The sequence below is a fragment of the Saccharopolyspora antibiotica genome (assembly GCF_047200635.1).
Lineage (GTDB): Bacteria > Actinomycetota > Actinomycetes > Mycobacteriales > Pseudonocardiaceae > Saccharopolyspora_C.
The window spans coordinates 56,219-113,889 of sequence record NZ_JBJZOI010000016.1; the positions used below are offsets into that span (position 1 = coordinate 56,219).

Here is a 57,671-nt window from a genome sequence, read left to right on the forward strand (position 1 = left end):
GATGGCGGGCAATCACACCCTCGGCCTGTTCGACCCGATCGCGGGCCGGGTGCGCCGGTTCGCGGGCACCACGGTGGAGGGCCTGCGCGACGGGGACGCCGCCGAGGCGTTCTTCGCCCAGCCCTCCGGGCTCGCGGACGGCGGGGACCGGTTGTGGCTGGCCGACTCCGAGACCTCCGCGTTGCGCTGGGTCGAACCGGACGGCGACGGCTTCGCGGTGCGCACCGCGGTCGGGGCCGGGCTGTTCGACTTCGGTCACGCCGACGGCCCCGCCGAGCGGGCCCTGCTCCAGCACCCGCTCGGCGTGGCGGTGCTGCCGGACGGCTCGATCGCCGTCTGCGACACCTACAACGGTGCCCTCCGGCGCTACGACCCGGCCTCGAACGAGGTCGGCACGCTCGCCTCGCACCTCGCGGAGCCCTCCGGGGCCGCGGTGGTCGACGGTGAGCTCGTCGTGGTCTCCTCCGCCGCGCACCGGCTGGAGCGGCCGGTGCCGCCCGGAGTCTCCGCGAAGCTCGTCGCGGGCGGGCCCCAGCAGGTCGCTCGCCCGGACACCGAGATCGGCCCGGGCGAGCTGGAGCTGGCGGTGGTGTTCACCCCGCCCCCCGGCAGCAAGCTCGACGACCGCTACGGCCCGTCCACCCGGCTGGAGGTCACCGCCTCCCCGCCGGAACTGCTCGCCGGGGGCGCGGGCAGCGGCACCGAGCTGACCAGGCGGCTGGTGCTCGCCGAGGGGATCGAGCACGGCGTGCTGCACGTCGTGGCCCAGGCCGCGGCCTGCACCGACGACCCCGCCGAGGAGCACCCCACCTGCCACCTGACCAGGCAGGACTGGGGAGTTCCGGTGCGGATCTCGGCGGGCGGGGCGCACCGGCTCCCCCTGGTGCTGGGCGGGATGGACGCCGGAGCGTGAGGCGCCCCCTGCACCGTCAGCGGGTTGAGGCGGCCGCGTAAACTCTTCGGGTGACCGATGCCAAGCTTGAGATCCAGATGCTGCATGACCGGGTCATGGTGCGGGTCTCCGCGGAATCAGGGGAGCGCCGCAGCAGCGGCGGCATCGTGATTCCGGCGACCGCCCAGGTGGCCAAGCGGCTGCTCTGGGGCGAGGTGTTCGGAGTGGGCAGCCACGTGCGGGCCGTCAAGGTCGGCGACCAGGTGCTGTTCAACCCCGAGGAGCAGTTCGAGGTCGAGGTGCAGGGCCAGCCGTACCTGGTGATGCGGGAACGGGACCTGCACGCCGTGGCCAGCGAGCAGATCGAGCAGGGCACCGGGCTCTACCTGTGATCCACTGATCCACCCGAGGCGTGGTCGGCCCCGTGCCGGTCCGCTGCCGGGATCCGGCGCTCCCGTTCTGGGCACCACGGCCTTGACGAGCCGCCCCGGCGCTTGTTCGCTGATGTACCCACCGCACGACCAGACCGATGAAGGGGAAGCGGTGCCGGAAAACTACGACGCCCCGGCCGAGGGCGATCCGAACCGGACGGGCGCGAGACCCGCTTCGGACCGTTCCGCGGCGGCCCCGGAGTCCGACGCCGAACGGACCGTGCAGATCTCCGCGGAGCAGTTCGCCGCGGGCGACCCGGCTGCCGGAGCAGGGCGGTCCGGCTCGGACGGCGCTGCCCCCGGGCGGGCTGACGAGGAGCAGCCGGAGCGCGCGACCCGGCCGATGGCGCGGCAGGCACCCGACGCCGACGGGACCCAGCGCCTCTCGGCGGACGCCGACGACTCCGACCCGGAGCGCACCCAGACCATCCCGAAGTTCCCCGCCGAGGAGCCCACCTCGGCCTACGCTTCGGCCACGGACTTCTTCGGCACCCCCGGTTTTCCCAGCGCCGACACCACCCGGAACCCGGCGCCGGACTCGTCCCCGACCACGCAGGCCGTGGCCGGCTCGTTCGCGCAGACCCCGCCGGAGCCGACGCGGCCCGAGGCCGACGCGGAGCGCACCCAGAACATCCCCAAGGTCCCCGCGGAGCCCTCGCCGTTCGCGGAGGGCTTCGCGGGCGGCATCGGCGGCGGCTTCGCCGAGGACCAGCCGGATCAGGCCGATCCCGCGCAGCGGCGGCGCGGCCTGATCCGCGGCGGCATCATCGCCGGGATCGCGGCGGGCGTGCTGGGCCTGCTGTACGTGGGCGACCTGCTGTTCAGCAGCGGGACCGTCCCGCGCGGCACCACCGTGGCCGACGTGCAGATCGGCGGTCTCACCGAGGCCGCCGCGCAGAGCAAGCTGCGCGAGGAGCTCGGCCCGAACCTGCAGCAGCCCGTGCAGCTCAAGGCGGGCGACTCGACCGCGACGATCTCCCCGGAGCAGTCCGGCCTCACGATGGACTGGGCCGCCACCATCGAGCAGGCGGGCTCCCAGCCGCTGAACCCGTTCACCCGGATCGCCTCGCTGTTCGCCAATCGCGAGATCTACCCGGTCAGCCACGGCGACCAGGAGCAGGTCACGGCCGCGGTGGAGCAGGTCAAGCCGCGGCTGGAGCGCGCGGCCGCCGAGGGCACCATCGTCTTCGAGGGTGCCCGCCCGGTCGCGGTGGAGCCGGTCACCGGCCGCTCCGTGGACACCGCCCTGGCCGCCGATCAGGTCATGGCGGACTGGGCGAAGGGCGGCCCGGTGAACGTCCCGTTCACCGAGCAGGCCGTGACCACGACCTCCGACGGCGTGCAGGCGGCGCTGCGGAACGTGGCCCAGCCCGCGGTGTCCTCGCCGGTCACGATCAAGGGCGAGGGCCACGACGCCGCGCTGGCGCCGGAGACCATCGCCGCCGCGCTGCGCTTCGAACCGGACGGCAAGGGCGGGCTGAAGTCGCACCTGGACCTGCCGACCGTGATCGGCGGGGTGGAGCCGCAGCTCCTCGACACCATGAAGCCCGCCAAGGACGCCGAGGTCGTCTTCGAGGGCGGCAGGCCCGTGGTGCGCCCCTCGCTGGACGGCCGGGGGGTGAACTGGGAGAAGAGCTTCGAGAACCTCACCGACGTGGTCAAGAAGGAGCAGGACCGCGTGGTGCCCGCGATCTACGAGCAGCAGCCCCCGGCGTTCAACACCGACCAGGCCAACGGGCTGGGCATCAAGGAGGTCATCTCCGAGTTCCAGACCGGCGGCTTCGAAACCGCCTCCGGCGTGAACATCCGGCGGACCGCGGAGCAGGTCAACGGCGCGGTCGTGAAGCCGGGCGAGACCTTCAGCCTGAACGGCCACACCGGCCCGCGCGGAACGGCGCAGGGCTACGTGGAGTCCGGGATCATCGAGGACGGCCGCCCCGGGAAGGCGGTCGGCGGCGGCATCTCGCAGTTCGCCACCACGCTCTACAACGCCTCGTACTTCGCCGGGGTGAAGGACGTGGAGCACAAGGAGCACAGCTACTACATCAGCCGCTACCCGGAGGGCCGCGAGGCCACGGTCTTCCAGAACCCCGACGGCAGCAGCGTGATCGACGTGAAGTTCAAGAACACGCTGGCCAGCGGCATCATGATCACGACCGAGTGGACGCCGAGCTCCATCACGGTCCGGTTCTGGGGCACCAAGCAGTACGACGTGAGCTCCAAGACCGGTGAGCGGACGGACCCGACGCAGCCGCACGAGAAGGTCGTCCCGCCGGACGAGCCGTGCAGCCCGAGCAAGGGCAAGGGCGGGTTCACCGTGACGAACACCCGCACCCTGCGGGACGTCAACACCGGCAAGGTGACCAGGGAATCCCCGTCGAAGACGGTCTACAACCCGCAGCCGATCATCCACTGCGGCGCCCCACCGCCGGCTCCGCGCTGATCCGAGCGGAACGAGGCCCCCTCCCGGGTTCGGGAGGGGGCCTCGTCGCTTCGGTGGGGCGCGCCCGCGAGGGCGCCCGGATCAGAACACCGACTCGTCCAGCTCCATGATGGAGTTGTCCGCGGCCTCGACGACCTTCCGGCGGGAGCCCAGCTCCGGCAGCACGTTCTTCGCGAAGAACCGGGCCACCGCGACCTTGCCCTGATAGAAGGGCTGGTCCTTGGCCGAGGCTCCCGCGTCCAGCGCCGCCAGCGCGAGCTCGGCCTGGCGCAGCAGCAGCCAGCCGATGAGCAGGTCGCCCATGCTCATCAGCACGGTGACGGCGTGCTGGCCGACCTTGTAGATGTCGTTCACGTCCTCCTGCGCGGAGGTCAGGAAGCCGAACACCGCGGCGAGGGTGCCCTGCGCGTCGTCCAGCGCCTGCGCGACCAGCGCCCGCTCCTCCTTGAGCCGGTCGTCCGCGCCCTCGGCCTCCAGCGACTTCTGCACCTCGGTGGCGAGGTGGCCCAGCGCGGCGCCGTTGTTGCGGACGATCTTGCGGAAGAAGAAGTCCTGCGCCTGGATCGCCGTGGTGCCCTCGTACAGGCTGTCGATCTTGGCGTCCCGGATGTACTGCTCGATCGGGTAGTCCTGCAGGTAGCCGGAGCCGCCGAGGGTCTGCAACGACAGCGCCAGGTTCTCGTACGCCCGCTCCGAGCCCACGCCCTTCACGATCGGCAGCAGCAGGTCGTTGACCTGCTCGGCCAGCGTCACGTCCTCGCCGGTGGCCCGGCCCTGGGTGATCTGGTCCTGGTAGGTCGCGGTGTAGAGGTACACCGCGCGCAGTCCCTCCGCGTACGACTTCTGCAGCATCAGGATGCGGCGCACGTCCGGGTGGTTCGTGATCGTGACGCGCGGGGCGGTCTTGTCGGCGGCCCTGGTGAGGTCGGCGCCCTGCATCCGCTCCTTCGCGTACTCCAGCGCGTTGAGGTAGCCGGTGGACAGCGTCGCGATGGCCTTGGTGCCGACCATCATCCGCGCGTACTCGATGACCTGGAACATCTGCGCGATGCCGTCGTGCACCTCACCGAGCAGCCAGCCCTGCGCCGGGACGCCGTGCTGACCGAAGGTCAGCTCGCAGGTGGCGGAGGCGTTCAGGCCCATCTTGTGCTCGACGTTGGTCACGAAGGCGCCGTTGCGCTCGCCCGGCTCGCCGGTCTCGCCGTCGAAGTGGAACTTCGGCACCAGGAACAGGCTGAGGCCCTTGGTCCCCGGACGGCTCTGCACGCCGTCGCCCTCGGGGCGGGCCAGCACCAGGTGCATGATGTTCTCGGTCATGTCCTGGTCGGCGGAGGTGATGAACCGCTTCACGCCGTCGAGGTGCCAGCTCCCGTCGGCCTGCCGGACCGCCTTGGTGCGGCCGGAACCGACGTCGGAGCCCGCGTCCGGCTCGGTCAGGACCATCGTGGCGCCCCAGCCGCGCTCGATCATCAGCTCGGCCCAGGCGCGCTGCTCCTCGGTGCCGTTCTTGTGCACGATCCCGGCGAACTGCGGGCCCGCCATGTACATGTAGACCGCCGGGTTGGCGCCGAGGATCAGCTCGGAGGTCGCCCACTGCACGGTCGGGGGGATGCCGTAGCCGCCGATGTCCTCGGACAGGCCCAGCCGCCACCACTCGCCGTCCTGGATCTGCTGGTAGGACTTCTTGAACGACTCCGGCAGCGTGACCGAGTGGGTCTTCGGGTCGAACTTCGCCGGGGTGCGGTCGCCGTCCGCGAACGACTCGGCGAGCGGTCCGGTGGCGAGCGCGTTCAGCTCGCTGAGCACACCGCGCACGGTGTCCTCGTCGGCCTGCTCGAACGCCCCGGTGCCGAGCCGGTCCTGCACCTTGAACAGCTCGAACAGGTTGAATTCGAGGTCGCGGACGTTGCTCTTGTAGTGGCCCATTTCGCAGGCTCCCTCTCCGCACTGATGATCCGAGCCGGCCCCGCTCTCCGGACATGGCCTTACTCGTCGGTAACCCAAGGGTATTACTTGGCGGTAACTTCTGTCGAGCGGGTGCGGTCGGCAGCACCCGGAAAGCCGTGTGACATGCGTCGAACCGCTCCACCGACCTGCCCAGAACGGTGTTGCGCAACCGGGCCGGTCTCACACGTTCGCGTGGAGCCGCGGAGCCCGACCTGCCCGGCTCGGGGCCTCGGCATCCAATGGGAGGCGCCCACGCCCCGGGTGCCCCGCACGGCCCGCGCCCGGCGAGCTCGACTGCGGAGGTCGGCATGGATCGAAGGAAAGCCCACTACGGCGCGGCGGTGGCCGCGCTCGCCGTCGCACTGCTGGCGGGGTGCTCCGGCGGAGAACCCCAGGGCCAGGGCGGCCAGGAGGGCGAAGTGCCCCCGGCACCGCCCGCCCAGCAGCAGGAACCCGCCCCGGCGCAGCCGCCAGGACCCGACCCGGCCGCCGCGAAGGCGGCGTTGCAGCAGCAGCTCGACCAGGCGATGCAGCAGCAGCCGATCACGTTCCAGCCGGACAGCCCGGAGCTCACCGAGCAGGGGAGGCAGACCGCGATGAAGGCGGCCGAGCTGGCGAAGCAGGCACCGCAGGAGCTCAACTTCACCGTCACCGGCTACGTCGCCGACACCGGCAACCCGTCCCCCGAGGACCAGCAGCTCTCGCAGCAGCGGGCGCAGGCGGTGGCCGACGCGTTCACCCAGGCCGGGGTGCCCGTGGAGCGCGTGCAGGTCGTCGGCCAGGGGCCGGCGCAGGGCGGCTCCGAGTCCGACCGGCAGGTGACGGTCAGCGTCCAGTAGCGCGAGTCCCGGCGGGAGGGAGCCCGCGGTTCCCTCCCGCTTCGCGCGTCGGCGGTCAGGCGGGGCGGACCACGATCTCCGTGAGGTGCGCGTCGGGGGAGGCCCGGACCGCCGAGCAGACCGGCCCGGCGACGGACTCGGGCCGCAGGTAGCGCTCGGGCTGGAAGTCGCCGCCCTCGGCCGCGCGCACCTCGCGCTGCATGTCGGTGTTCGCGCGGCCCGGGAACACCGAGGTCACCCGCACGCCGTGCGCGGCCTCCTCGGCGCGCAGCACGTCGGCGAAGGCGCGCAGCGCGAACTTGCTCGCCGCGTAGGAGCCCCAGTTCGGCTTGGCCGCCATCCCGGCCCCGGAGTTGATCAGCACCACGTGCCCGGAGCTGCGGCGCAGCGCCGGCAGCAGCAACCGGGTCAGCTCGGTGACCGCGAACAGGTTCAGCTCGAAGGTGCGTCGCCAGGAGTCCACCGAGACGTCCGCGACGGCACCGAGCTCGACCAGGCCCGCGCTGTGCACCAGCACGTCCAGCCGCTCCACGGTGGCGGCCGCCGCCGCGACGGCGTCCTGGTCGGTCAGCTCCACCGGCCACGGCCGGGCCCCGTCGATCTCCGCCGCCAGTTCGTCGAGCGCCGTCCCGTCCCGGCCGCCGAGCAGCACGTCGTGGGTCTCGGACAGGGATCGGGAGACGGCGGCCCCGATGCCGCGGGAAGCACCCGTGACCAGGGCGATCGGACGTTCAGACATGGTCTGGACCGTATCCGTCGCACGCCCGCGCACGACGCGGCGGTCGGCTCGCCGGAGGGGGCGCCCTCGCTGCTGAGGCCGGCCGGCGGGAAGCGGGACCGGGGCGGTCCTGATCAACGGGTGCCGCGAGCGGCCCGGGCGGCGGGGGCCTCCCGGGCCGGGAGGCCCCCGCGCTCCTCGCCCGCCCGCTCACCGGGAGCGGGCGCGATCGCTCACCGCCTGCCGATCTCGCCGCCGTCGGCGCGCCACACGACTGCCACCGACGGCCGGGGCTGCGAGGTGCCGCCGTCGGGCCAGTGCGAGGTGGGGCGCTGGGCGTCCTCGGCGTCCTCACCGGGGTGCTGGACGTTCACCGTGACCAGATCGTCGAGCACGACGGGACCGCAGGTCTCGGCGCCGACCGGCACGGTGAGGAACTGCTTGACCTGGCCGCGCTCGGGCCCGTCCACCGGCACCGCGAACAGGCCGTCGTTGGAGCCGAGCGCGTTGCCGTCCGTGGTGATCCAGAGGTTCCCGAACCGGTCGAACGTGACGTTGTCCGGGCACGAGATCGGGCTGACCCGGGACTTGTCGAAACCGCCGAAGTAGGTGCCCGGGTCCTCCGGGTCGCCGCAGACCAGCAGCAGGTTCCAGCGGAACGCGGTGCCGGTGGTGTCGTCGTCGACCTCGAGGACGTGCCCGTGCTTGTTGCCGACCCTCGGGTTGGCCTCGTCGACGGGCGCGTTGCCCGCGGAGCCCCGGTTGGAGTTGTTCGTCAGCGCGCAGTAGACGCGGCCGTTGACCGGGTTCGGCTCGATGTCCTCCGGCCGGTCCATCTTGGTGGCGCCCAGCGCGTCGGCGGCGAGCCGGGTGAAGACGTAGACCTCCTCGGCGGTGAAGCCGGGCACGAAGGACTCGGTGCCGCTGGCCAGCTTCAGCCACTCCCCGGTGCCGTCGAAGCGCTCGTCGGCGGGCAGCTCCCCGGTGCCGTCGATCTCCTCGGGAGGGCTGTTGCCCCGGAACCTCGCGACGTACAGCGTCCCGTCGTCGAGCAGCGCCGAGTTGTGCCGCCGGGCGTGCGCGCTGCGGCCGGGCTTGACGCGGCCGTTCGAGACGTACTTGTAGATGTAGTCGAAACGCTCGTCATCGCCGGAGTAGGCGACCACGCGGCCGTCCTCGGCGACCTGGATGGTCGCGCCCTCGTGCTTGAACCGGCCGAGCGCGGTGTGCTTGATCGGCGTGGAGGCCGGATCGTTCGGGTCGATCTCCACGACCCAGCCGAAGCGGTGCGGCTCGTTCGGCTCCTTCGAGACGTCCCAGCGCCGGTCGAAGCGCTCCCACTTGCGGTCGGTCTCCCCGGTGCCCACGCCGTAGCGCTCGTAGCGCTCCTTCGCGACCGGGTCCTGGATCAGCTCGGAGTGCCCGAAGTACTGGTGGAAGTTCTCCTCGCCGGACAGGATCGTGCCCCACGGCGTGACGCCGCCCGCGCAGTTGTTCTGGGTGCCGAAGACCTTGGTGCCGGTCGGATCGGCGGAGGTCGTGAGCAGGTCGCTGCCCGCGGCCGGGCCGCGCACCTCGAACTCGGTGTTGAGCGTGATGCGGCGGTTGTACCGGCCGAGCTCGGGCACGAGGCCCCGGTCGCGGTCCCGCACCACCTCGACCACCGACAGCCCGTGCGCCGCCCAGGCGATGCGGACCTGCTCCTCGGTGGGGGCGTCCGGGTCGTAGTTCGCGAACATGTGCGTCTCGGTCGTGTACTCGTGGTTGACCACGAGCAGGCCGCGCCTGCCGCTGCCGTCCAGCGGGATCAGGCCCGCGAAGTCGTTGTTGTAGCCGAACTGGACCTCCTGCGCGGCGGCGGTCTGCGCGTGGAAGTCGAACTCGGGAGCGCCCGCGACGACCGGGTCGCCCCAGCGGATCACGACGCCCTGCTCGTAGCCCTCGGGCACGGTGACGCGGTCCTCGGTGTTCGGCGGGACCGGCGGGAAGTCGGTGCCCGGGACGCGACGCGGCTCACCCGGGTGCGGGCCGGCCGCGGCCGTCGCCCCGGTGAGCGCGGACGCGCCGCCGACGGCGAGCGCCAGCACGCCGCCCGCCTTGAGCGCGCCGCGGCGGTTGAGCACGCCCTCCACGATGTCGCCGAAGTAGGCGTTGTCGGAGGTGTTCGGCGCCTCGTGCGCGCAGGCGTTGCCGCAGCGGTAGCGGCAGGTGGCCGAGGCGCGGCGCGCGGAGTGGTTCGGCAGCAGGGGGAGCGGGACGACGCGCCCGCTGTCCGGTCGGGGTGGCACACGGACCTCCAGGTCAGTCAGGAACACCGCGACGCTATGCGGATCAGGCGAGGGCTCCTGGACAGGAAGGTGAACAGCACCCGAACTCATGACCCCCGGTCGTCGCACCGCCGTCCTCCGGGCACCGCCGGGGATCCTTCGCCCCGACCCTCCGCCCGAAGCGGGGGAGCGGGCGCCGGCCTGCGCCCCGGGTCAGAACTCCTCGCCGACGGCGGCGGCCTCGGCGGGGACCTGGTGCGGGTCCTCGCGCCGGCGCAGGTCCGCGACCAGCAGCCCGGCCGCGATCACGCAGAGCGCGGCGGCGACCGCGAACGGGGCGTGCGGCGAGCCGAACCAGTCGGCGACGTGCCCGACCAGCGTCGCGGCGACCGCCCCGCCGAACCATCGGCAGAAGTTGTACCCCGCGCTGGCCACCGGGCGCGGCGCGTCGCTGACGCTCATCGCGGTCCCGGTGAACAACGTGTTGAGCAGGCCGGAGGCCAGCCCGCTGAGGATCACCGCGACCACCACGACCGGCTTCGAGCCGACCGCCATCACCACCAGCAGCACCGCGTAGAGCAGCACCGCCAGCACCGTGCCGCCCGCGTCGCCGAACCGCGCGGCCAGCTTGGGCGCCAGCGTCACGCCCGCGACCGCCACGCACAGGCCCCAGCCGAAGAACACCAGCCCGACCGCGATGGCGCCGAACTCCAGCACGAACGGCGCCCAGGCCAGCACCACGAAGAACGCGGCCGTGTAGAACGCCGAGCCCAGCGCGGTGCGCAGCAGCCCGCCGTGCCGCAGCGCGCGCAGCGGGTCGAGCAGCCGCACCTTCGGCCGCTTCGCCGGGTCCTTCTCGTCGGCGGGCAGGAACCCGGCCGAGAGCACCAGCGCGATGGCCATCAGCACCGCCGTGCCCGCGAACGGCCCGCGCCAGGAGATGTCGCCGAGCAGCGCGCCCAGCAGCGGGCCGGTGGACAGCCCGATGCCCAGCGCCGCCTCGTAGAGCAGGATCGCCGCCTGCTGGCCGCCGCTGGCCGCGCCGACGATCACCGACAGCGCGGTGGCGATGAAGAAGGCGTTGCCCAGCCCCCACACCGCGCGCAGCGCCACGAGCTGCCCGATCGAGCTCGCCATCGCGCAGGCCAGGGTCGCGAGCACGATGAGCACCAGGCCGGTGACCACGGTCCGCTTCGGCCCGAAGCGGGCGCTGAACGCCCCGGTGATGAGCATCGCTACGACTTGGACGCCCAGGTAGGACGAGAACAGCAGCGTCACCTGCTCCGGGCCGGCGTGCAGGGCCTCCGCGATGGACAGCAGGATCGGGTCGACCAGGCCGATGCCCATGAAGGCGATCACCGCGGCGAAGGCGGTGATCCACACCGCCTTCGGCTGGCCCTTGAAGACGTCCAGCAACCGGACGTCGTGCGTGCCGCTCATCGGCCGCCACTCCTCGCGTCTCGACACGGAGGTGGGCCGGTTCCCGCTCGACCTCCCCGGGCGAGCGCCCACCCGCTAGTTCGTTTGCCATGCTAACTTTATGTCCGATCGGTGACCACCGGGCATGAGCAGGCACACAGCGGCCCCGGGCCGGTCACCGCCGCACCCGGTCGCGCCCGGAGCGGCTCACCTGCCCGCGCGGTGCTCGCGCCGCCTCCTACGATCGGCGACATGCCACCCGCAGCCGTGCTCTTCGACCTCGACGGCGTACTGGTCGACTCCGAACAGCTCTGGGACCGCATCCGCCGCGACGTCGTCGCCACCCACGGCGGGCGCTGGACCGAGGACGCCACCGGGGCCATGCAAGGCATGAGCACCCCCGAATGGGCCCGCTACCTGGTCGACGACCTCGGCGCCCGGCTCACCGCCGAGCAGGCCGCCGACGTCGTCATCGAGGAGATGGCGCGCGTCTACGCCGAGCGCGCCCCCGTGCTGCCCGGCGCCGAAGACGCCGTGCGCGCCGTCGCCGCCCGGTTCCCCATCGCCATCGCCAGCTCCGCGCCGCCGCGCATCATCCGCGCGTTCCTGGACAGCACCGGTCTCGAGGTCGGAGCCACCCTCTCCAGCGAGCAGGTCGGCGCGGGCAAGCCCGCCCCCGACGTGTACCTGGAGGCGGCCCGGATGCTCGGCACCACCGCGGCCCGGTGCGCCGCCGTCGAGGACTCCAGCAACGGCCTGCGCGCCGCCACCGCCTCCGGCGCCACCGTCTTCGCCGTGCCCAACCCGCACTTCCCCCCGGCCGAGGACGCCCTCGCCGGGGTGCACCGGATCTTGGGCGACATCTCCGAGCTCGCCGCCGCGCTGGACGAACTCGGCTGAGCGCCGTCCGCGGGGACCGCCGCGAGAGGAGCCCCGCGGACCGGCAGCTCGTCCCGACGGAGCGATCGCGTCCGCTCGCTTGACCTTGCCCCCAGGGCACGGGGTTGAGTCCGCCTCGTGGAGGACGAACCCACGGATGAGGGGCGGACATGAATCTCAAGCGGAGCGCGGGCCGAAGTGCGGCCGCGCTGATCGCCGCGGGCCTCGCGGGCTCGCTGCTCGCGGTGCCGAGCGCGGCCGAAGGGGCCGCACCTGAACTGGAGTGGGGCGCGTGCCCCGAGGACGTCGCGGCCGGGGCGTACCCGCTGCGGTGCGCCACCGTGCCGGTGCCGGTGAACTACGCGGACCCCGACGGCCCCCAGATCGACCTGATGATCTCGAAGCTGGCCAGCGAGCGGCCCGACCGGCGGCGCGGCGTGCTGCTGCTCAACCAGGGCGGTCCGGGCGGCTCCGGCCTGAACTTCTCGACCTTCCTCGCCGACCAGGGACTGCCCGCATCGGTCCTGGAGAGCTACGACCTGATCGGGATGGACACCAGGGGAGTGGGGCACTCCTCGCCGGTCAGCTGCGGGTTCACCGACGAGCAGGCCCAGTACGGAAACGTTCCGCCCTACGCGGTCGACGACGCCGCGGTCACCGAGCGGGCCGAGGTCGTGCGCACCATCGCCGACCAGTGCGCCCAGCACGACCAGGACGGTCGGCTCAGCAGCATCACCACCGCGAACATGGCCCGCGACCTGGACCGCGTCCGGGCCGCCCTCGGCGAGGAGAAGGCCAACTACTACGGGGCGTCCTACGGCACCGCGCTCGGCGCCGCGTACGCCTCGATGTTCCCGGAGCGCGCCGACCGGGTCGTGCTGGACAGCAACATCGGTGACACCGTGCTCGACCGGGACGGGATGCGCCGCTACGCGCTCGGCACGGAGCAGACCTTCCCCGACTTCGCCGCGTGGGTAGCCGAGCGGCACGGCTCGTACGGCCTGGGCCGCACGCCCGAGGAGGTGCGGCGGACCTACTTCGAGGTCGCCGAGCGCCTCGACGCGCGGCCGATGGCCGGCGTGGACGGCGCCGTGTTCCGTCTGGTCATCTTCGGCGGCCTGTTCGGCGAACCGGCGTACGGCAGGACCGCGCAGCTCTGGCAGTCGCTGCACGACTCCGACGAGGCGGCGGTGCGGCAGCAGCTCGCCGAGAGCGCACCCGCCGGACGGTCCGCCGCCGGACTCTCCCCTGCCGACAACTCGCTGACGGTCTTCCTGGCGACCACCTGCAACGACGTCGCCTGGCCCGAGGACGTCGAGACCTACCGTCGCGGGGTGGCCGAGGACCGCGAGAAGTTCCCGGTGTACGGCGCCGCCACCGCGAACGTGCTGCCCTGCGCGTTCTGGTCGCACGAGCCCGCCGAACCGCCGGTGCCGGTGCTCGCCGACGGCCCGGCGAACGTGCTCCTCATGCAGAACCGCCGCGACCCGGTGACCCCGCACGAGGGCGCCGAACTGCTCCGCGAGAAGTTCGGGGACCGCGCGCGGCTGGTGAGCGCGGACGAGTCCGGGCACGGGACCTACCTGAACAGCGGCAACGCCTGCGCGATGGCCGCCGGCACCGCGTTCCTGGCCGACGGCGTCCTCCCCGAGGAGGACGTCTCCTGCCCCGCGAGCTGACGGCACCCGACTGATCGGTTCCGGAGCCCGCCCGGCGCACCCGCCGGGCGGGCTCCGCTACGCCGTGTCCAGCCGGTCCAGGCACCGCCGCGCCGCCCGCGACACCTGCTCGTCCGGGTGCTCCGCCGCCACCACCCCCAGGACCAGGTCGGCCCGCGCGTGCTCCGCGCGGACGAGCTCGTCCAGCACCGTCAGCTGGTCCGGCGTCGACCGGGTGCGGAACTCCGCCAGGAACGCGGCCGCGTCCTCCTGCGCCGTCACCGCCATCGCGTCCAGCGCCACCACCAGCTCGTCCCCGGGCCGCAGCTCCACCTCACGCTCGCCCGGGCGCACGCGCAGCCACATCCGGGCCGCCGCCCCGCAGCCGGGATCCGAGCGCAGCCCGCGCACCACCAGGACGCCCTCGTCCCCGGTGTGCTCCAGCAACCACAGCGCGCCCAGCCGCAGCTCCGGGTCGTCCACCCGCCGCAGCAGCTCCCCGAGCTCCGCCGCCGCGGCCGCCCGGCCCCGCGCGGCGATCCAACCCGAGACGACCTCCTCCAGCACGTCCGGCGGACTGCCCGGCAGCACCAGCACCAGCACCTCCGCGGGCAGCGCCACCGCCTCGGGAACGGTCGGCGCGACGAAGCCGAACGCCCGCAGCGACCCGTGGGCCGCCCGCACGCCCAGCGGCAGCAGCTCCACCATCGTCCGATCCGGCGAGCCCGGTGCGAACGCCTCGATCCGCGCCACCGCCTCCGGCAGCTCCGTGCGATAGCGGCGCAGCACGCCCATCCGCTCCCAGAGGCCCAGCACCCGCTCCACCACCCGCGCGAGCACCGGTCGCGCCTCGCCGTCGTCCTCGGCGAGCGCGCGCAGCACCAGGCTCACCACCTGCTCGAACGGCAGCGCGTCGGTGTGCGCGTACAGCGCGCCGAGCACCGCGCGCACCAGCTCCGGGAACACGTCCTCGCCGTCGAGCAGGCGGTCCATCGCCCCCGACTCCGGCCCGGTCACCTCGTCCAGCAGCGCGAAGGACTCCCACAACCGGGTCCACAGCACGCCCGGCTCGGCCAGCAGCGCCGTCCCGATCGCCCCCGGCACCACCCGGTCGTCGATGATCCGCACCAGGTGCACCCGCTGCGCCCAGACCGCGAACAACCGCGCCAGCTCCGGCGGGCAGTCCAGCTCCGCCCCGAGCTCCACGCCGTCGCCGAGCGGGCGCCGCCGGCCCGCCCAGCGGTGCAGCGCCGCCATCACCCCCGCGATCGGCGTCCGCGCCGCCTCGACGTCCGGCGTCGCCTCCACCGGCACCCGCATCGGTGGCAGCCAGCGCACCGGGACCGGCAGCGGTTCCCGCTCCGCCCGCTCCTCGATCCCGCGCAGCAGCTCCAGGTCCAGGTCGACCTCGCCGTCGTCCACCCGCCGCACGAACCGCTCGAACTCGGCCGCCGCGCCGACCTCGACGCCGTGCTCCCGCGCGCTCAGCGCCCAGAACTTCTCCGGTCCCCACTCCGCGGGGTCGGCCATCGCGGCGAGGCAGGCGGGCGCCGCCGCCTCGATCGCCGCGTGCAGCACCCGCACCGGATCGCTCCCGGCCATCAGCAGGCCCTCGGCGTCGAGGAAGTCGATCCAGTCGTGCAGCAGCTCCGGAACCGCCGACCAGCGCGGCAGCACCAGGTGCCGGGGCACCACCTCGGTCAGCAACCGGCTCAGGTCCGCCGCCGTCCACCGGGCCAGCAGCCCGTCCCGCGCGCACTTGTCGCGCAGCAGCACGTCGACCAGCCCCGGGACCTCGGGCCGCGCGCCGAACCGCTCGGACAGCGCCGCGGCGGACGCGGCGAAGCGGTCGCCGTCGCCGTGCGGGAAAACGGTGCGCATCGGTCCGCCCTTCACCCGGAAGTCGATGCGGTCGAGGGTAGGGAGCTCGCGTTGATCACTTCCGCAGCGCGTGCGTCGGCGTGTCGGCCCACATCCCCCAGGTGCGCACTCGACGACGATCCACGCAGCTCAACGAGGTGACGGAAATCCGATTGTTCACCCGACCGAGCCGCACTAGCGTTCGCCCCATGGTGATCCGGGAGTTCGTCGAGGCCGACTGGGCGCAGGTGTGGCCGATCATCCGCGAGGTGGCCGCCGCCCGGGACACCTTCTGCTACGAACCGGATCTCACCGCCGAGCAGGCCCGCGGGCTCTGGCTGGCACCCCCGCCCGGACGCACCGCCGTCGCCGTCGACGAGGACGGGACCGTGCTGGGCACCGCGCGGATGGGTCCGAACCGACCCGGCCCCGGCGCGCACGTCTCCACCGCGAGCTTCATGGTCGCCGCCGGTGCGCGCGGCCGCGGCATCGGCGCCGACCTCTGCACCAGCACCCTGGACTGGGCGCGCGGGGAGGGCTACGCGGGGATGCAGTTCAACGCCGTCGTCGAGTCGAACCGCTCGGCGATCAAGCTCTACGAGCGCCTCGGCTTCACCATCATCGGCACCGTCCCCGCCGCGTTCGAGCACCCGCGGCTCGGCCGGATCGGCCTGCACGTCATGCACTGCCCGTTCTGATCCCGGCGAGCGGGACGAGCGGACGCCCGTCCCGGACCGCGTCGCCGGCCGGCCGCGGAGGACATCGGCGGCGCGCGGTCTACTCGGGGGCCATGTCCACGAAGCGGCTGTAGTGCAGCTGGTGGGCGACGGTGATCGTGGCCTGGGGGCCGGCGCGGTGCTTGGCCAGGATCAGGTCCGCCTCACCCATCCGCGGGTCGTCCCGCTCGAACGCGTCGGGCCGGTGGATCAGGATCACCATGTCGGCGTCCTGCTCCAGGGAGCCCGATTCGCGCAGGTCGGACAGCTGCGGGCGCTTGTCGGTGCGTTGCTCCGGCCCGCGGTTGAGCTGGGAGATCGCGACCACCGGGACCTCCAGCTCCTTCGCGAGCAGCTTCAGGTTCCGGGAGAACTCCGAGACCTCCTGCTGCCGCGACTCGACCCGCTTGCCCGACGTCATCAGCTGCATGTAGTCCACGACCACCAGCTGGATGTCGGCGCGCTGCTTGAGCCGCCGCGCCTTCGCCCGGATCTCCATCATGGTGAGGTTCGGCGAATCGTCCACGTACAGCGGCGCCTCGCTGATCTCGCTCATCCGCCGCGCCAGCCGCGTCCAGTCGTCGTCGGTCATGCGCCCGCCGCGCATGTCCCCGAGCCGGATGCGGGCCTCGGCGGAGAGCATTCGCATCACGATCTCGGTCTTGCCCATCTCCAGCGAGAAGATGACGCTGGCCAGGCCGTGCTTGATCGAGGCGGTGCGGGCGAAGTCCAGCCCCAGGGTGGAGTTGTGCGTGGGCACCATGCCGCGCCCGGCCAGGTAGAGGTGGTCCGGGGCGTCGACCTCGACGCAGCGCACCGGAACGCTCGGCACCTCGCGGACGGCGACGACGCGGCGGGGCTGCCGCGCCCGGTCCTGCCGGGTCTCCTTGTGCTCGGAGTTCTTGGCGGGCAACCGGAACACCTCGTCCGGCCCGCTGTCGAACACGATCGCCACCCGGTCGAAGCCGCCGCCCGCGGAGTCGGCGATCCGGGCACCGCAGGTGTAGCCGAGGCCGAGCAGCAGCTCGCGCACCCGCACCGACAGCGGCTCGCTGACCTCCAGCCGGAGCGTGCCGTCGGCGTCGACGGAACCGGCGGCGTCCAGCAACCCGGCCAGCAGCGCGCGCCGCTGCTCCTCGCTGGCCCGCAGGTAGGCGGACGGCAGCTCGTGGTCGTCCCAGGCGCCGAACCGGGCGAGCGCGGCGGGGATGTCCACGCCGAACGCGGGCTCGGCGGCCGGGGCGGGCTGTTCCCGCTCGCTCTCCTCGGCGGGGTACTCCACGACGCCGCCCACCGTGGTGACCTCGGGATCCCCGGGCTCCGCGGTGTGCGCGAGCCCGGCCAGCTCCAGTAGTTCCGGTTCGCCGCGCACCTCGCCGGACTCGTCGCCCGCGGCGAGCCACACGCCGAGCGCGTAGGGCGCGACCGGGAGTTCCCGCTGCGGCAGCCGGAGCCCGGCGTGCGCGGGCAGCTCGTGGTCGGTGGCGGTCGCGGCGAGCTCGGCGGTGGTGCGGACCTCCCCGTCGGAGAGCTGCCACTGGTGCTCGGCGTCGGCGACGACGACGCCGCCATCGGAGAACTCGACCTCGAAGCACGGGCGGCCGGTGAGCACCTCGGTCGCGCGCAGCACCCGGACCGGCGCTCCGGCCAGGCCGATGAGCTCGTCCCCGGCCGCGACCTCGCCCATCGTGGTCCAGCCGGCCGGGGTGGGCAGCGGCGTGTCCAGCGCGAGCGCCTTGCCGACACCGGGGCGGGCCGCGACGATGATCATCTGTCCCGCGTGCAGGCCGTTGGTGACCTCGTCGAGGTCGACGAAGCCGGTGGGGATGCCCTGCGACTCGCCGCCGCGGGACGCGATGGCGTCGATCTCGTCCATCGTGGGCTGCAGCAGGTCTTCCAGCGCCGCGTAGTCCTCGCTGGTGCGCCGCTCCGTGACGTCGTAGATCGCGGCCTGCGCCCGGTCCACGACCTCCTCGATCGCGGAGCCCTCGGCGCCGTGGTATCCGAGCTGCACGATCCGGGTCCCGGCCTCGACGAGGCGGCGCAGCACCGCCTTCTCGGCGACGATCTCGGCGTAGTAGCCGGCGTTGGCGGCGGTGGGCACGCTGGCGATGAGCGTGTGCATGTAGGGGGCGCCGCCGATGCGCTGCAGCTCCTGGCGGCGTTCGAGCTCGGCGGAGACGGTGATCGCGTCGGCGGGCTCGCCGCGGCCGTAGAGGTCCAGGACGCAGTCGTAGATCGACTGGTGCGCCGGGCGGTAGAAGTCGTTGGGCGTGAGCACCTCGACGACATCGGCGATCGCGTCCTTGCTCAGCATCATGCCGCCCAGCACGGACTGCTCCGCCGCCAAGTCCTGCGGGGGCTGACGCTCGAAACCGTGGTCTCCGCCGCTCGACCCGGCCTGCGCGCCTCGTTCGTCTGCCAACGCCACCGGTTACCCGTCACCTCCGACACCGTCACCCGCCACCGCTGCGGGCAGCCTTACTGGTCGCGCGATCCACGGCGGCGTCGACCGGAGCGCTGCGCCGGGTGATCACGATCCGTCACGCGCGGGCGCGCTCGGGAAGCTAGATCGCTCGCCTGGACCAGGCAAACCGAGCTGTGGACAGACCTCGGGACAACTTGTGGATACCTGGGGACAAGTTGGGGACAACTGTGCACAACTCGGCGGAACCGATGGGGACAACCTGGGGACAACCGACCAAGATCATCCGAAAAGTACAGGTCAGCCCATGTGGACTACTTGTGGAAAAAATTGTTGAGCAAGACTCGGCGTGTCGCGGGGTAGTTGCCTGTTCGGCGTGTCGGATCCGCCGGGGCACGAACGAGCTCCGTGATCGTCAAGCGGACGATCGAGTGATCAAGACCGGATCGGGCGGGCCGGGGGATTCGATCGGACCGCGACCCAGCTCGCCCGGTTCCGCGACGGGAACCGGGCGGGCCCGGACACCGGAAGCGGCCGAGAGGGCCGGGCACCGCCCGGACCCTCCGGCCGCACGCGCGGCGCGCTGCTTACTTCGCGGCCGCGACCTGAACGTCGACCGAGGCCTTGACGTCGGGGTGCAGCCGGACGTCGACCCCGTGCTTGCCGAGGGCCTTGATGTGCCCGCGCAGGTCGACCGAACGCTTGTCCAGGTTCGGGCCACCGGCCTTGCGCACCGCGGCCACGACGTCGGCAGCGGTGATCGAGCCGAACAGCTTGCCCTGCGCCGAGACCTTGGCGGTCAGCACGACCGAGCCGAGCTCCTGCAGCTGCGCCTTGAGCTCCTGCGCGTGCTCCAGGTTGCGGACCCGGCGGGCCTCCTGGGTGCGGCGGATCGTCTCGACCTGCTTCTGCGCGCCCTTGGTGGCGACGATCGCCAGGCCGCGGGGCAGCAGCAGGTTGCGGGCGTACCCGTCCTTGACCTCGACGATGTCACCCGACTCGCCCAGGCCGCTCACGTCCGCAGTCAGAATGATCTTCACGACGTGTCTCCTTCTAGCGTCTCTCGCGAGACCGGCGTCCCCTCCCGCGCGGCCCGGAGGGCAGCGGGGAGCGGACGGGCGGCTCGAATCAGCGGGCGGTCGAGGTGTACGGCAGCAGCGCCATCTCGCGGGCGTTCTTCACCGCGATGGCGACGTCGCGCTGGTGCTGGCTGCAGTTGCCGGTCACCCGACGCGCGCGGATCTTGCCGCGGTCGGAGATGTACTTGCGCAGCAGCGTCGTGTCCTTGTAGTCGATGCTCTGCGCCGCGCGGTCCTTGCAGAACACGCAGACCTTCTTCTTAGGCTTGCGCACAGGCGCCTTGGCCATGGTCTTCCTCCTGGAAAGCATTTACGAGTGGGTGAGCGCGCGGATCAGAACGGCGGTTCGTCGCTGAACCCGCCGCCGGACGAACCGGCGGGCGGGGCCGAACCCCACGGGTCGTCGGCGGGAGCGGACGCACCGCCGCCGCTGCCGAAACCACCGCCGCCACCGCTGCGGCTGACCTTGTTCACCTTGGCGGTCGCGTACCTCAGCGACGGCCCGATCTCGTCGACCTCGAGCTCGACGACGGTGCGCTTCTCGCCTTCCTTCGTCTCGAAGGAACGCTGGCGCAGCCGCCCCTGCACCACGACCCGCATACCGCGGGTCAGCGTCTCGGCCACGTTCTCCGCGGCCTGACGCCAGATGTTGCAGCGCAGGAACAGCGCCTCGCCGTCCTTCCACTCGCCGGACTGGCGGTCGAAGGTGCGCGGCGTCGAGGCGACCGTGAAGTTCGCTACCGCCGCGCCCGAGGGCGTGAAGCGCAGCTCCGGATCGGCGGTGAGGTTGCCGACCACCGTGATTACCGTTTCACCGGCCATCGCCTGGACTCCGTCCTTGACATGCGGGGTCTCTTGAAATTCGGGTCACCGCGAGGGGGACCGCCTGCTCTCGGACCACCGGGGTCCGATCGCGGTCGCTCAGACGGATGCCTCGGAGCGGTTGGCGTGCTTGGTCGCCTTCGCCGCGGCGCGCGCCACGCGGGCGGCCTTGCGCGGCTCGGCGATGCGCCGCTGCACCTTGGTGCGCAGGACCGTCTCGTTCAGGTTCAGCTGGCGGTCCAGCTCCTTGACCGAGGCGGGCTCGCTGTTGAGGTCGACGACGACGTAGATGCCCTCGGCCTGCTTGTTGATCTCGAAGGAGAGCCGGCGACGGCCCCAGACGTCGAGCTTCTCAACGCTGCCACCGTCGTTGCGGATGACCTTGAGGAAGTTTTCCAGGGACTGCGGCACGGTGCGCTCGTCCAGGCTGGGGTCGAGAATGACCATGACCTCGTAATGACGCATGAAGACCACTCACCTCCTGTGGACTCACGGCCACGGACTTTCCGTGGCAGGAGGGTCGTTCGCGTCCACGAACCAGGCAAGGCTAGCAACCTGGTCCGACGTCCCGGCCGCCCGGGTGCCGGACGCGGTCGGGGTTGCCACCGGTGCGCGAGATCACGCCCGCCGGTCAGGCGCGGCGGAGCACCCAGCTGCGGACCAGGGCGGCGGTCACACCGGCCAGCGAGATGGCGGCGATGAGGACCGGCAGCGCGATCCGGTCGCCCTCGCCCATCGGCAGCGCCTCGGCCCTGCCCGCGGCCCGGACCTCCTCGCGGGCGGCCAGCTCGGCGCGCTCGCGCTCCTGGGCGGCCGCCTGCGCGCGGAGGTCGCCGACGTTCGGGGCGAAACCGGGGACGGCGCCGAACTGGGCCTGCGCCCACGGCGGCAGCGCACCCGGGACGCCGGGGGCACCGGTGGCGTAGCCGGGCGGCACCACGGTGACGGGCGCGCCGGTCCCACCGCCGGGGGCGGGCGGGGAGGATGCGGCGACGCCGGTGCCCGGCGCGGTCGGCGGGGCGCTCGGCCGCGGGGCCGGCGGGGCGACCGGCTCGGTTGTCGGGTCCGGCGGGGTCGGCTGCGGGGTCGGCCGGTCCTGCCCGGTCACCTTGGCGCCGAAGCAGCCGAGGACCGCGAGGTTGCGGACGTGCTGGCTCACGGCGGTGCCCTTGCCCCGCAGCGCGGCGAGACCGTCGATCCGCGGGGTGAACGCCTGCGCCAGCTCCTTGCCGGAGAACTTCTGGGTCTCCTCGGAGACCGATCCCAGCGAGATCGCCCCGGCGGCCGTGAACTCCTGGACCGCCTGGTCGGCCACGTCGAAGCCGAACGGGAAGACCAGCAGCGTCGCCTGCCGCACCTTGGCGTCCAGCGCGGCCGGCGAGACGAGGATGCTCTGGCCGAACTCGGTGGACTCGGTCGTCCCGGTGCAGGCGTCGATGACGGCGGAACCGGAGGCGCTCGCGGCGCCCGCGCCGAGCAGACTGCTGGCGGTGACGAACGCGCCGACGGTGCTCGCGGCCAGCGCGCGGCTCACGGCGGACCGCTTCGAGCGGCGGTTCACCGGTGCGGTCGAGCTCTGGTCAGGACGCGCACTTTCGCCACCCATGGTTCCTCCCCGATGCACTTACCGGTGACACCCGTTCACCCTTCCAATGAAAATAACGTGGGAAATGCGCTAGCGGTGACGCCCCGCACACGAAAACTTCAGCCGAATCTCGCCGAGCGCGCATCCGGATCGATCGAGGGCACCGGGTGCGCGCGCTCCGGCGGGCTCGCGCCCGGGCGCGAGCCGCGCAGCGGTCGGCCGGGCGGAGCGGGTCCGGGCCGGTCATTAAGCTCGGGGAATGCTGATTGGGGCCCACGTCCGGGACGACGAACCGCTCACCGCCGCCCGCGAGCTCGGTGCCGACGTCGTGCAGTTCTTCCTGTCCGATCCGCAGGGCTGGAAGGCGCCGAAGCCGCACCCGCGAGCCGCCGAACTGCGCGAGAGCGAGCTGGAGGTGTTCATCCACTCGCCCTACGTGATCAACGTGGCCTCGCTGAACAACCGGATCCGCATCCCGTCCCGCAAGGCCGTGGCGCAGCAGGCGAAGGCCGCCGCCGAGGTGGGCGCGCGCGGGCTGGTGGTGCACGGCGGGCACGTCACCAAGGACGACGACCCGGCGGAGGGCATCGCGAACTGGCGCAAGCTGTTCGAGCGGCAGGCCGACGAGGGCGGTTTCGCGGTTCCGGTGCTGATCGAGAACACCGCGGGCGGGGCGAACGCGATGGCGCGCCGCTTCGACGTGCTCTCCCGGCTGTGGGACGCGGTCGGCGAGTTCGGCGCGGGCTTCTGCCTGGACACCTGCCACGCGCACGCGGCGGGCGAGGAGCTGCCGGACATCGCCGAGCGGGTCCGCTCGATCACCGGCCGGATCGACCTGGTCCACCTCAACGACTCCCGGGACGCCTTCGGCTCCTCCCGGGACCGGCACGCCAACATCGGCGCCGGGGAGATCGACCCGGACCTGCTGGTCGCGGTGTGCGCGACGGCGGGCGCGCCGGTCGTGGTGGAGACGCCGGGCGAGGGCCAGGCAGCCGACATCGGTTACCTGCGCGACAAGGTGCGGACCTGATCAACTCCGCCGACTAGGGTCACCCCCGCACGAGGGCAGGCGGGGAAGGAAGACCGATGCGCGAGCAGCTGGCGACCGGCCACGCACCCGGCCCGGGTGGTGGTGCGGGCAAGCGGCTGACCTCCGCATCGCTGGCGCTGCTGTGCTTGCTCACCGCGCTGGCGCTGGCCGCGGGCTACGCGAACAAGGCCCGCTGCACCGGACCGGAGTTCGACGAGTGGGGCCGTTCCGGGCCCGGCTACCAGGAGCGGGCCTACCAGGACGTCTGCTACTCCGACGTGCAGAACCTGTGGATCGGCCGGGACATCGACCGGCACGTGTTCCCCTACGTGCACGGGAGCATGGACGACTCCGGGGAGCTGCGCGGCGGCACCGTGGAGTACCCGGTGCTGTCCGGGCTGCTGATGTGGCTGGGCGCGCTGCCGGTGGACACCGATGCCGGGTTCCTCGCCGCCTCGGCGCTGCTGCTGGCCCCGTTCGGGCTCGGGGTGGCCTGGTGGCTGGGGCGGTTGAGCGGCCGCCGCGCGCTGCTGTGGGCGCTGAGCCCGCCGCTGGTGCTCTACGCGTTCCACAACTGGGACCTGCCCGCGGTGGCCTGCGCCGTCGCGGCGGTGTTCGCGGTGCACCGGGCGGGTCCGCCGCTGCGGAACCGGGCGGTGCTGGCCGCGGTGCTGCTGGGGCTGGGATTCGCGTTCAAGGTCTACCCGGGGTTGTTCGTGCTGCCGCTGGCGCTGTTCGTGCTCACCGGCGGCCGGGGCGGGGCCGCGCTGACGCCGGGGACCCGGTACGACGTGCGCGGTGCGCTCGCGGTGCTGGGGGCTGCCGCGGCGACGGTGGTGCTGGTGAACCTGCCGTTCGCGGTGGCCGGGTTCGACGGCTGGTGGGCGTCGTTCCGGTTCCAGTCGAACCGTCAGGTGGACCTCAGCACCAACTCGGTCTGGTACTGGGGGCTGCGCGACTTCGCCGAGGTGGACGGGTTCCAGCAGGCGGTCGGCGTGCTCTCGCCGCTGCTGGTGCTGCTGTCGTTCGCGGTGGCCTGCGCGGTGGGCTGGCGGCTGCGGGAGCGGACGGGGACCTACCCGTGGATCCCGGTGTCGGCGGCGATGCTGTGCGGGTTCCTGCTGCTGCACAAGGTGCACTCGCCGCAGTACGTGCTGTGGCTGCTGCCGTTCTTCGTGCTGCTGCGGATCCGCTGGGGCTGGATCGCGGCCTACCTGCTCGCGGACCTGGCGATGGGGATCGGCATCTTCCGGTGGCTGGGCGAGGCGAGCGGGATCAACGACGGCTTCGCGGCGCAGGCGCTCGTGCTCGGGGTGTGGGGGCGGGCGGCGCTGCTGGTCGGGTTGTTCCCGGCGTTCCTGCGCGCGCGGTCGGCGGTGGACGACGACGAGGGTGGTGGCGGAGCCGGCGGTTCAGCTCGCGCGTTCGCGCTGAGCGCCGAGGGTGCGCGCCCACCGGACGAGCCGGTCGGCGGTGGTGCGCGGCCACGGCAGCACGACCCGGTCCGGTGATCCGTCGAGGAAGCCCCCGGAGGGGTCGTCGACGGCGGTCCGCCCGTGGGAACCGACGGGCCCGAGCGCGCGGCGCACCTGGTCCCCGCCCGGGCGGAGCACCTCGTGCACCACCACCGCGCACAGCGCCAGCACCACCAGGTCGCGGACCAGCACGGCGCCGAGGAACCAGCCCTCCGGGAGCCCCTTGTTGCCGGTTCCCAGGTAGTAGTACATCCGGGGTGCCCAGACGGCCGCGTCGACGGCCATCCAGGTCAGCAGCCACCGCCAGCGCGGCACGGCGAGCACCGCGAGCGGCACCAGCCACAGGGAGTACTGCGGGCTCCACACCTTGTTGGTGAGCAGGAAGGCGGCGACCAGCAGGAAGCACAGCTGCACCAACCTGGGCCGCGTGGGGGCGGCCAGCGCGAGCCAGCCGATCGCGGCGCAGCACAGCGCGAACAGCCCGAGCGACACCGCGTTGAGCACCACCGGTACCTGGCCCGGAGCGAGCGGCCCGTCGAACCCGGCCCATCCCGTGTAGTGCGCGAGCGCGTTGTAGAGCGAGTCGGGGTCGGCGCCGCGAGCGGTGTTGAGCCGGTAGAACTCGCCCCAGCCGACCGGGTACAGCAGCAGGATCGGCAGGTTGACCGCGAGCCACGCGGCGGCGGCTCCCGCCAGCGCGCGGCCGCCCTCGCGCAGCCGCCCGGCGCGCAGGCACAGCACCAGCAGCGGTCCGAGCAGCAGCAGCGGGTAGAACTTGGCGGCTCCGCCGAGACCGATGAGCACCCCGGCGAGCCACGGTCGTCGGCGCGCCCAGGCGAGCAGACCGGTGGTGGCCAGCGCGGCGGCGAGGGCGTCGAAGTTGGTGAAGGCGTGCACGAACGCGAGCGGGCTGAGCGCGACGAGCGCGGCGTCCCAGGGGCGGCGGCCGGCCAGCGCCATCGCCGCCCACACCACGACGAGCCAGGCGGCGGTGAGCCAGAGGGCGGTGATGTTGAAGTACAGCACCGTGATCATCGCGGCGGGGAGCCAACCGAGCTGCGCCAGGGTGGTCCAGCCGTCGGTGATCTTCGCGTTGAGCCACTGGAAGACCCCGGTGACCACCGGGTACTCCATGTAGTGCTGTTCCTGCGGCGAGGATCCCGGCTGCTGCGTCCACGGCGTCTTGTACGGGAAGACCCCGTCGGGAGCGAGATCGCCCATGCCGAACCGGGGGATGATGTCGGAGTAGCACATCGCCGTGTACTGGCGGTTCGCCCGCCAGTCCAGCTGGGTGCCCTGCGCGGTGTCGTAGGTCTGCAAGCACGGGGCCTTGAACAGCCAGGCGGCGGCGAGCGTGATCATCGCCAGCAGCAGCAGGACCCGCAGCGGGGTCCAGAACCACTGCCTGCCGACCTGCGCGTGCCTGCCGAGCGGGCCGCCGAACGGCCGGGACAGGGCGGCGGCCACGGGTTCGGTCCAGGTCGGGGCCACCCGGTCCGCGGCGTCCAGGGAGTCGCCGTCCACCGCCGCGCTCACCCGCTCGGGCTCCTCGGACTCGGTTCCGGCGTCGTCGGGCTTCGTGGACACGATCGGATGCTACGGCGTGCGAAGGGCCCCTCCGACGACCGCACCGGGTGGCGCTGAGCGCGCCACCCGGTGCGGGTCGGGGTCATTCTCCGTCGCGGCCCCGGCTCGGGGCGACGGCGTTGCCGCCGCCCGGTCCGTCGTTGCCCGGGCCCTCGTCGTCGTTGCCGGGGGGACAGCCGAGCCAGCCGCAGTCACCGGACGGGTCGGAGCTCTCCGACTCGCTCTCCGAGGTCTCGCTCTCGCTGGTCGTCGGCGGCAGCGAGGTCGTCGGCGGCAGCGAGGTGGGCGGCGGCGGGGGCGGCTCCGAGCTGGAGGTCGTCGGCTTCGGCGGCTGCTTCTGCTCGAACTGACCGATGGGGCTCGGCTCCGGGAAGTCCTCCACCGGGAGGTTCTGGTGGTAGCTGTTCATGAACTCCTGCCAGATGTCCCCGGGCAGGCCGCTCCCGTAGATGATCTTGCCGCTGGCCTCCTCGACGGGGATCGGCTTGCCGTCCTCGTCGGCGAGCATCCCGACCGCGGTGGACAGCTGCGGCGTGGTGCCGATCATCCAGGCGTTCTGGTTCTTCTCGGTGTCGAAGTACTGGTGCGTACCGGTCTTCGACGCCACCGGCCGGTCCTTGTTCAGCGGCAGCTTCGAGTGCTCGGCCACCCCGATCATCGACTCGATGACGTTGGCGGCCAGGTTCTTGCTCTCCGAGGCGCTGTCGGCGAACGCCGGCTTGGACGGCTCCGGCGCGAACTCCTCGGTCTTCACCGCGTTCTGGATCTTCTGCACGAACTGCGGGTGCACCTGCTTGCCCTCGTTCGCGAACGTGGCGTAGGCGGTGGCCATGTCGATCGTGCGGACCGGGTAGGCGCCCAGGGCGATACCGGCGTCGACACCGCCGTTGGCGTTCTGCATCGTGGGCTCCCCGTTGAACTCGGCGGGGATGCCGGCCTGGATCGCGACCTCCCGCACGGACGGGGTGCCGAACTTCGCGGCCATGTTCACGAACACGGTGTTCACCGACTTGTTCATGGCCTCGCGCACGCCGCAGTGCTTCGGGTCGTCGCAGATCGAACCGGGGGCGTTGCCGAACTTGGTGCCCAGGATCTCCTGGTGGTCGCTGCCGTCGTAGTACTCGCCGATGCCGTAGTCCTTCTCCAGCCCGGCCATCACGACGAACGGCTTGAACGAGGAGCCCGGGGGCTGCGGCGAGGCGGCGTAGTCGAAGTAGACCTGCTCCCCACCGCCGTAGTACGCGCGGACCCCGCCCGTCTTCGGATCGACCGCGACCAGCGAGGTGCGCAGGTTCTCCGGCTGACCCGCCGTCACCTTCCGCACCGCTTCCTCGGCCTGCCGCTGCGCGTTGGGATCGATGGTCGTGGTGATCGTGTAGCCGCCGAGGGTCAGCGCCTGCTCGTTGTAGCCCTCGCGCTCCAGCTCGGCGAGGACCTGCTTGCGGATGTGCAGCTGGGAGGCGTTGCCCTCCGGCTTGCTCTTCCAGGCGTCGCGCTCCCGGGTCTCGGGCAGCGCCATGCTCGCGCGGACGTCCTTCGTGACGAAGTTGTTCTTGAGCATCTGGTCGGCGACGTAGTTCCAGCGCCACTCGCCCTGCTCCGCGTCGACCCGGGGGTCGTTGTCGGTCGGGCGCTGCACCATGCCCGCGAGCACCGCGGCCTCGCTCGGGTCCAGGTCCTTCGGCAGCTTGCCGAAGTAGGCCTCGGCGGCGGCGTGGATGCCGTTGGCGCCGCGCCCGTAGTACGCGGTGTTGAGGTAGGCCTTGAGGATGTCGTCCTTCGACTGCTGGTTCGTCACCTTGTAGGCGATGACGACTTCCTTCACCTTGCGGGTGATGGAGTACTCGTCCTGGTCCAGCGCCAGCTTCACGTACTGCTGGGTCAGCGTGGAACCACCACCGGCGCCGCCGCCGATCTGGTTGTAGACGGCGACCAGGATGCCCCGGATGGAGAAGCCGGGGTTCGTGTAGAACGACGCGTCCTCCGCGGCGACCGTGGCGTCCAGCATCGGCTGCGAGACCTCGCCCTTGAGGTCCCGGATCATGGTCAGCGAACCGCCCTCGGGTTCGACCCGGGTCAGCTCCTGGCCGTTCGCGTAGTTGATCGTGATCGTCTGCTCGGTCCGGCTGGCGATCTTCTCCGGATCCGGCACCTCCCACATGGTGTAGCCGTAGGCGAAGGTGCCGATGCCGAGCAGCAGCATCGCGGCGGCCGCGACGTAGCAGGTCCGGCGGACGCGCCGCCAGATCTTCTTGCGCTTGGCCTTGCGGGCGCTCACCTCGTCGTCGGGGTCGGACAGGCCGTCGTCGTGGGGGCCACCGTCGTCGTCACCGCGTCCCCTCCCGTACCGGTCGTCGTCGTAGCCGTCGTCGTAGTCGTCGTAGCCGCCGCCGTCGTACGGGTCCGAGGAGTAGTAGTCGTAGGAGCTCTGCGTGGCCTCGTGCGTCAGCAGCTGCGGTTCGCGCGGCTCGCCGCCCGAGGCCGCGGCGCCCGCCGCACCAGCGGCACCGCCACCACCGGCCCCGCCGGCACCAGCGCCACCGGCGGCGCCGCCACCGGCCGCCGCCGCGGCACCGCCGAGAGCGGCCGCACCGGCCACGCCGCCGACGACGCCACCGGCCGCCGCCGCACCGCGGCCGCGCCCCTTGTCCTGGCCACCGGGGGTCTGCGGGATGTTCTCCGTGGGCCGCTCACCCGGCGGCACCGCACCCTGCTGCGGGCGCCCGGGCGGGCCCTGGCGGGCGCCCTGCTGCGCGCCGCCGGGCGGCGGAGGCGGGACCTGGCGGGTTCCCTGCTGACCGGGCCGCTGCGGGGTGGAGAACTGCTGGGTGCTCTGCTCGTCCGGGGTCTCGGGCCGTCCCTGCTGGGCGCCCGCCTGGGCCGAGCCGGGCTGCTGAGCTCCGGGTGGCTGCGAGCCGGGCCTGCCCGGGGCCTGGCGCTGGGTGCGCTGGTCGGCCGGGGGCGGTGGCGGCTGCTTCGCGAACGAGGTGGCCTGGTCGAGCTGGTTCGGCCCCTCGCCGGAGCCCTTCGCGGCGCGCTTGCCGGTCGGGGCCTCGTCGTCGTCGAACGACGGCGTCCACGGCCCGGTCTGCTCACCGGGGGTCTCGGAGCCGCCGCCCGAACCGCGCGGGTTCACCGGCGGGGCGTTGCGCACCGTGTGGTCGGGGCCGCCCCCGTCACCGGGCCACTGCGGCGGCTCGCCGCCCTGGCCGGGGCGACCGGGCGGGGCCTGCCTGCGGGTGCCTTCACCCGGCCAGGGTCCGCCACCGCCCTGGCCCGGAGGGGGCGGCGGGGTGGAGGGCCGCTGCGGCGGCGGGTTCTGCGGAGCGCCGGGCGGCGGCCCCTGCGGGCGCTGCTGCGCACCGGGCCGCTGAGCGCCGGGGTTCTGCGGCCCCGGGTTCTGCGGTCCGGGCGGCCTGCCTCCCTGCGGGGTGCCTCCCGGCGGGGTGCCGCCCGGGGGCGGTCCCTGCGGGCGCGGACCCTGCTGCCGGGACGTGGGTGGCGTGGCCCGGTCGTCGGGGGGACCGGGGTTGCGACCTTCGGGCTGCCGGGAGTGGCGGCCACGAGCTGGGTCGTCACGCTCGTCGTTCACGAGTTGGCCTCCAGGACAGGCGTCGTGCGACGCCAGGTGGTGCATTCACATCGGGGTAACCCCGCATCCTGCGGGGAAGTGCTCTGCGCTCTCACGGCCGGGTCACTCGGCCGCTGTCCTGCGCCGGGGGCGGCGCTCGTTCACGTCACCGGTACCGAGGACGTACGACTGCACCAGGTGGTTCCAGCTGCACGTCCGGCAGACCTCGACGACATGCACGGTGAACTCCGAGAACGAATTCGCCAGCCGCTCCAGCTCGTCGGGACCGCGAGCGGACCCCGAAGCGTGCTTGAGCTCCTCGCCGAAGATCCACGAGACCAGCGTGAGCGGTTCCTTGCGACAGACCGGGCAGGTCACCTCGCTGGGCTGACCGTGGTACTTCGCCGCCCGCAGCAGGTACGGGTTGGCATCGCAGACCTCCATCACCCCGACTCGGCCAGCGTGGACCTGCGCGAGCAGCGACCTGCGCTGCAACGCGTAATCCACCACTTGCCGTTGGGTCCGCACGAGGGACAGGGTACGTGCCCGCCGCCGGTGCTCCATGCGCCGTTAGGGGCAGTGGCCGCGTTCCGCGCGTGACCTGGGGTGTCGTGAGCAGCGGGGTTGGTCTCGACCTGCGATAACCGGACGAGGGGCGCGGATATACTCCTTTCTCGGGCAAGTACGGCTGGGGACGGCTCGGGCGCGGGAGGTGGGATGCGCGAACTCGCCATGCCCCGCTCCGCGCGGAACGCCCGGCGGACCGGGCCCGAACTGCGCGGACGCCGTCCGGCCGCCCGCGGCCTCCGGGTGCCGCACCGCGGGATGTTCTACCGGACGACCGCACCCGGTCCGCACCCCGGGTTGATCTTGAAAATCGGTCCCGCCGCTCGTCGCGGTGCCGTTCTGATCGACCCCGCCGGCCCGGACGACGGTCGTGCCCCCGGGAACGTGATCGGTGCCACGGGACGGAGCGGGCGATTCCGGGCGAGTTCGCCGAGGGCGCACCATTTCTGGGAACAGCACGGCCGCGAACGCGGTTGTCGGAGTGGACACCGGTGCGCTCACCGGTCGACGCGGGCTGCGGGAGCCCGGGGAGACCACTCGGCACCGGTGCTCGACTTGCCCGGGTGGAGACCGCCGCTGATCTCCGCCCACCACCCGCGCGCACCGTCCGCGCGACGGGACACCGCACCACGGCCCGCCCGGGCCTGAACCGGTCGCCGGGCCGGCTCGCGCGCTCGGAGGAACCCGGGCGGGCGAGCGACCAGAAGGACAACACATGAGCAACGAGGAGGACCCTGCCATGAGCACAGACCGTCGCGAGGGCGCGGTTCGAGTGGCGATCGCCGGTGTGGGCAACTGCGCGGCATCGCTGGTGCAGGGCGTCCAGTACTACGCCGACGCCGATCCGGACACCCGGGTGCCCGGCCTGATGCACGTGCAGTTCGGCGAGTACCACGTGCGCGACGTGCAGTTCGTGGCCGCGTTCGACGTGGACGCCAAGAAGGTCGGCAGGGACCTCTCCGAGGCCATCGTGGCCAGCGAGAACAACACCATCAAGATCGCCGACGTCCCGCCGCTGGGCGTCCCGGTGCAGCGCGGGCACACCCTCGACGGCCTCGGCCGGTTCTACCGCGACACGATCACCGAGTCCGAGGAGCAGCCGGTCGACGTGGCGCAGGTGCTGCGCGACGCCGAGGTGGACGTGCTGGTCTCCTACCTGCCGGTGGGCTCGGACGACGCGGGCCGGTTCTACGCGCAGGCCGCGCTCGACGCCGGGGTCGCGTTCGTCAACGCGCTGCCGGTGTTCATCGCCTCCGACCCCGAGTGGGCCGCGAAGTTCACCGAGGCCGGGGTGCCGATCGTCGGCGACGACATCAAGTCCCAGGTCGGCGCGACCATCACGCACCGGGTGCTGACCAAGCTGTTCGAGGACCGCGGCGTGCACGTGGACCGCACCATGCAGCTCAACGTCGGCGGCAACATGGACTTCCTCAACATGAAGGAGCTCGACCGGCTGGAGTCGAAGAAGAAGTCCAAGACCCAGTCGGTCACCTCGCAGGTCAAGCGGGACCTGGACAAGCGCAACGTGCACATCGGTCCGTCGGACTACGTGCCGTGGCTGGACGACCGCAAGTGGGCCTACGTCCGGCTGGAGGGACGCGCGTTCGGCGACGTGCCGCTGAACCTGGAGTACAAGCTCGAGGTGTGGGACTCGCCGAACTCGGCGGGGATCATCATCGACGCGCTGCGCGCCGCAAAGATCGCGAAGGACCGCGGCATCGGCGGACCGATCCTGTCCGCGTCCTCGTACTTCATGAAGTCGCCGCCGGAGCAGTACTCCGACTCCGAGGCCTACCAGGCCGTCGAGGACTTCATCCGGAACGACTGATCGCTGATCCCCGGACCCGCCGCGGGGCGGGTCCGGTCAGTGCTGGAGCTGCTGCTCGGCGCGGGAGAGCACCGCGTGCGCGGTGGCGTTCCCGTTCGTGGTGACCCAGGAGACCCGCAGGCTGGGGCGGACCCGGGTCGGGCCGATCCGCATCGGCCAGCTCGCCATCCTGCGGGCCTGCTGCGCGATGGCCTCGCCGTTGCCGTTCGGGTGGTCCGCGACGAGGGCGAACTCGTCGCCGCCGTAGCGGGCGACGGTGTGCTCGTCGGACATCCCCTGGCGGAGCCTGCCCGCCAGGGTGCCGAGCAGCTCGTCGCCGCGCGCGAAGCCGTGCTCGGTGTTGAAGGCGGCCAGCTGGTGCACGTCGAGCAGCACCAGCGTGGTGAGCATCCCGCGGGTGCGCGCCCGCACCAGGGACTGCTCCAGCCGGTCCAGCAGCAGAGCGCGGCCGGGGAGGCCGGTGAGCGGGTCCAGCAGGCCGCGGCTGTGCCCGATGTCGGTCTGCACGGCCTGCAGCAGGATCAGCACCCGGCGCTTCCCCTGCGCCCGGACGGCGTGGTAATCCGCCCAGAGCCGGGTCGGGTGCCCGCCGCGCTCGACGACCATCGGCGTGGACAGCGGCGAGCCCGCGCGCAGCACCTGCCCGGCCAGCTCGGACCAGTCCGGCATCGCGGCGCCGGTGTCGTCGCGCACCTTCCAGCCGCTGGGCCGGGCGCCGGTGAGCAGATCGGACTTCGTCAGCTGCATGAGGTCGGCGGCGACGTCGTTGGTGGCGAGCACCTGACCGCGCTCGTCCGTGAGCAGCACGCCCACGGTCAGCCCGGTGATCAGCTCGTCCCAGATGGGCGGCAGCTGGGACGGCGCGGTCACGTCGAGGACACTCATTCGGCCCCTCCTCCCCACCAAACGGAGCAGTCCACTGGACTCTCCTCCGCAGAGAGGTCCGAATTCAAGAGCATCACTACCACCCGTAATGGTGGTATTTACCGAATGCGAATGACGCTGCGTCAGCAACTACCTAGGTCAACCCCGAAGCGCCACCCGATGCGGGAAACGACTGGTCCGGAAGACGGATGATCTTCGACTGCGGTGCGCCTTCCGCGCCGCTCCGTTCCCGGCGGGCTCCGGGTTGATCCGGCACTGCCTCTACGCTGGGTCGCGGCCGCCAGCGATCGGCGGCACCCCCGCATCGATGACCTGGACGGTGAAACCCGTGGCCGTGAGCGGACCGGAACCCACTGCGCGACGACCCCTCGGCGAGCTGCTGCGCGACCTGGCCCGGGAGAACCGCAGGTTGCTGATCGCGATCGGGATCGCGGAACTCGTCGCGGTGCTCATGGTCTCCACCATCAGCCCGCACGACCACATCGACGGTGAGGTGTACCGGCTCGGCGCCCGCGCGTGGCTGCAGGGCCAGGACATGTACGGGCCGCTTCCCGCGACCGAGTCCGGGCTCCGGCTCCCGTTCATCTACCCGCCGTTCGCCGCCGTGCTGTTCAGCCCGCTGGGGTTGATCCCGAAGGTCGGCGCCGTCGCGGTGATCATGCTGGTCTCGCACCTGGCGCTGCTGATCACGCTGTACCTGGTGCTCGACTCCGCGAGCTTCCTGCGCGGGCAGCGGGACCGGGTCGTGCTGTGGACCGGGGTGCTGCTGCCGCTGGCCACGCTGTCCGAGCCGGTGATGGAGACGCTCACCTACGCGCAGATCAACCTGGTGCTGATGGCCCTGGTGGCGATCGACTGCCTGTGGCGCACCGGCCCCGGGGAGCGCACGCCCTACCCGCGCGGGCTGCTCATCGGCATCGCCGCCGGGATCAAGCTCACCCCGGCCGCTTTCCTGCTGTTCTTCCTGCTGCGCAAGGAGTTCCGGCCGATCGCGATGGCCCTCGCCGGATTCCTCGGCACCGTGCTGATCGGGGCGGTGCTGGCCTTCGACGGCACCCGGCGGTACTGGCTGCACGAGGTGATGGCCACCGGCAACGTCTCGTTCGGCCCCAACTTCACCGGCAACGCCTCGGTCTACGCGGGCAACCAGTCGCTGCGCTCGGTGCTGACCAAGCTCGGCGTCGGCCCCGTGTCGGTGCTGTTCGTGCTCGTGGTGCTGCTGGCGCTGGCACTGGCCGTGGCGGGGATGGTGCACGCGCTGCGGCAGCAGGACCTGCCGATGGCGGTGACGCTGAACGGGCTGCTGTCGCTGCTGATCTCGCCGATCTCCTGGTCGCACCACTGGGTGTGGGCGATCCCGGCCCTGGTGCTGCTGGCGGGAGCCGCGGTGCGGCGGCAGGACTGGGGGCTGCTGATGATCACGGGGCTGGCGGCCTCGTTCTTCACCCTCGGGCCGATGTGGAAGGTGCCCCAGGGCAAGGGCCGGGAACTGCGCTGGAACCTGCTGGAGCACTTCGTCGGCAACGCCTACGTCTACTTCGGACTCGCGCTGCTGGCCTACTACGCCTACGGCTGGTGGCGCTCCCGCCGCCTCGCCGCGCGCTCCGCCGAGCAGGACGAACCTCCGGCGGTCTCCACCCCCGCCTGAACCACCCCCCGAACGCGAGAAGGCCGCCGGACCCGAACGGGTCCGGCGGCCTTCTTCAGCCGTGACGCGCGATCAGACGCGCTGGAACTGCACGGTGTCGTCCGGGTTCCAGCGCGGGCCGATGCCCGGGATCGGGACCGTGTGGCCCTGGGCGGCGCTGATCGAGGGAACCGACCCGATCAGCGGCAGCTCCATCCCGCTGTCGGCGGGCTCGGCGGCGCGCGCCTGCGGGGGCATCGGGTTGGCGGTGATGCGGTCGCGCTCGGGGGTGGCGGCGTCGAGCTCGTCGAGCACCTCGACCCGCACCGGGACGTCCTCCGGCGTGCTGCTGAACCGGGGGATCGCGGCGAGGAAGGACACCGTGGGGCGGTCGTCCGCGCGCGGCCCGATCTCGTCCAGCGCGTCGGTGAGCCGGCCGAAGGTGGGGCCGGTGAGCTGACCGCCGCCGACCGCCGAGAGCTGACCGCCGACCGGCAGCGGGAGCTGAACGCCGGGCTGGTCCGAGCGCTCCTGGAGCACCAGCGGATCGGCCAGCGCGGGCGGCACCTGCGGGAAGTCCTGGTGCTCGCCGGGAAGCTCCAGCACCGCCTGCTCGGAGCGCGCCGCGGGCACGTGCGGCGGGTCGTCGAGGGCGACCGCGAGCAACCCCGGCGGCACCTGGTGCAGCCGGAGCGCGGGGCCGGGGAGCTCACCGGAGGTGAGGTCGACGTCGGCCGAGTCGAGCAGCCCGGCCGAGTCGAGCAGCCCGGCCGGAGCGGCGCCGAGCGGGCCCGGCGCGGCGGCCTCCGCCCGCTCGTCGCCGAGCGCGCCGCCCCAGAGGGCGACGATGCCGTCCTCGGGGTCGACCATCGCCGGGTCGAGCTGCGGGATGATCAGTTCACCGGTGACCTCGGGTGCCTGGACGGCGGCCGGCTGCGCGTGACCGCGGCGGATGATGTCGCCGATCGGACCCGCCCAGCTCAGCGAGCGGTGGAAGCCCTCGGCCGGGGTGCGCATCGCGTGCCGCGAGGCCGGGGCGCCGCGGAGGCTGTGCCGCCCGTCGCTCGGCGCGGGCCGGGCGGTGGCCGGGTCGGCGACCCAACCCGCCAGCTGCATGTCCTGGTGCGGCGCGAGGTCGCGCAGCACCGGGATCTCCTGCGTCATGTCGTGCTCGACGGCCGGAAGCAGGTCGCGCACCGGGTCGATCACACCGGTCAGCACCATGCCGCGCGCGTTGCCGGACTGGAACGGACGCGGGGTGTCGACGTCGAACGCGGGCACCACGGAATCTCCCCGTCCCGGATCTGCCGGCGACCGGTCGTACCGGGTGCCGAGGCTGCCGTGGTTCCCGTTTCCGGAAGGCCGGGAGGGGACGGTGCCCTCGGCTGCGGCCATGGTGGTTCCCACGGCCAGCACACCACCGGTGACCAACGCGGCACGGACGCCGCGCTTCGCCCAAGTCTGCATGCGGACTCCTTCGGATTTTTCCCCGTGCGGACGGGGAGAGCAATGGTTCGAGCGGCGCCGTCATCGGAATGTTGATCACGGTTTTCCGGCGGCGCGCAGGACGTGCGGGGGCCGAGCGGCGGGATCCGCCGCGGGGCGCGGCTCAGTCCGGCGTGGTGCCGGGGGAGGCGGCGAAGGTGCCGCGAAGCGCGGACGACCCGCTCCGCAGGGCGGAGCTCGGGCCCGCGAGGTGCGCGGCGGAGGCGGCGGGCGGCCAGCTCAGGCCGACCCCGCTCGGACCGCCGGAGCCGTCACCGGAGTGCGCGCCGGACCCGCTGACGGGCGGCGGCGGGACGGCGGGCTTGCCCGGGTGCCACGGCCGGTCCGGGCTTCCGGGATCGGTGGGAGCGCCGGTCACCTCGGCGCGAGCCGGGGTGTCGGTGGCGAGCACGAGGTGCGCCGCGGGCCCGCGGTTCGGTGCCGGAGCGGCGGTCGTGGGCTGCGGCGGAACCGGGGCCGGTGCCGGGGACGCGGCCGGAGCCGGGGCGGGCACCGGGGACGGTGCGGGGGAGGGCGCCGGGACCGGGGCGGACTGGGGCCGCAGCGGGGCGGTGAGCTCGCCGAGCCCGTTGACGACCGGCCGGGTCAGCTCGGCCAGCGGGGGCTCGGCGCCGGGCTCGGGTTCGAGGACCCTGCCGACCGGGCGCAGCACGTGTCCGGCGCCGTCGAGGACACCGGAGACCGGTTCGGCCTCGGCGACGCGGCCGACGAGGTGCTGGGGGGCGAGCTCGTCGAGCGAGAAGCGACCGGGATCGGCGCCGGGACTCGCCTGCCCGGACTCCTCAGGAGCCGCGGCCTGGGGCCCGGAGCTCTGCCCCGCACCGGATTCGGCGGCGTCGCCGACCAGCGGCTCGGCGACGTGGTGCACGAGCGCGCCCAGCGGATCACCGGCGGCGGGCCGCTCGGTCGCGGAGGAGCCCGCGGGCGCCGCACCGGAGAGGTCGAGGACGGGATCCGCCTGCGCGGCGAACCAGCCCACCGAGGTGCCCGCGGTCGCCGCACCGGCGACGACGAGCGACCGGGCGAGCAGCCGCCACGCGCGGCCGCCGCCTGCTCTCCGGGGGCTGTCCGACATCTGCTGGTCCGGTTCCTCGTCCCGTCGTGCCTGTTCGCCGAGGGCCGCTCGAACGCTCCGGTTGAGCCGTTCGGCGGCTTGATCCACGTGCGTTGCCGACGGGCACTCTGCCAACGGCGGCGCCCCGGAGGTAGAGATCGCGCCGAACACTCCCGGATCGAGTGAAAGCCGGGCGTCCCCGGATCACTCGGGCGTCCCCGGCGGTTCGTAGATCACGACTACGGTGGCGTCGTGAGCAACACCGAGATCGAGGCGCCGGACGATGCCGCCGCCGACGTGCCCAGGGTCCTGCGCGTGACCGCCGCGGTCTGCTGGCGCCTGCTGGTGGTGCTCGGCGCGTTGTACGTGCTGAGCATGGCGATCGGCCGGCTCTACGTGGTGGTCATCCCCGTGGCCATCGCGCTGCTCCTGGCCGCGTTGCTGGCGCCGGCGGTGTCCTGGCTGGCGCAGCGACGGGTGCCCAGGGCCATCTCCACGGCGGTGGTGCTGGTCGGCGGACTCGCGCTGGTGGGCGGGGTGCTCACGTTCGTGATCAACGCCTTCATCAACGGCTTCCCCGAGCTGCAGCGGCAGATCCTGCGCAGCCTCGACCAGATCCGGGGCTGGCTGCTGCAGGGGCCGCTGCACCTGCGCGAGGAGCAGATCGACCAGTACCTCGGCCAGGCCGCGCGCTGGCTGGAGGAGAACCAGGCCGCGCTCACCAGCGGCGCGCTGTCCACCGCGTCCACCTTCGGCAACTTCCTCACCGGCCTGGTGCTCGCGCTGTTCACCCTGATCTTCTTCCTGCACGACGGCCGCCGGGTGTGGCTGTTCCTGCTGGGCCTGGTGCCCTCGAACGTGCGCGAGCGGGTCGACGTGGCGGGCGTGCGCGGGTTCGCCTCGCTGGTGGGTTACGTGCGGGCGACGGCGCTGGTGGCGGTGGCCGACGCGGTCGGCATCGGCATCGGGCTGACGATCATCGGGGTGCCGCTGGCGCTGCCGCTGTCGGCGCTGGTGTTCCTCGGCGGGTTCGTGCCGATCGTCGGCGCGGTGGCCTCGGGCTCGGTCGCGGTGCTGATCGCGCTGGTGACCAACGGCTGGGTGGACGCGCTGCTGGTGGTGCTCGTGGTGCTGCTGGTGCAGCAGCTGGAGGGCAACGTCCTGCAACCGCTGCTGCTGGGCCGCGCGGTGCAGGTGCACGCGCTGGCGGTGGTGCTGGCGATCAGCGCGGGCGTGGTGCTGAACGGGATCGTGGGGGCGCTGCTGGCGGTGCCGCTGGTCGCGGTGCTGAACTCGGCGATCCGCTCGCTCACCGCCGGGGAGGGCGCGGAGACGCCGGTCGATCCGAACGATCCGGGGGAAGCGGAACCGCCGGAGGAGGACTCCGAGCAGCAGGCCGCCGAGCCGGAGCGCGAGGATTCCAGCTCCGGGAAATAGCGGAATTCGAGACCGATCCGGGCCGAATGCGCATCGCGGGTTCGGCCCGGATCGCGTTCGCCCCCGTTTTCAACGTGAGAATTCCTCACGAATTCGGGCGGGCGATCAGGCGAACTCCACCGCATTCCGCCCGCCCGCCTTCGCGGTGAGCAGCGCGGCGTCCGCCGCCACCAGCAGGTCGGGCAATTCGTAGCCGAACCGGACCGTGCTCGCGACACCCACGCTCACCGTCAGCCCCCGCAGCTCGCGCGGCTCACCCAGGGTGTCGCGGGTCGACACGACGAGCGCCGCCGTGGACAGCCGCACCCGCTCCGCCACGGCGCGCGAGATCTCCGGGCAGGCGTCCGGCAGCAGCACCACGAACTCCTCGCCGCCGAAGCGGCCGACCAGATCCCCCTTGCGCACGCTGTCCCGCAGCATCGTCGCCACCGACGCCAGCACCGCGTCCCCCGCCAGGTGCCCGACCTGGTCGTTGACCCGCTTGAAGTGGTCCAGGTCGAGCAGCAGCAGCGCTGCCGCGCGCCGCCGGGCCGCGGCCCGGCGCAGCTCGGCGCGCGCGGTCCGGTCCCAGTGCAGCGCGTTCGCCAGGCCGGTCTTGCCGTCCCGCTGCGCCGAGCGCCGCCAGTGCGGCAGCTGCCCGGCCAGGTCCAGCAGCGCGAGCATCGGGCCACCGAGCACCGCGATCTCCGGCTCCCGCAGCACCGCCACGCCCAACACCCCGCCGAAGCAGACCGCGACCACGCCCAGCAGCACGTCGATCGGTTCGCCCAGCACGTCCGCCCGGGAGGCCGCGGCATCGCGCAGCCACCGGCCGCCCGCCACCACCAGCGCCCGGACCACCAGCATCGTGGCCCCGGCGAGCACGATCAGCGGCGGGTTCCAGGCCGGGTCCTCCCAGCCGACGATGCCGCGCGCCGCGAAGACGGCGAGCGTGGTCGCGGCGGTGACGAACAGCCAGCGGTGCGGCTCCGGACGAGCGTCCAGGACTCCGTGCAGCGCGGGCCCGAGCAGCAGCAGGACCAGCAGGTTCGGCGGCAGGGTGAGCCCGCCGGCGGCCAGGTAGGCGATGTGCACGGTCCACGGGTCCCTGCGCAAGCCGCTGCGCACGTGGATCGAGACCGAGGTGGCGATGATGACGGCGGCCGCGGTGCCGCCGAGCATGGCGAACCGGAACCACTCCTCGGCGGTGGGCGGCGAGTTCAGCAGCAGCACCGGGAGGACCAGTCCGACCGCCGCCGCCTGGGTGATCAGCACGTGGAGCAGTGCTGGTGCCCGGAGCCGCCAGACGGGCCACGACGCCATGATCCCTCGCGTCTCCTCCTCGCCCGCGGGCGAGCTGTTCCGGATCCGGCGGGCAATTCCGGAAACGCACGAATGGCGGTGTCCCGGCTGCGCCAAGTACCGGATCGACTAGTGCTCCCGAGCCTGGCATAACCCGATCTTGAGTGGAAACCCGGCTCCGCGGTCCATTCGGGTAATCCGCTCGGTGACGACAAACACTGAGCGTGTTCACCGTTCCTCGGTTCCGGCACTCGATCGATACGGCAGGATGGTCGACCGGGAGGGAACAACCGTGGCCATGCCGAAGACCACCGCCTCGCGGCGACCGCGCGTAGCGGACGGGCGATCACCGCTGTGGCGCGCGCACAACTTCTTCCGGTCCGTCGGCCTGGTCTACGCGCTGGTGTGGTTCGCGATCCAGTTCCCGAACTACGCGATGCCCTGGCTCGCCGCCGCCGAGATCCTCGTCATGCTCGCCTGGACGGTGTTCACGGTGTGGCGGTTCCGGTCCTGGGAAGGGCGCACGAACGCGCTGGTGCTGGCCGACCAGGTGCTGATCTCCGCGTTGTTCCTCGGCAACGAGCTGATCATGACCGAGGCGCAGATGGACTCGCTGATGCCCTCGGTCACGACGATGTGGCAGCCGTCGATGGTCACCCTCGCGGGAGTGCAGTGGGGCTGGCTCGGCGGCGGAGCCTCCGGCGTGCTCTCCGCGCTGATCAACTTCGCGATCCGGGACAGCGCGGACCCGCTGATGTTCCAGGACGCCGTGCTGCTGATCGGCTGCGGGCTGCTGTACGGGCTGGCCGCCGACACCGCCCGCGCCTCGACCGAGCGACTCAGCCAAGCGCTGCGCGCCGAGGCCGCGACCGCCGAGCGGGAGCGACTCGCCCGCTCCATTCACGACAGCGTGCTGCAGGTGCTCGCCCGCGTCCGCAAGCGCGGCGGCGAGCTCGGCGGGGAGGCCGCGGAGCTCGCCCGGCTCGCGGGCGAGCAGGAGATCGCGCTGCGCTCCCTGGTCGCGGCCTCCCCGCCGGAACCCGGAGACGCGGGGGAGGTCGACCTGGTGTCCCGGCTCCAGGTGCTGCGCACCGGCAGGGTGCAGGTCTCGGTCCCGGCCACCGGAGCCAGGCTGCCCGAGCCGGTGGGCTCCGACGTGCTCTCGATCGTGCGGGAAGCGCTGGAGAACGTGGACCGGCACGCGGGGCCGGAAGCACGCGCCTGGGTCTTGCTCGAAGAGCTGCCGGACGAGATCGTGATCAGTGTCCGGGACGACGGGCCGGGCATCGCCGAAGGCAGGCTGGCCGAAGCCGCCGCGGAAGGGCGGATGGGCGTGGCGCAGTCGATCCGCGGTCGCGTCCAGTCGCTCGGCGGCACGATCTCCCTGGACACCGCTCCCGGCGAGGGAACCGAGTGGGAGATCCGGCTGCCGCACCCGGACCGGGCGGAGCGGGAGGTCGGCGCCCGCGCCGCGGCGAAGCGGATGTACACCCGGTGGACCGGGCCGTCGACCGGACGATCGGCACCGGGATCGCAACGGCCGGGCCCGGCACCGCGCGGAGGAGGAGAAGGATGACCGAACCGCACGTGTCGGTGATGGTGGTCGACGACCACCCGATGTGGCGCGACGGCGTCTCGCGGGATCTGGCCGAACGCGGCTTCGAGATCCGCGCGACCAGCGGTGACGCGGTCTCCGCGCTGCGCATCGCGCGAACCGTGCGCCCGGACGTGGTGCTGATGGACCTCAACCTGGGCGACACCTCCGGCGTGGACGCCTCGCGGCAGATCACCCAGGAGATCCCCGGCACCAGGGTGCTGGTGCTCTCGGCCAGCGGGGAGCACAGCGACGTGCTGGAGGCGGTCAAGGCCGGGGCCTCCGGCTACCTGGTCAAGTCCGCCTCGGTGGACGAGCTGGTGGACGCGGTGCGCCGCACCGCCGCCGGGGACGCGGTGTTCACCGCGGGCCTGGCCGGCCTGGTGCTCGGCGAGTACCGGCGGATGGCGGTCTCGCCCGGCGCGGAGTCGCAGGCGCCGCAGCTCACCGAGCGGGAGACCGAGGTGCTGCGGCAGGTCGCGAAGGGCCTCACGGCGCGGCAGATCGCGACCAAGCTGGTCATCTCGCACCGGACCGTGGAGAACCACGTGCAGTCCACGCTGCGCAAGCTCCAGCTGCACAACCGGGTCGAGCTGGCCCGCTACGCCATCGAGCACGGCCTCGACGCCGAGGGCGACGCCTCCCGGGGCTGATCCCCGGCGAGATCGCGCCCGTTTCACCCGACCCGGCGACCGCGACGGTTGCCGGGTCTTCTGCTGCTCCGGCGAAAACCGCTGCTCAGCGGTATCGAATCACCGCAGGTGACCGCCGCGCTCCCGCGGTCGCCCACGCGGGTCCCGAACGCGCACCGTGACGTCCCGGTGACGGAGCGGTGACGCCGGTTCTGGCGTACTCCGAACCAGCGGCGAACACGCCGCGGTTCGTCAATTTCGTCAACTCGATGAGGAGCACGAAGTGAGCGCTTTCGAGATTTCCGAGCTGGAGCTGTCCGCCGAGCTGCTGCCGCAGCGCGAGGCGCTGGGCGCCTTCATCAACTGGGCGGACGTGTACGCCACCAACACCGCCGTCGCCATCAACGGCGTGGGCGGGGCCGTGGCCGTCGCCAACCAGGACATCGACCTCGGCCAGAAGTTCTGATCGAGCTGTCCTGACCGAGTTCCCGGTCGCGCGCCGTGGGAAACCGGCGGCGCGTGACCGGGCACCACAGAGGAGGACCCATGGAGCACTTCGAGCTGGCCGCTGAACCGGCCGAGCTGCTGCCCCGCCGCGAGGCCACCAGCCTCGTCGACGTGACCACGGTCGTGCCGGTGAACGTCGGCGTCGCGGTCAGCCTGGGCGGCGACGCGGCCGCGATCGTCGGCCAGTACACGAACGTGGAGTAAAAGCGGATATCGGACGTGCCGGCCGGCCGGGGACGGGGAATTCCCGTCCCCGGCCGGTTTCCTGGAGGGGAACCATGTCAGAAGCGACTCAGGTCGGGGCGGCCGAACCCCCCCGGCCCGGCGAGCGGTCCCGGCCCCCGGTGCCCGCCCAGCAGCAGGCGCCACCGCAGGAGTCCGCGAGGGGGCTGCCCGAGCCCGGCGCGACCACGCAACCGCTGCCGGTCGTGCGCGCCGAGCGGCGTCCGGCGCCCGACGGCGGATCCTCGTCGGCGGAGCCCGCGGTGACCGCCGAGGTCGACGAGCACGCCGTTCCGCAGCTCGCCGAGGGCATCTCGCTGTGCGGGCGCTACGAGGGCGCCGGGTACACCGAACCGCGCTTCCTCATCGCCCGCGCCGACGGGCAGATGGTGCTGATGTCCGAGCTGCTGTACCTGGTCACCGCCCAGATCGACGGGCGCCGGGACCTGCGCGAGATCGCGCGGCGGGTCAGCGCCGCCTGCGGGCGGGAGATCTCCCCGCCCGGGATCGGCTACCTGATCGGCGACAAGCTGCACGGGCTCGGCGTGGCCGCGCTGCACGAGCCGGTGGCCGAGACGCCGCACGCGGATCCGCTGCTGACGCTGGCGCTGCGCGGGGTGCTGCTGCCCGCCCGGGTGGTGCGTCCGCTGGCCGCGGTGCTGGCGTGGCTGTTCCTGCCCGTCCTGGTCGTCGCCGTGGTGTGCGCGATGGTCGTGGCCGACGTGGCGCTGCTGAGCTCGGGTGCGCTGGACCCCGCGTTCCACTCCTCGGTGGGCGACCCGCTGCAGGTGCTCGCGCTCGTGCTGCTGCTGATCAGCTCCACGCTGTTCCACGAGACCGGGCACGCGGCGGCCTGCCACTACGGGGGCGGGCGACCGGGCGCGATCGGGGTAGGCATCATGCTGATCTTCCCGGCGTTCTACACCAACGTCACCGACGCCTACCGCCTCAACCGGGCCAGCAGGCTGCGCACCGATCTCGGTGGGCTGTACTTCAACGCGATCTTCATCCTCGGGGCCACCGGGTTGTTCTGGGCGACGGCGTTCCCGCCGCTGGCCGTGTTCATCGTGCTCAGCCACCTGCAGATGCTCCAGCAGCTGCTGCCGCTGATCCGGATGGACGGCTACTACATCCTCGGCGACCTGGTCGGGGTGCCGAACCTGTTCGGGCACGTGCGGCCGATGGTCCGCAAGTGGCTGGGCCGCGCGCGGCCGGGGGAGGACACGGGCGCGGAGCTGCGCCCCCGGGTCCGGCTGCTGGTGACGTGCTGGGTGGCGGTCGTGGTGCCGGTGCTGCTGTTCGCGATGGTCATGCTGCTGTTCCGGGTGCCGCGGTACCTGGGCACGGCGCTGACCCGCGGGCACGACTACTGGGTCTCCGGGCTCGCCGGGTTCGCCCAGGGGCAGGTGCTGGGCGGGGTGCTGGCGGTGTTCTCGCTCCTGGTCCTGCTGCTGCCGTGGATCGGCGGCGTGGCGTTCGTGATCCGCACCGGGCGCAAGATCGGACGCTGGTACCGGCGCAAGCGACCCCGCTACGTACCGCGCCACGCCGCCCCGGCGACGCGGAACCGGCTCGGGCTGCGCATCTCGTGACCAGCGGTTTCGGCACGCCGGGCGTCCCATCACTCCGAGTAGCGGCTGTAACGGCGCACCGACGCGGCGGCGACGCCATCGGTGACGGGTCGCGCCTGGTCGCGGCCGGTCTTGCTCGGAACGAGGGGGGAAGCATGAGCGAGGGACCTGGGCGCTCGATCCCGCTCCCGCGGCCGAAGGCCGGGGAGCGGTTGCGGCTGGCACTGCTCGGAGGGTGGTCGCTGCACCGCGACGGCGCCGGGGTGCCCGTCTCCAGCAACGGGCAGCGGCTGCTGGCGCTGCTGGCGCTGCGCGGGCGGATGCAGCGGGAGCTCGTGGCGGGCACGTTGTGGCCCGGCACCGACGACCAGAGCGCGCTGGCGAACCTGCGGACGACGCTGTGGCGGGTGCGCAGGCGGGTCCAGGGGGCGATCACCGGCGACGGGACGGAGGTCGGGCTCGGCGCGGAGGTCTCGGTCGACGTGCACGAGCTGATCACGACGGGGGATCGGCTGCTGAACGGGGACCCGGCGGAGCCGATCGCGGACTGGGCGGCGATCGGGCACACGCTGGCCCGGCACGACCCGCTGCTGCCCGGCTGGTACGAGGACTGGGTGCTGGCCGAGCGCGAGCGGTTGCAGCAGATCCAGGTGCACGCCCTGGAGATCGCGGCGGAGCGGCTGGTGCAGTCCAGCCAGCTGGCGACGGCGCTGGAGGTCGCCCACGCGGCGACGCTCGTCGAACCGTTCCGCGAGACCGCGCACTGCGCGGTGGTGGAGGTGCTGCTCAAGCAGTCGAACCCAGCGCAGGCGCTGCGGCACTACCGGCGCTACGAGCAGCTGCTGGACCGGGAGCTGGGCATCGAGCCCTCGCGACGGCTGCGGGAGCTGGTGCGTCCGGTGCTGGGTCAGCGGATCCGCGCCTGATCCGACCCGGGTGCCCTCAGGGGGCGGGCACCTGAGGGCGACGAGCTCCGCTGGGGATGGGGCTCGCCGCCCGGAGCACCGGCCGCGTCGCGGTATCGCCCTACCGAGACGCGGCCGGTGACCGGGGTGGGACGTGTCGCGCGCGCCCCACCCCGGACCGGGATCACCGCAGGGTCGCGGAGGCCGCTTCCCTGGCCCGCGCGGCGTTCGGCGCGCTCTTCGCCTCCTCGGCGGCCTTCTGGTAGGCGACCAGCGGGTGCGCGCCGAGGGCCGAGCCGACGGCGGGCACGGCGGCGGCCGCCATGGACAGGCTGCTCACCCCGAGCCCGGCGAGCACCCCGGCCAGCAGCGGGTCCGAGGCGGCCTCGCCGCAGACCCCGACCGGCTTGCCGAGGCGGTGCCCGGCCTGCCCGATCAGCGCCACCAGCCGAAGCAGCGCCGGCTGCCACGGGTCGTTCAGCCCGGCGAGCGCACCCGACATCCGGTCGGCGGCGAAGACGTACTGCGCGAGGTCGTTGGTGCCGACGCTGACGAAGTCCACCGCGTCGAGCACCTCGTCGGCGGTGAGCGCGGCGGCCGGGACCTCGATCATCACCCCGGCGCGACCGAGCCCGGCGGCGCGCACCCGGTCGGCGAACCAGGCGGCCTCGTCGGCGGTGGCCACCATCGGGGCCATCACCGAGACCGTCGCGCCGGAGTCCTGCTCGGCCCCGGCGATCGCCTCCAGCTGGCGGTCCAGCACCCCGGGCCGCTCGAAGCACACCCGCAACCCGCGCACGCCCAGCGCGGGATTCGGCTCGGCTCCCATGTCGAGGAAGGACAGCGGCTTGTCCGCACCCGCGTCGAGGGTGCGCACGACGACGGGGCGGCCGTCGAACGGCGCGAGCACCTCGGCGTAGGCGGCGCGCTGGGTGCGCACGTCCGGTTCCTCGTCGGCCCCGAGGTAGCAGAACTCGGTGCGGAACAGGCCGACGCCCTGCGCACCGGCTTCCACCGCGAGCCGCGCGTCGGCGGCCGAGCCGACGTTGGCCACGATCGACACGGCGTGCCCGTCGGCGGTGCCCCCGGTGCCGTTCCAGTCCACGCCCCGCCCGCGTTCGGCGGCCTGGGTGCGCACGGGTTCGCCGGAGGTCTCCACGCTGCCGGTGTCGCCGTCCACGAGCACGCCCACCACGGGCGCGGCGGCGAGGATGCCGCGCGCGGCCACGACGGCGGGGATGCCGAGGGCCCGGGCCAGGATCGCGGTGTGGCTGGTGGGGCCGCCTTCCTCGGTGACCAGCGCCAGCACCAGGGCGGGGTCGAGGTCGGCGGTGTCGGCGGGCGCGAGGTCGCGGGCGAGCAGCACGCTCGGCCGGTCCAGGTCCGGGACGCCGGGCGGCGTCGCGCCGAGCAGTTCGGCGATCACCCGGTCCCGCACGTCGTGGATGTCGCGGACGCGCTCGGCGAGGTAACCGCCCGCGTTGCGCAGCGCGTCGGCGAAGCCGTTCGCGGCCTCGTGCACCGCGCGCGGGGCGGGCAGCGCGTTGTTGGTGACGAGCTGCTCGGCTTGGGACAGCAGCGCCGGGTCCAGCGCCATCGCGGCGGTGGTCTCCAGCACCGCCTTGGCTTCGCCGCCGACCGCGCCCGCGCGCTCGAACAGCCGATTCGCGACGGATTCGGCGGCGGGCCGGATGCGCCGGGCCTCGGCCGCGACGTCGGCCGGAGCCGGTGTGGCGGCGGGTTCGGGCAGGGCTTCGGTCACCCTGGCGACCGGGCCGGATGCTCTGCCGGAGCTGACTCCGACACCAGTGAACAGCGACATGGTCTAGACCATACCCCTCTCTTGCGGCCTCTCCTCGATCGTAGGCACCGATCATCCGATCGGCCTGGAAGTGCGGTACCTGAACGGGCACCGCAGGTGAATTCGCACTCCGCTACGTACCCGTACGGAGCAGCCGTTCCACTAACCGATGAGTAACCGTTGAGTAGCCATACGGATCCCGCCGGACCCCTTCGGCCGACAGAGTGTGCTCATGGCAACACAGCGCACAGCACGCACGATCGCAGGCCCCGGCACCGACCTCGGCGACCTCGCGGATCCGATCGACCGGATCGCCGCGATGTTCACCGACCTGGGGACCGAACTCGGCGTGCTCGGGGAGCAGCTTCGCGGGCAGCACGCGAAGCGCGCAAGCACCGCTGGGGAATCCACGACGAAGACCGAGGGTGACACCGTGATCACTGGGGAACGCGTTCCGACCGGCGGCCGCAGCGCCGCACCACCTGGCCGACCCGCACCACCCGGCCCCGAACCCGGCGGCAGACCCGAGGCGGTGGTCCGCACCGGACCCGCACCGCTTCCCGGCGAACCCGTCGACACCAGCTTCGCCGAACCGACGCAGACCCCGGCCGCCCGCGCGGCCGGGGCTGCCCCGCGTCCGGGGCCGGGTTCGGAAGGCACCGCACCCCGGTTCCCGGAGCCCCGGGCTCCGCAGGCCCCCGCCGCGTGGACTCCGCCGACCTCGTGGGCGCCGCCGCCCGCCCCCGGCTTCGCGACCTGGCTGAACCAGCCCGTCGGCGGCGGCCCGGCCCAGGAACCCGAGCGGGCCCCGCTGGCGGACCGCGTCGCGGACTGGACCTCCCGGCAGGGCACCCGGCTGCTCGCCTGGGCCGGAGCCGCGATCACGTTGCTCGGCGTGGTGCTGCTGATGGTGCTGGCCGTGCAGCACGGGTGGATCGGCCCGGGCGGCCGGATCGCCGGGGGAGCGGTGCTGGGCGCGGGCTTGATCGGCTCCGCGTTCCAGGTGCGTCGCCGGGCCGCGATCCCGGGGGCCTTCGCGCTCGCCGCCACCGGCATCGCGGTGCTGTACCTCGACGTGCTCGCCGCGACCGCCCTCTACGACTTCCTGCCCGCGACCGCCGGACTGGCCGCCGCGCTGGTGCTCGCCCTGCTCGGGTTGCTGCTCGCCGACCGCTGGCGCTCGCAGGCCCTCGCGGTCGGGGTGGTGCTCGGCTGCGCGCTGTCCGCCCCGCTGCTGTTCGGCCCGGTGCCGGCCGCGCCCGCCTCCTCGGCGCTGCTGACCGGGTTCCTGGTCGTGCTGAAGATCGCTGCCGCTCCGGTGCAGGTGCGCCGGTCCTGGCGCGGGCTCACGGCCGCCTCCGCCGCCCCCGCGATCCTCGCCGCCCTGCTCTCCGACGGGCACGCCTGGCTCGCGGGCGAGCCGCTGGCCGCCACCGGCGCCGCGCTCGCCGTCGCGGCCAGCGGATTCGCGCTCTCGCTCGTCCTCGCGCACCGACGCCCCCGCGATCCGATGGCGATCGCGCTGCTGCTGACCTCCAGCGCCCCCGCTCTGCTGATCGCGCCGGCCCTGGACCGCGGGAGCGCCCTCGGCGTGCTGGCCCTGCTCGCGGCGTTGCACGGCGCCGCCTGGTGGGCCGGGCGGACCGGTCGCGCCTCCGCCGCGCTCGGGGCGGCCGGGGGCGGGATGGCCGCCCTGGTCGCGTTCCAGGCGACGCTGCTGGTCGCGGGCGGGTCCGGCCGTTCGCTGGGGCTGCTCGCCGAGGCGACCGTGCTCGCGCTGCTGGCCCGGCGGCTGCGCGGCCGCGGGCTGCTGCTCAGCGCCGCGCTGTTCGGGTCGTCCGGCGTCGTGCTCGCGCTGATCTCGGAGATCCCGCCCGGGGTGCTGCTGACGTTCCCCGTCGAGCCCTACCTGTCCGGCGGAACCCCGGCGCTGGTCTCCGGGCTCGCGGCCTTCCTGCTCATCGGGTCGGCAACCGCCACGAGCACCTGGGCCGCGGTGGTCCTGGAGGTGCTGCCCCGGACCCCGCAGGCGCTGCTGCCCGCGGCCGCGGGCGTGCTCTACGGCGGGGCCGGGCTGGTGCTGACCGCGGCGCTGCTGGTGTCGCCGAGCCCGGCGGGCTTCCTGGCGGGCCACGCCGCGATCACCGTCTGCTGGCTGGTGCTGGCGTTCCTGGCGCTGCTGCGCGGGATCCGCTCGGTTCCGCTGCGAGCGGCCGGTTTCGCGCTGGTGGGAGTCGCGCTGGCGAAGCTGCTGCTGTTCGACCTGGCCGCGCTCTCCGGGCTGGTCCGGGTGCTGGTCTTCCTGGCGGCGGGACTCATCCTGCTGGCGGGCGGGACCCGCTACGCCCGGCTGCTCGCCGAGCGCGGTGAGGGCTGAGGCCGGCGAACCGGGACGAGCACGCGGGGAGGGGAACCAGGGTCGGCCGCACGGGGGGCGTCACGGCCGACACCTGGGGTTGCGATCGTCGGTGGCGCGATACCGGCGAGCAGCAACTCACCCAGTCTGACGCGCGCCCGCGCCAGAAGGATGCGCATTGGCCGAAAAGTACCCCCGAAAGGGTGCGAAGTGGTCGTGTTCGGCGGGTCGCGCTGGCCTGATGAGCGGAACCCGCACTGGTGCGGTCGCCACGACGACATGTCGACAAAGCGACCTGTCCGCTCGTCGATCCATCGCCAGATCGACTCCGGCGCGGGGTCGGGGTTCTCCGGAACGGGCTCCGGCCCGGTCAGTGCTTCCGCAACCCCAGCGCGTTGAGCGCGCCCGAGATCGGGCCGGGCGTCTCCTCGGGAACCAGGTGCGGTGCGTGCTCCGAGACCGCCCGCACGACCTCCTCCGCCGACGGGTTGACCTGCCGCCAGGAACCGAGGACCACCGTGGGGACGGTCTCGTTGCCGTCGGCGATCTCGCGGACCGCGGCCGCCGCCTCGGCGTCCCGCCAGATGTCGATCTCGCGGAACTCGACCGCCCGGCGACGCAGGCCCGCGCGCAGCGAGGTGCAGAAGGGGCAGCCCGGCCTGGTGTAGACGATCAGCTCCGCCGCACCGCCGGCCCGCTCCGCCCCGGATTCCGCTGCGGTCATCCCGCACCTCCCCGTCGTCGTCCGGGCGGCGCGCCCGCGCGCACCACCCGATAGATCCACCGCTCTGGCCCCAGTCCCAACCGACGGCGTCGGGCGGATATTCCGCGCCGACCGGAACCCGCCGCCGGGCCGAGCGGGGCGCCTCGACCGGTTACCGTGCGCGGTACCCGTCGTCGATCAGCGAGCCGGGCGCACCACGTGCGGCGGCCGCACCCGTTGGAGCGGACGCACACCATGACTCAGGGCACCCGGCGCGAGCGCCTCCGCGCCGCCACCGAGCTGGAGATCCGCGAGCACGCCCGGGCGCTCCTCGTGGCCCGGGGACGGGACGCCGTGACGCTGCGCGCGATCGCCCGCGAGCTCGGGATCACCGCCCCGGCGCTCTACCGCTACCACGACTCGCGCGAGGACCTGCTGCGCAGGCTCGGCGACGACATCTGCGCGGACCTCGCCGCGGAGCTCACCGGCGGGCTGAGGCACCTGGACCCGGCGGACTTCCGGGGCAAGCTGTTCTCGGTCTGCCGCGGGTTCCGCACCTGGGCGCTCGCGCACCCGGAGGAGTTCGCGCTGGTCTTCGCGACCCGCGCCGACGAAACGGCGGAACCCGGCGGCGCGGCCCCGGACGCTCCCGACGACCGCTTCGCCGGGGTCTTCATCGCGGTGATCGGGCCGCTCGTGATCGAGGCCGCGGACCTGGTCCGCCACGACGTCTCGCCACCGGACCCGCAATCGGAGCTCAGCTCGAACCAGCAGGCCCTCGCGCGCGCCTTCGCCGACCGGGGCGTCGACGTGCCACCGGAGGTGCTCGACGCGGATTCGGTCTTCGTGCTGCTGCGCTGGTGGGTCCGGTTGTACGGCCACGTCGCCCTGGAGGTGTTCGGCCACTTCCCGTTCAACCTGGTGAGCGCCGACCGGCTCTACGACTCGCTGCTGGAGGAGCTCGCGGCGGAGCTCGGCGTCGCCCGAGGGCCGGGCGGCCGGGGCCCGGGAGAGAGTTGACGGGCCTCCGGCCGCACGGTGTGACACCCCTTGTTCCCGGTTCTCCCGGGGTCTTCGCGATCCGGCCTGGACGGGTCCCGCGTTCGGGGTGCCGCGGAGCTCCGGGCCGGATCGTCCGGAACGACGGCTCAGTAGCCGAAGTCCTGGGTCCAGTACCAGCCGTCGGTGTCCACACCGACGCCGATGCTCGTGAGCGAGCAGTTCAGGATGTTGCGCTTGTGACCGGCCGAGTTCATCCAGGACTCCACGACCTGTTCGGCGCTGCTCTGGCCCCGGGCGATGTTCTCCGCACCGGGGGAGGGGTGACCGGCGTTCCTGATCCGCTCGTCGAAGCTCACGCCCTCCGGCGTGTCGTGGGAGAAGTAGTTCCGGGCGGACATGTCCGAGCTGTGCCCGTTCGCGGCGGTGGTGAGGCGTTCGTCCTCGGCGAGGGGCTGGCATCCGGCGCCCGCCCGCGCCTCGTTCACCAGCTCCACCACGCGCTGCTGCTGCCCGGCGTCCGCCGCGAACGCCTGCGCCGGGATCGCGATCCCGGATCCGAACGCGACGGCCGTCAGACCCGATGCGATTACTGAACGTCGCCAATTGGTCCAAGCCATGACGCCGAAACCTACCCAAGGCGAGTGAGATTGTTCCGTTATATGTGTGCCAGGACACAGATCAAGACACTATCCGTGCTCAAATTCGCCCCATGGCTTTCACCCACATGGGGGTAAATCAATGCGCACGCGACCAATTCGGACGCCCGCGGAGAGGTGACCGGGGTACCGAGCTCCGGAAGCGGAGCGGCCCGCCCGGAGATCGGGCCGGGCGGGCCGCCGGGGCCGCCAAGGTTCAGGAGGACGCGAGGTCGTGCTCGCGCTGCGCCTCCTGCCGGGCGGCCTCGGCACCCGTCGCGATGGGCGCCGTGAGCCACTGCCGGGGGATCCCGAAGGCCTCCACCAGCTCCACCGCGTGCGGCCGCAGCTCCCGGCACAGCCCGTTCACCGCCTCCGTCACCGCCTTCGCCCGGCGCGGGGTGATCCGCTCGTGCTCCAGGAACCAGCCGCGGTCCTCCTCGATCGAGGACAGCACGTGCAGATCGCACACGCGGTCCAGCAGCCGCGCGGTCTCGGCGTCCCGGCAGCGCTCGATCCCGGCCACGAACGCCTCCAGGACCACCCGGTCGACGTGCACCCGGGCCGCGCGCAGCACGTGGTCCTGGGCGGCGTTGAAGACCTCGAACGGGTCCGCGTCCTTGCCGGTGGCCCGCCGCAGCCTGCGGGCGAGGCCGTCGAGCACGTGCTGCTCGCGGTCGTCGAACAGCCGCAGCTGCCAGCCGCGGTCGAACACGGACCCCTCGTCGTCGCGCTGCGCGGCATCGACCAGGCGCTGCACCAGCGACTTCGCCGCCGTGCGTTCGATGACCGCGCCGACGAACTGGTCGGCGACGAACCGCGCCATGCCGACCGTGCCGAGCTCCTCGAACTGGTCCTTGTAGCCGGTCAGCAGCCCCTTGGCGACCAGCTGCAGCAGCACGGTGTTGTCGCCCTCGAACGTGGTGAACACGTCGGTGTCCGCCTTGAGCTGCGGCAGCTGGTTCTCCGCCAGGTAGCCCGCGCCGCCGCAGGCCTCGCGGGCGGTCTGGATGGTGCTGGTCGCGTGCCAGGTCGTCACGGCCTTGAGCCCGGCCGCGCGCGATTCCAGCTCGCGCCGCGCGCGCTCGTCGCCCGAGTCCTGCACCTCCGCCAGCGTCTCGACCAGCTGCTCCTGGGCGAAGTGCAGCGCGTAGGACCGCGCCAGCGCGGGCAGCAGCTTGCGCTGGTGGCCCAGGTAGTCGAGCACAGCGGTCTCCTCGGAGGCCCCCGGGCGGTCGAACTGCCTGCGCACCGAGCCGTAGCGCAGCGCGATCTCCAGCGCGAGCTTCGCGGCGCTGCCCGCGGTGCCCGCCACCGAGATCCGGCCGCGGATGAGGGTGCCGAGCATGGTGAAGAACCGCTTGCCGGTGCTCTCGATCGGGCTCCGGTAGGTGCCGTCGGGCGCGACGTCGCCGTAGCGGTTGAGCAGCGCCTCGCGCGGCACCCGAACCTGGTCGAAGCTGATCCGCCCGTTGTCGACCCCGTTGAGCCCGCCCTTGCGCCCGCAGTCGGACAGGTGCACGCCCGGCATCGGTTCACCCGCCCCGTCCCGGAGCGGCACCAGCAGCGCGTGCACGCCGTGGCGCTCACCGCCGGTGATGAGCTGGGCGAACACCACCGCCAGCCGCCCGTCGCGGGCCGCGTTGCCGATGTACTCCTTGCGCGCCGACTCGTGCGGGGTGTGCACGACGAACTCCTCGGAGTCCGGGTCGTAGACGGCGGTGGTGCGCAGGTGCTGCACGTCCGAGCCGTGCCCGGTCTCGGTCATCGCGAAGCACCCCGGCAGGTCCACGTTCATGATCGCGGGGAGGTAGCGCTCGTGGTGGCGTTCGGTGCCCAGGGCGTGCACGGCGCCGCCGAACAGGCCCCACTGCACGCCGGCCTTGACCATGAGGGAGAGGTTGCCCGCCAGCATCTCCAGCGAGACCACGGAACCGCCGACGTCACCGCGACCGCCCTGGGCGACCGGGAAGCCGATCTCGGGGATGCCGCTCTTGGCCAGCAGGTGCAGCTGCTCCAGGGTGAGCGCGCGGTGCGCCTCGGTGTCGAGGTGGTCGCCGGGCGGCAGGTCGGTGCCCGCCAGGGCTTCGCGCACCTCGGCGCGGATCGCGGCCCAACGCCCGTCGAGCAGCGCGGCGAGCTCGGCCCGGTCGAACCGGTCGGGGGTCTTCGGGATGTCCATGCTGCCTCCAGTGCCGTTGGCGCCGAGCCTAGTTACTCGCCAGTAGCCCAGCCATGTGACCTCGCTCGCCACCCTGCCACCCGTTGAACATTTCGCGAGAAATCGCGCCCCCCCGGGCGCGGCGGTGCAGGTCAGGACGGCGCGGGCTGGGAGGGCGGCGCGATTTCTCGCGAAATCTCGAAGGTGCGCGGCACGCGGACGGCCCGCCCTCCGGGGGAGGACGGGCCGTCGGCGGTGCGCGGGATCAGGCGACGATGTTGACCAGGCGGCCGGGGACCACGATGACCTTCCGGGGCTCGCCACCGCCCAGCGCGGCCACGACCTTCTCGTCGGCCAGCGCGGCGGCGCGCACCTCGTCCTGCCCGGCCGAGGCGGGCACCACGACGCGGGAGCGCACCTTGCCGTTGATCTGGATCGGGTACTCGGCGGAGTCCTCCACCAGGTACCGCTCCTCGGCCACCGGGAACGGGCCGTGCGCCAGGCTCCCCTCGTGGCCGAGCCGGGACCACAGCTCCTCCGCCAGGTGCGGGGTCAGCGGCGCGACCATGAGCACCATCGGCTCCACCACCGCGCGCGGCGTGCCCGCGGCGGTCGAGTACGACTTGGTGACCCGGTTGTTCAGCTCGATCAGCTTCGCCACCGCCGTGTTGAACCGCAGCGCGTCGAAGTCCTCGCGCACCCCCTCGATCGTCCTGTGCAGGGCGCGCAGCACCTCCTCGTCGGGCTGCTCGTCGGTGACGCGCAGCTCGCCGGTGCTCTCGTCGACGACGTTGCGCCACAGCCGCTGCAGGAACCGGTGCGAGCCGACGACGTCCTTGGTCGCCCACGGCCGCGAGGTGTCCAACGGCCCCATCGCCATCTCGTAGAGCCGCAGCGTGTCGGCGCCGTAGGCGTCGGCCATCTCGTCCGGGGAGACGGAGTTCTTCAGGCTCTTGCCCATCTTCCCGTACTCGCGGCGCACCTCCTGGCCCTCGAAGAAGAACGCCCCGTCCCGCTCCTCGACCTGCTCGGCGGGCACGTACACGCCCCGCTCGTCGGTGTAGGCGAAGGCCTGGATGTAGCCCTGGTTGTAGAGCCGCCGGTAGGGCTCCTCCGAGCTCAGGAAGCCCAGGTCGTAGAGGACCTTGTGCCAGAAGCGGGAGTACAGCAGGTGCAGCACCGCGTGCTCCACGCCGCCGACGTAGAGGTCCAGCCCGCCCGGGTCGTCCGCGCCGTGGCTCTCCGGACGAGGGCCCATCCAGTAGCGCTCGTTGGCGGGGTCGACGAACTCGGAGTCGTTCACCGGGTCGACGTAGCGCAGCTGGTACCAGCAGGAACCGGCCCACTGCGGCATCACGTTGGTGTCCCGCCGGTAGTGCCGGAGCCCGTCGCCCAGGTCCAGCTCCACCTCGGCCCACTCGGTCGCCTTCGCCAGCGGCGGTTCGGGGCTGCTGCCGGCGTCCTCCGGGTCGAAGGTGCGCGGCGAGTAGTCCTCGACCTCGGGCAGCACCACGGGCAGCGAGCTCTCCGGCACGCCCAGCGGCTCGCCGTCCTCGCCGTAGACGATGGGGAACGGTTCGCCCCAGTAGCGCTGCCGGGCGAACAGCCAGTCGCGCAGCTTGTACTGCACGGTCCCGGTGCCGTGGCCGCGCTCGGTCAGCCAGCCGATGATGGTGCTCTTGGCCTCGTCCAGGTCCAGGCCGTCGAGGTCCAGCCCGGCCTCCGGGTTGGCGGAGTTGATCCGCGGCCCGTCACCGGTGAAGGCGCCGTCGACGTGGTCCTCGCTCGGCCGCACGGTGCGCACCACCGGCAGCTCGAAGGCCCGCGCGAAGTCCCAGTCGCGGGTGTCCTCGCCGGGCACCGCCATGATCGCGCCGGTGCCGTAGCCCATCAGCACGTAGTCCGCGACGAACACGGGGATGCGGCTGCCGTTGACCGGGTTGGTCGCCCAGGCGCCGGTGAAGACGCCGGTCTTGTCCTTGTTCTCCTGGCGGTCCAGGTCGGACTTCATCGAGGCGGTGCGGCGGTAGTCGGCCACGGCCCGCGCCGGGGTGGCGGCGCCGCCGGTCCAGCCGTCGCGGGTGCCCTCCGGCCACTCGGCGGCGGTGAGCTGGTCGACCAGCGGGTGCTCCGGGGCCAGCACCAGGTAGGTGACGCCGAACAGGGTGTCCGGGCGGGTGGTGAACACCTCGACCCGCTCGGCGGAGCCGTCCAGCGCGAAGGTCACGTTCGCACCCTGCGAGCGGCCGATCCAGTTCCGCTGCATGCTCTTGACCTTGTCCGGCCAGTCCAGCCGGTCCAGGTCGTCCACCAGCCGGTCGGCGTAGGCGGTGATCCGCATCATCCACTGCTTGAGGTTGCGGCGGAACACCGGGAAGTTGCCGCGCTCGGTCAGCCCGTCGGACGTGACCTCCTCGTTCGCCACCACGGTGCCCAGGCCGGGGGCCCAGTTCACCGGCGCCTCGGAGAGGTAGGCCAGCCGGTAGGAGTCGATCAGCTCGCGCTGCTCGGCGCGCTCCAGCTCGCTCCACGGCCGGCCGTCCGGGGTGGCGCGCTCGCCGTCGGCGAACTGCTTCTCCAGCTCGGCGATCGGCCGGGCGCGGCCCCTGCCGCCGTCGGCCTCGACGTCGTACCAGGCGTGGAACACCTGCAGGAAGATCCACTGGGTCCACTTGTAGAACTCGACGTCGGTGGTGGCGACGCGGCGGCGCTCGTCGTGACCGAGGCCCAACCGGCGGATCTGGCGCAGGTAGCGCTCGATGTTCTGCTCGGTCGTGGTGCGCGGGTGGGTGCCGGTCTGCACCGCGTACTGCTCCGCGGGCAGGCCGAAGGCGTCGAAGCCCATCGTGTGCAGCACGTTGCGGCCCAGCATCCGGTGGAAGCGGGCGTAGACGTCGGTGCCGATGAAGCCCAGCGGGTGCCCGACGTGCAGCCCGGAGCCCGAGGGGTAGGGGAACATGTCCTGGACGAACAGCTTGTTGGCCGAGTCCAGCTCGGAGCCGGTGCTCAGCGGTCCGGCCGGGTTCGGCGCGTGGAAGGTGCCGAGCTCCTCCCAGCGCTGCTGCCAGCGCTGCTCGACCCGCGCCGCCGTCTCCGCGGTGTAGCGGAACCGGGGCGTCTCCTCACCCCCGCCCGACGTGCTCGTCGGCTCGCTCGTCGCACCTGCTGCCTGGCCGCTCATCAACCGCGTTTCCTTCCCTGCTCACCGCGCGGATCGCACACCCCCAGTGTGCCGCCCGCTCCCAACCGGTTTTCCCCGGCCCGCCCGGGGCGCCCGCGGCGGCCCCGCGCCGGTCCCAGCGCCGCTCCGCCCGCGCCCGCGCGGGCGAACGCGGACCGGCGGGTGCCCCCGGAGCCCGGCCGGGGAGCCGGGCAGCGGCGCTGTGACCCAGCGAACCTCATCCGGGTAGCGAGCGGAGGCCGCGGAGGCAGCGGTCGTACCCTGTGCCGGTGATGGCTGTGCAGATGATCTTGGGTGCGCTGCTGGTCCTGCTGGGGGCGGCGCTGGTGTTCATCGGATGGCGGGGCCTGCGGAGCCAGCTGCCGCCGAACCGCTACGTGGGTGTTCGCACCCCCGCCACGCTGCGCAGCGAGGAGGCGTTCGAGCTCGGCAACCGGGTCGCGAGCCCCGCGATGCTGGCCGGCGGCGCGGTGGCGGTCCTCGCCGGGGTGTCCGAACCGCTGCTGAGCACGGTCGCGAGCTCGGTGGTCGTCGCGGTGCTCGGCATCCTCGGCGCCTTCGCGCTCATGGTCG

43 protein-coding genes and 1 pseudogene (2 of these 44 running past the window's edge) are annotated in these 57,671 nt (G+C 73.0%); 21 read left to right on the top strand and 23 right to left on the bottom strand.

Annotated elements, in window-relative coordinates:
• The 3 genes from ACL03H_RS15045 to ACL03H_RS15055 form a co-directional block, all read left to right on the top strand.
• Positions 1 to 913: the 3' end of an NHL domain-containing thioredoxin family protein gene (locus tag ACL03H_RS15045; RefSeq protein WP_412811846.1), read on the top strand. Its footprint begins 1,016 nt before the window's first position; only the last 913 of its 1,929 coding nucleotides appear in the window; the start codon falls outside the window, past its left edge; its stop codon occupies positions 911 to 913.
• Between the two features lie 50 nt (positions 914 to 963).
• Positions 964 to 1,284 carry a GroES family chaperonin gene (locus ACL03H_RS15050; protein WP_224960526.1) on the top strand — a complete coding sequence of 107 codons (321 nt, stop codon included), beginning with the start codon at positions 964 to 966 and terminating at the stop codon, positions 1,282 to 1,284.
• Positions 1,285 to 1,396: 112 nt separating this feature from the next.
• Positions 1,397 to 3,766, top strand: coding sequence for a VanW family protein (locus ACL03H_RS15055; RefSeq protein WP_412811847.1), 2,370 nt, complete (start codon positions 1,397 to 1,399; stop codon positions 3,764 to 3,766).
• 81 nt (positions 3,767 to 3,847) lie between these two features.
• Here the strand turns inward: ACL03H_RS15055 and ACL03H_RS15060 are convergent, their stop codons facing one another.
• The gene (locus tag ACL03H_RS15060; RefSeq protein ID WP_412811848.1) at positions 3,848 to 5,692 is read right to left on the bottom strand and encodes an acyl-CoA dehydrogenase; all 1,845 of its coding nucleotides are present in this window, start codon (positions 5,690 to 5,692) and stop codon (positions 3,848 to 3,850) included.
• 329 nt (positions 5,693 to 6,021) lie between these two features.
• Between ACL03H_RS15060 and ACL03H_RS15065 the strand changes: the two genes are divergently transcribed.
• Positions 6,022 to 6,552 (top strand): OmpA family protein, encoded by a 531-nt coding sequence (locus tag ACL03H_RS15065; protein ID WP_412811849.1) that lies wholly within the window; start codon positions 6,022 to 6,024, stop codon positions 6,550 to 6,552.
• Positions 6,553 to 6,607: 55 nt separating this feature from the next.
• On the opposite strand, the gene ACL03H_RS15070 is transcribed toward ACL03H_RS15065, so the two are convergent.
• From ACL03H_RS15070 to ACL03H_RS15080, 3 genes are all read right to left on the bottom strand, one after another.
• The gene (locus ACL03H_RS15070; RefSeq protein ID WP_412811850.1) at positions 6,608 to 7,291 is read right to left on the bottom strand and encodes an SDR family oxidoreductase; all 684 of its coding nucleotides are present in this window, start codon (positions 7,289 to 7,291) and stop codon (positions 6,608 to 6,610) included.
• A gap of 212 nt (positions 7,292 to 7,503) precedes the next feature.
• The gene (locus tag ACL03H_RS15075) at positions 7,504 to 9,558 is read right to left on the bottom strand and encodes a PhoX family protein (protein ID WP_412811851.1); all 2,055 of its coding nucleotides are present in this window, start codon (positions 9,556 to 9,558) and stop codon (positions 7,504 to 7,506) included.
• Between the two features lie 192 nt (positions 9,559 to 9,750).
• Complete coding sequence (locus ACL03H_RS15080) at positions 9,751 to 10,977, bottom strand: MFS transporter (protein ID WP_412811852.1); 1,227 nt, start codon at positions 10,975 to 10,977, stop codon at positions 9,751 to 9,753.
• 231 nt (positions 10,978 to 11,208) lie between these two features.
• On the opposite strand from ACL03H_RS15080, the gene ACL03H_RS15085 reads away from it, so the two are divergent.
• On the top strand, positions 11,209 to 11,856 hold the full coding sequence (locus ACL03H_RS15085; protein WP_412811853.1) for an HAD family hydrolase: 648 nt from the start codon (positions 11,209 to 11,211) through the stop codon (positions 11,854 to 11,856).
• Between the two features lie 149 nt (positions 11,857 to 12,005).
• Positions 12,006 to 13,514 (top strand): alpha/beta hydrolase, encoded by a 1,509-nt coding sequence (locus tag ACL03H_RS15090; RefSeq protein ID WP_412811854.1) that lies wholly within the window; start codon positions 12,006 to 12,008, stop codon positions 13,512 to 13,514.
• Positions 13,515 to 13,571: 57 nt separating this feature from the next.
• Here the strand turns inward: ACL03H_RS15090 and ACL03H_RS15095 are convergent, their stop codons facing one another.
• Entirely contained in the window at positions 13,572 to 15,374 is a 1,803-nt protein-coding gene (locus tag ACL03H_RS15095; RefSeq protein ID WP_412811855.1) for a hypothetical protein, read from the bottom strand.
• Positions 15,375 to 15,562: 188 nt separating this feature from the next.
• On the opposite strand from ACL03H_RS15095, the gene ACL03H_RS15100 reads away from it, so the two are divergent.
• Positions 15,563 to 16,051, top strand: coding sequence for a GNAT family N-acetyltransferase (locus tag ACL03H_RS15100; RefSeq protein ID WP_412811856.1), 489 nt, complete (start codon positions 15,563 to 15,565; stop codon positions 16,049 to 16,051).
• Positions 16,052 to 16,130: 79 nt separating this feature from the next.
• Here ACL03H_RS15100 and dnaB read toward each other — a convergent pair whose 3' ends face one another.
• The 6 genes from dnaB to ACL03H_RS15130 form a co-directional block, all read right to left on the bottom strand.
• Positions 16,131 to 18,500, bottom strand: a complete 2,370-nt coding sequence (dnaB, locus tag ACL03H_RS15105; RefSeq protein ID WP_412811857.1) for a replicative DNA helicase — start codon at positions 18,498 to 18,500, stop codon at positions 16,131 to 16,133.
• Positions 18,501 to 19,081: 581 nt separating this feature from the next.
• Positions 19,082 to 19,534, bottom strand: a complete 453-nt coding sequence (gene rplI / locus ACL03H_RS15110) for a 50S ribosomal protein L9 (protein ID WP_412811858.1) — start codon at positions 19,532 to 19,534, stop codon at positions 19,082 to 19,084.
• An 88-nt stretch (positions 19,535 to 19,622) separates the two neighbouring features.
• Positions 19,623 to 19,862 carry a 30S ribosomal protein S18 gene (rpsR, locus tag ACL03H_RS15115; RefSeq protein WP_184484100.1) on the bottom strand — a complete coding sequence of 80 codons (240 nt, stop codon included), beginning with the start codon at positions 19,860 to 19,862 and terminating at the stop codon, positions 19,623 to 19,625.
• Positions 19,863 to 19,906: 44 nt separating this feature from the next.
• Positions 19,907 to 20,395 carry a single-stranded DNA-binding protein gene (locus ACL03H_RS15120; protein WP_412811859.1) on the bottom strand — a complete coding sequence of 163 codons (489 nt, stop codon included), beginning with the start codon at positions 20,393 to 20,395 and terminating at the stop codon, positions 19,907 to 19,909.
• 99 nt (positions 20,396 to 20,494) lie between these two features.
• The gene (rpsF, locus tag ACL03H_RS15125; RefSeq protein WP_412811860.1) at positions 20,495 to 20,860 is read right to left on the bottom strand and encodes a 30S ribosomal protein S6; all 366 of its coding nucleotides are present in this window, start codon (positions 20,858 to 20,860) and stop codon (positions 20,495 to 20,497) included.
• A 166-nt stretch (positions 20,861 to 21,026) separates the two neighbouring features.
• A complete protein-coding gene (locus ACL03H_RS15130; protein WP_412811861.1) occupies positions 21,027 to 22,001 on the bottom strand; it encodes a hypothetical protein in 975 nt (324 codons plus the stop codon).
• Between the two features lie 238 nt (positions 22,002 to 22,239).
• Between ACL03H_RS15130 and ACL03H_RS15135 the strand changes: the two genes are divergently transcribed.
• Both ACL03H_RS15135 and ACL03H_RS15140 read left to right on the top strand, forming a co-directional pair.
• Positions 22,240 to 23,010: a deoxyribonuclease IV gene (locus ACL03H_RS15135; RefSeq protein ID WP_412811862.1), complete on the top strand. Its 771-nt coding sequence runs from the start codon at positions 22,240 to 22,242 to the stop codon at positions 23,008 to 23,010.
• Positions 23,011 to 23,066: 56 nt separating this feature from the next.
• Positions 23,067 to 24,521 carry a glycosyltransferase 87 family protein gene (locus ACL03H_RS15140; protein ID WP_412811863.1) on the top strand — a complete coding sequence of 485 codons (1,455 nt, stop codon included), beginning with the start codon at positions 23,067 to 23,069 and terminating at the stop codon, positions 24,519 to 24,521.
• Here ACL03H_RS15140 and ACL03H_RS15145 read toward each other — a convergent pair.
• From ACL03H_RS15145 to ACL03H_RS15155, 3 genes are all read right to left on the bottom strand, one after another.
• Positions 24,423 to 26,072, bottom strand: coding sequence for a glycosyltransferase family 87 protein (locus ACL03H_RS15145; RefSeq protein WP_412811864.1), 1,650 nt, complete (start codon positions 26,070 to 26,072; stop codon positions 24,423 to 24,425). The genes ACL03H_RS15140 and ACL03H_RS15145 overlap by 99 nt on opposite strands.
• Positions 26,073 to 26,154: 82 nt before the next feature.
• The gene (locus tag ACL03H_RS15150) at positions 26,155 to 29,664 is read right to left on the bottom strand and encodes a transglycosylase domain-containing protein (RefSeq protein WP_412811865.1); all 3,510 of its coding nucleotides are present in this window, start codon (positions 29,662 to 29,664) and stop codon (positions 26,155 to 26,157) included.
• Positions 29,665 to 29,766: 102 nt separating this feature from the next.
• Positions 29,767 to 30,171 carry a DUF5318 domain-containing protein gene (locus tag ACL03H_RS15155; RefSeq protein WP_412811866.1) on the bottom strand — a complete coding sequence of 135 codons (405 nt, stop codon included), beginning with the start codon at positions 30,169 to 30,171 and terminating at the stop codon, positions 29,767 to 29,769.
• A gap of 778 nt (positions 30,172 to 30,949) precedes the next feature.
• Between ACL03H_RS15155 and ACL03H_RS15160 the strand changes: the two genes are divergently transcribed.
• Positions 30,950 to 32,038, top strand: coding sequence for an inositol-3-phosphate synthase (locus ACL03H_RS15160; RefSeq protein WP_412811867.1), 1,089 nt, complete (start codon positions 30,950 to 30,952; stop codon positions 32,036 to 32,038).
• 36 nt (positions 32,039 to 32,074) lie between these two features.
• Here ACL03H_RS15160 and ACL03H_RS15165 read toward each other — a convergent pair whose 3' ends face one another.
• A complete protein-coding gene (locus ACL03H_RS15165; protein ID WP_412811868.1) occupies positions 32,075 to 32,923 on the bottom strand; it encodes a diguanylate cyclase domain-containing protein in 849 nt (282 codons plus the stop codon).
• Positions 32,924 to 33,230: 307 nt separating this feature from the next.
• Between ACL03H_RS15165 and ACL03H_RS15170 the strand changes: the two genes are divergently transcribed.
• Positions 33,231 to 34,571, top strand: a complete 1,341-nt coding sequence (locus ACL03H_RS15170) for a glycosyltransferase 87 family protein (RefSeq protein WP_412811869.1) — start codon at positions 33,231 to 33,233, stop codon at positions 34,569 to 34,571.
• 72 nt (positions 34,572 to 34,643) lie between these two features.
• Here the strand turns inward: ACL03H_RS15170 and ACL03H_RS15175 are convergent, their stop codons facing one another.
• Both ACL03H_RS15175 and ACL03H_RS15180 read right to left on the bottom strand, forming a co-directional pair.
• Complete coding sequence (locus ACL03H_RS15175) at positions 34,644 to 36,017, bottom strand: hypothetical protein (RefSeq protein ID WP_412811870.1); 1,374 nt, start codon at positions 36,015 to 36,017, stop codon at positions 34,644 to 34,646.
• A 142-nt stretch (positions 36,018 to 36,159) separates the two neighbouring features.
• Positions 36,160 to 37,131: a hypothetical protein gene (locus ACL03H_RS15180; protein ID WP_412811871.1), complete on the bottom strand. Its 972-nt coding sequence runs from the start codon at positions 37,129 to 37,131 to the stop codon at positions 36,160 to 36,162.
• A 231-nt stretch (positions 37,132 to 37,362) separates the two neighbouring features.
• Here ACL03H_RS15180 and ACL03H_RS15185 point away from each other — a divergent pair, with 231 nt between their 5' ends.
• A complete protein-coding gene (locus ACL03H_RS15185; protein ID WP_412811872.1) occupies positions 37,363 to 38,547 on the top strand; it encodes an AI-2E family transporter in 1,185 nt (394 codons plus the stop codon).
• A 105-nt stretch (positions 38,548 to 38,652) separates the two neighbouring features.
• On the opposite strand, the gene ACL03H_RS15190 is transcribed toward ACL03H_RS15185, so the two are convergent.
• Positions 38,653 to 39,849 carry a GGDEF domain-containing protein gene (locus tag ACL03H_RS15190; RefSeq protein ID WP_412811873.1) on the bottom strand — a complete coding sequence of 399 codons (1,197 nt, stop codon included), beginning with the start codon at positions 39,847 to 39,849 and terminating at the stop codon, positions 38,653 to 38,655.
• 277 nt (positions 39,850 to 40,126) lie between these two features.
• On the opposite strand from ACL03H_RS15190, the gene macS reads away from it, so the two are divergent.
• The 6 genes from macS to ACL03H_RS15220 all read left to right on the top strand — a co-directional run bounded on the left by macS (position 40,127) and on the right by ACL03H_RS15220 (position 45,280).
• The gene (macS, locus tag ACL03H_RS15195; protein ID WP_412811919.1) at positions 40,127 to 41,404 is read left to right on the top strand and encodes a MacS family sensor histidine kinase; all 1,278 of its coding nucleotides are present in this window, start codon (positions 40,127 to 40,129) and stop codon (positions 41,402 to 41,404) included.
• Positions 41,401 to 42,075: a response regulator gene (locus ACL03H_RS15200; protein WP_412811874.1), complete on the top strand. Its 675-nt coding sequence runs from the start codon at positions 41,401 to 41,403 to the stop codon at positions 42,073 to 42,075. Before macS ends, ACL03H_RS15200 begins: the two co-directional genes overlap by 4 nt.
• 262 nt (positions 42,076 to 42,337) lie before the next feature.
• The gene (locus ACL03H_RS15205; protein ID WP_412811875.1) at positions 42,338 to 42,520 is read left to right on the top strand and encodes a hypothetical protein; all 183 of its coding nucleotides are present in this window, start codon (positions 42,338 to 42,340) and stop codon (positions 42,518 to 42,520) included.
• An 80-nt stretch (positions 42,521 to 42,600) separates the two neighbouring features.
• Positions 42,601 to 42,765 carry a hypothetical protein gene (locus ACL03H_RS15210; RefSeq protein ID WP_412811876.1) on the top strand — a complete coding sequence of 55 codons (165 nt, stop codon included), beginning with the start codon at positions 42,601 to 42,603 and terminating at the stop codon, positions 42,763 to 42,765.
• Positions 42,766 to 42,839: 74 nt separating this feature from the next.
• The gene (locus ACL03H_RS15215) at positions 42,840 to 44,375 is read left to right on the top strand and encodes a hypothetical protein (protein ID WP_412811877.1); all 1,536 of its coding nucleotides are present in this window, start codon (positions 42,840 to 42,842) and stop codon (positions 44,373 to 44,375) included.
• A gap of 134 nt (positions 44,376 to 44,509) precedes the next feature.
• Entirely contained in the window at positions 44,510 to 45,280 is a 771-nt protein-coding gene (locus tag ACL03H_RS15220) for an AfsR/SARP family transcriptional regulator (RefSeq protein ID WP_412811878.1), read from the top strand.
• A 163-nt stretch (positions 45,281 to 45,443) separates the two neighbouring features.
• On the opposite strand, the gene ACL03H_RS15225 is transcribed toward ACL03H_RS15220, so the two are convergent.
• Positions 45,444 to 47,081, bottom strand: a complete 1,638-nt coding sequence (locus tag ACL03H_RS15225; RefSeq protein ID WP_412811879.1) for a phosphoenolpyruvate--protein phosphotransferase — start codon at positions 47,079 to 47,081, stop codon at positions 45,444 to 45,446.
• Between the two features lie 211 nt (positions 47,082 to 47,292).
• Here ACL03H_RS15225 and ACL03H_RS15230 point away from each other — a divergent pair, with 211 nt between their 5' ends.
• Positions 47,293 to 49,437: a DUF2339 domain-containing protein gene (locus ACL03H_RS15230; protein ID WP_412811880.1), complete on the top strand. Its 2,145-nt coding sequence runs from the start codon at positions 47,293 to 47,295 to the stop codon at positions 49,435 to 49,437.
• Positions 49,438 to 49,786: 349 nt separating this feature from the next.
• Here the strand turns inward: ACL03H_RS15230 and ACL03H_RS15235 are convergent, their stop codons facing one another.
• Positions 49,787 to 50,140, bottom strand: a complete 354-nt coding sequence (locus tag ACL03H_RS15235; RefSeq protein WP_412811881.1) for a glutaredoxin family protein — start codon at positions 50,138 to 50,140, stop codon at positions 49,787 to 49,789.
• 234 nt (positions 50,141 to 50,374) lie between these two features.
• On the opposite strand from ACL03H_RS15235, the gene ACL03H_RS15240 reads away from it, so the two are divergent.
• Positions 50,375 to 51,139, top strand: coding sequence for a TetR/AcrR family transcriptional regulator (locus tag ACL03H_RS15240; RefSeq protein ID WP_412811882.1), 765 nt, complete (start codon positions 50,375 to 50,377; stop codon positions 51,137 to 51,139).
• Positions 51,140 to 51,267: 128 nt separating this feature from the next.
• Here the strand turns inward: ACL03H_RS15240 and ACL03H_RS15245 are convergent.
• The 3 genes and pseudogenes from ACL03H_RS15245 to leuS form a co-directional block, all read right to left on the bottom strand.
• Positions 51,268 to 51,618: pseudogene (locus ACL03H_RS15245) on the bottom strand (CAP domain-containing protein); the annotation flags it as partial.
• 355 nt (positions 51,619 to 51,973) lie between these two features.
• Positions 51,974 to 53,938 carry an acyl-CoA dehydrogenase family protein gene (locus ACL03H_RS15250; protein ID WP_412811920.1) on the bottom strand — a complete coding sequence of 655 codons (1,965 nt, stop codon included), beginning with the start codon at positions 53,936 to 53,938 and terminating at the stop codon, positions 51,974 to 51,976.
• Positions 53,939 to 54,182: 244 nt separating this feature from the next.
• Complete coding sequence (gene leuS, locus ACL03H_RS15255; protein ID WP_412811883.1) at positions 54,183 to 57,098, bottom strand: leucine--tRNA ligase; 2,916 nt, start codon at positions 57,096 to 57,098, stop codon at positions 54,183 to 54,185.
• Between the two features lie 272 nt (positions 57,099 to 57,370).
• Here leuS and ACL03H_RS15260 point away from each other — a divergent pair, with 272 nt between their 5' ends.
• Positions 57,371 to 57,671, top strand: partial view of an SdpI family protein gene (locus tag ACL03H_RS15260; RefSeq protein ID WP_412811921.1) — the 5' portion only. 92 nt of this gene lie beyond the right edge of the window; only the first 301 of its 393 coding nucleotides appear in the window; the start codon lies at positions 57,371 to 57,373; the stop codon falls past the right edge of the window.

Coding starts and splice junctions, on each gene's coding strand:
- ACL03H_RS15070 (WP_412811850.1), bottom strand. CDS start 7,291: ATGTCTGAACGTCCGATCGCCCTGGTCACGGGTGCTTCCCGCGGCATC.
- ACL03H_RS15130 (WP_412811861.1), bottom strand. CDS start 22,001: ATGGGTGGCGAAAGTGCGCGTCCTGACCAGAGCTCGACCGCACCGGTG.
- ACL03H_RS15095 (WP_412811855.1), bottom strand. CDS start 15,374: ATGCGCACCGTTTTCCCGCACGGCGACGGCGACCGCTTCGCCGCGTCC.
- leuS (WP_412811883.1), bottom strand. CDS start 57,098: ATGAGCGGCCAGGCAGCAGGTGCGACGAGCGAGCCGACGAGCACGTCG.
- ACL03H_RS15085 (WP_412811853.1), top strand. CDS start 11,209: ATGCCACCCGCAGCCGTGCTCTTCGACCTCGACGGCGTACTGGTCGAC.
- ACL03H_RS15225 (WP_412811879.1), bottom strand. CDS start 47,081: ATGTCGCTGTTCACTGGTGTCGGAGTCAGCTCCGGCAGAGCATCCGGC.
- ACL03H_RS15120 (WP_412811859.1), bottom strand. CDS start 20,395: ATGGCCGGTGAAACGGTAATCACGGTGGTCGGCAACCTCACCGCCGAT.
- ACL03H_RS15090 (WP_412811854.1), top strand. CDS start 12,006: ATGAATCTCAAGCGGAGCGCGGGCCGAAGTGCGGCCGCGCTGATCGCC.
- ACL03H_RS15140 (WP_412811863.1), top strand. CDS start 23,067: ATGCGCGAGCAGCTGGCGACCGGCCACGCACCCGGCCCGGGTGGTGGT.
- ACL03H_RS15080 (WP_412811852.1), bottom strand. CDS start 10,977: ATGAGCGGCACGCACGACGTCCGGTTGCTGGACGTCTTCAAGGGCCAG.
- ACL03H_RS15065 (WP_412811849.1), top strand. CDS start 6,022: ATGGATCGAAGGAAAGCCCACTACGGCGCGGCGGTGGCCGCGCTCGCC.
- ACL03H_RS15200 (WP_412811874.1), top strand. CDS start 41,401: ATGACCGAACCGCACGTGTCGGTGATGGTGGTCGACGACCACCCGATG.
- ACL03H_RS15180 (WP_412811871.1), bottom strand. CDS start 37,131: ATGTCGGACAGCCCCCGGAGAGCAGGCGGCGGCCGCGCGTGGCGGCTG.
- ACL03H_RS15240 (WP_412811882.1), top strand. CDS start 50,375: ATGACTCAGGGCACCCGGCGCGAGCGCCTCCGCGCCGCCACCGAGCTG.
- ACL03H_RS15055 (WP_412811847.1), top strand. CDS start 1,397: ATGTACCCACCGCACGACCAGACCGATGAAGGGGAAGCGGTGCCGGAA.
- macS (WP_412811919.1), top strand. CDS start 40,127: ATGCCGAAGACCACCGCCTCGCGGCGACCGCGCGTAGCGGACGGGCGA.
- ACL03H_RS15250 (WP_412811920.1), bottom strand. CDS start 53,938: ATGGACATCCCGAAGACCCCCGACCGGTTCGACCGGGCCGAGCTCGCC.
- ACL03H_RS15165 (WP_412811868.1), bottom strand. CDS start 32,923: ATGAGTGTCCTCGACGTGACCGCGCCGTCCCAGCTGCCGCCCATCTGG.
- ACL03H_RS15060 (WP_412811848.1), bottom strand. CDS start 5,692: ATGGGCCACTACAAGAGCAACGTCCGCGACCTCGAATTCAACCTGTTC.
- ACL03H_RS15100 (WP_412811856.1), top strand. CDS start 15,563: ATGGTGATCCGGGAGTTCGTCGAGGCCGACTGGGCGCAGGTGTGGCCG.
- rpsR (WP_184484100.1), bottom strand. CDS start 19,862: ATGGCCAAGGCGCCTGTGCGCAAGCCTAAGAAGAAGGTCTGCGTGTTC.
- ACL03H_RS15135 (WP_412811862.1), top strand. CDS start 22,240: ATGCTGATTGGGGCCCACGTCCGGGACGACGAACCGCTCACCGCCGCC.
- ACL03H_RS15215 (WP_412811877.1), top strand. CDS start 42,840: ATGTCAGAAGCGACTCAGGTCGGGGCGGCCGAACCCCCCCGGCCCGGC.
- ACL03H_RS15175 (WP_412811870.1), bottom strand. CDS start 36,017: ATGCAGACTTGGGCGAAGCGCGGCGTCCGTGCCGCGTTGGTCACCGGT.
- ACL03H_RS15230 (WP_412811880.1), top strand. CDS start 47,293: ATGGCAACACAGCGCACAGCACGCACGATCGCAGGCCCCGGCACCGAC.
- rpsF (WP_412811860.1), bottom strand. CDS start 20,860: ATGCGTCATTACGAGGTCATGGTCATTCTCGACCCCAGCCTGGACGAG.
- ACL03H_RS15170 (WP_412811869.1), top strand. CDS start 33,231: ATGACCTGGACGGTGAAACCCGTGGCCGTGAGCGGACCGGAACCCACT.
- ACL03H_RS15220 (WP_412811878.1), top strand. CDS start 44,510: ATGAGCGAGGGACCTGGGCGCTCGATCCCGCTCCCGCGGCCGAAGGCC.
- ACL03H_RS15210 (WP_412811876.1), top strand. CDS start 42,601: ATGGAGCACTTCGAGCTGGCCGCTGAACCGGCCGAGCTGCTGCCCCGC.
- ACL03H_RS15235 (WP_412811881.1), bottom strand. CDS start 50,140: ATGACCGCAGCGGAATCCGGGGCGGAGCGGGCCGGCGGTGCGGCGGAG.
- ACL03H_RS15190 (WP_412811873.1), bottom strand. CDS start 39,849: ATGGCGTCGTGGCCCGTCTGGCGGCTCCGGGCACCAGCACTGCTCCAC.
- ACL03H_RS15160 (WP_412811867.1), top strand. CDS start 30,950: ATGAGCACAGACCGTCGCGAGGGCGCGGTTCGAGTGGCGATCGCCGGT.